Here is a 57671-nt window from a genome sequence, read left to right on the forward strand (position 1 = left end):
CGCAGGCGTTTGCCCAGCCGTTGTGCCGGGATCTCGATCCAGCGGTGGGTCAGGGCGCTGAGCGGGATCAGCGCCAGGAGGAACGACGGCAGGTCCGGCAGCACGTACAGCAGGATCGGGTGCAGCAGGTAGACGGAGAAGCTGATCGTCCCGAGCCACGGCAGCCAGCGCGGGAACGTGCGGCCGCGCAGCGCGTACGCCAGCCCGAACGCGCCGAACGCCAGCACGATCGCCGGCACCCACGCCGGATCGTCCTTGGCCGGGATCCCGCACCCCACCACCAGCGCCACCGCCAGCCCCGCGGCCTGCCACGAGATCGTCCCCCGCTCGGCCCGGTGGATCGCCGTGCCCGCGAACATCGTCGCCAGGATGATCACCCCCTGCCAGGTGCCGCCCCTGCTCCCCAGCACCACCAGCGCCAGCCCCAGCAGCCCGCCCGCGACCGCCGCCACCGTGCGCGCCCTTCCCGCGCCCAGCACGGTCACCGCGATCGCCACCACCACCGCGACCCCGAGCACGGCGGCGACCAGATCGGCCCGCCCCCCGATCGTCGCCCTCGGCAGCAGCAGCCCCAACGGCACCGCCGCCACCGCCAGAGCGGCGGCGATCCCCGCCGACCGGTGCGCCTGCCGCGCCGCGAACAGCGCCACGCTCACCAGATAGAACGCCATCTCGTACGAGAGCGTCCAGGTCACGCTGATCACGGCCGGAAGGTTGAGCAGTTCCTGGAGCATCGTGACATTCCCCAGCACGATCAGGGGCCACGGCCGCTCACCCAGCCCCTTCGGCACCGGCAGCAAGCCGGCGGCGGCGAGCACCAGCGCGAGGCCGCAGGCGACGACCAGCAGCGGCAGCAGCCGAAAGCCCCGCCCCACCCAGAAGGCCCGCAGATCACCCCGCCGCTCCAGCGAGGCAGGAATGATGTACCCGCTGACCAGGAAGAACACCAGCACACCCCAGGACCCGAGGTCGATCCGCCGATCCACCTCCGCCCAGACGCCCGGCAGGAACGTCCAGCCGGCGTGGTGCATGGTGACGGCCAGCGCAGCGGGCCCCCGCAGGGCATCCAACCAGGCCAGCCGGACGGGGGCCGGAAACATCTGCCGCAGTCTAGGCCATATCCGGACATCCCCCACCCCACCCTCCGCACGGGCGCCAATGCGGCGGGGACGCAGGCGACGTGCCCGCGCCGGACCGCCGTGCCCGCGCCGGAGGGCTCGCCCTCGCCTTCTCGGCGCCGCGTCGGCGAGGTGTTGTGCGGGCGTGTCCGGCGCAACGCGGACGGCGACCGGCCACCAAGCCGGGCAAGGGGCGCGAAAGGGCGGGGGTCAGGGGGTGGCGCAGGCGGGGCGGAGGTGGGTGAAGGCGGTGTCGAGGAGGTGGGCGTGGTCGGCGTCCGGGCCGCGGCGGAGCCATTCGCGGGAGGCGCAGTCGACGGCGGCGCCCGCGGCTGACGTCAGGAGGTCGGCGGTGAAGGGGTCCAGGCCGGCGCGGGCGGCCAGGGCGGTGGCGATGCGGGAGCGGGCTTCCTCGCGGCGTTGCTGGAAGCGGGCGCGCAGGGACGGGGTGCGTTCGATCAGGCGGAGGGTGGCGCGGCTTTCCGCGTCGATGCGGGCGACCCAGTCCCGGAGCACGGCGTGCAGTGACTCCCAGGGCGGCTCGCCGGCCGGGCGGGCGGTGAGCTGGTCGGCGATGTCGTCGCTCATGACCTGGACGCCGCCGAACACGGCGTCCTCCTTCGCCGGGAAGTAGCGGAAGAAGCTCCGCTTGGACACTCCGGCGGCGCGGGCGATGTCGTCGACGGTGACCTCGTCGAAGCCCCGCTCGGTGAACAGCTCCAGCGCCACGGCGGCGAGCTCGGCCTGGACGGCTCGCCGCGCGCGTTCTCTCAACCCGGCCATGCGCCGGAGTGTAGTGGAAGGCGTATAGTGCCATGTATGACACCGAATGACAGAAGTGGCAGTGTGGCGCTCGTTACGGGCGGCACCGGCGGCATCGGCAAGGAGACGGCCCGCGCCCTGGCCGAGCGCGGGGCCTCGGTGGTCGTCGTCGGGATCGATCGCGAGCGCGGGCTCCGCGCCGTCCAGGACATCAAGGACAGCGCGGGGCACGACCGGGTGCACGCCGTCTCCGCCGATGTGACCACGCTCGACGGGCTGCGGCGCCTGGCCGGAGCGGTTCGCGAGTGGCACGACCGGCTCGACGTGCTGGTGAACAACGTGGGCGTCAACCCGCCCGCCCGCACGCTGACGGCCGACGGCGTGGAGCGGATGTTCGCGGCGCACGTGCTGGCCCCGTTCACGCTCGCGCACCTCCTGCTGCCGCTGCTCGAACGAGCGCCGGCCGCGCGCGTCGTCAACCTCACCGGCGGCATCCCGGGCGGCCCCATCGACCCCGGGAACCTGCTGGGCGAGCGCCGCTACCTGGGGTGGACGTTCAGCCACTACAACCACACCAAGACGATGACGATGGCGATGACGCACCGCCTGGCCGCCCGGCTGCGCGGCTCTGCCGTGACGGCGAACGTGGTCTACCCCGGCCACGGCCACACCCCGATGAACCGGGCCACCCCGGTCCGCGCGTTCCCGATCGCCTACCGGCCGATCGCGCCGCTGGTCCTGAAGGTGATCGCGCCGCTGTTCCTGTCCGACCTCACCCGGTCCGCCCGGTCCAGCGTGTACGCGGCCACGAGCCCCGACCTGGACGGCGTGAGCGGCGCGTACGTCGACGGCCGCTGCCGCCGCAGGCCGTTGCCCGCCCCGGCGCTCGATCCGGCCGCGCAGGAGGCCGTCTGGGAGCTGTGCGTGAGGCTGAGCGCGCCGGTCCTCGGGGGCGTCTCTCCGGCGTGACGAGCGACCGATGCTCCTGCCACATTCCAGGTATCGGAGCGGACCGGTTCGGCCCTATCTTTGCCGTGACCATGCGTCCCGAAGGAGATGTTCTGTGAAGAGGCTTCTCGAAGGAACGGCCGTGCGCGCCGGGGTTGTGGCGGCGGTGGCGCTGGCGGGCGGGCTGATCGTCGCGTCCCCCGCCGCGGGTGCGGCCACCAGTGGCTCCGTCGTCACGCCGGTGACGGTCACGGCCCAGACGGCGGCTCTGGCCCGCCCGCGCAACGGCACGATCCTCTACGACCGCATCAGCGGCGGCCAGGGCCGGCTGAAGATCAGGAACGGTCTCTCCCAGGACGGCGTCGTCATCCTGGTCAGGGGCAGGACGAAGGCGATCAGCATCTACGTGCGCGCCCGGTCCACGGCCACCATCACCGACGTCAGGGACGGCACGTACCGGATCTACTTCACCACCGGCACGAACTTCAGCAGGTCGAAGGGCAGGTTCACGCGCAACGCGGTCTACCAGCGCTTCAACGACAAGCTGAAGTACCGGACGACCGCCACCAGGATCCCGGGCTGGTCCCTGACGCTCAACCCGGTCAGGGGCGGCAACGCGGGGACGAGCTCGGTCAACCCGAAGGACTTCCCCTCCTGATCGACAAGGGAGGCGGGCCTGCGGACAAAGCGTACGAAATGTGTGCACACTTGGATGTGCCCGATCGCCTTGCAGCAGAGCTCGACACCGTCCCCGACCACAAGACGTTCGCCACGGTGGACGAGGTGCACCAGCGGCTCGCCCGCCTGGCGGACGATCACCCCGGCGTCGCCACGCTGCGCAGGATCGGCACGTCCCGCCTCGGCGACCCGATGCTCTCCTCACCGTCGGCGACGGCCCCCGCCACGCGGTCGTCGCCGCCGGCCCGCACCCGAACGAGCCCATCGGCGGCCTGACCGTCACCCACCTGGCGAGCCGCCTGTGCGCGGACGCGGGGCTGCGCCGCGCCGAGGGCTGCACGTGGCACATCGTCGGCTGCCTCGACCCCGACGGGACCCGGCTCAACGAGGGCTGGTTCGCGGGCCCCTTCACGCGGGCGCACTACGGCAGGCACTTCTACCGCCCGGCCGGTGACGAGCAGGTCGAGTGGACGTTCCCGTTCGCGTACAAGCGGGCCTACTTCGACCGCGTGCTGCCCGAGACGCTGGCCCTGATGCGGCTCATCGACGAGACCAGGCCGGCCTTCCTGACCACCCTGCACAACGGCGAGTCCGGCGGCGTCTTCTCCTACCTCAACCGCCCGGAGCCGGAGCTGCAGGCCGTGCTGCGGGAGCTGCCCGGCCGGTACGGGGTGCCGCTGCACGTCGGCGGAGCCGAGCACCCGTCCGTCAAGCAGCTGGAGCCGGCCTTCTACCTCACCCCGAGCATGGAGGGCGTCTACGACTACGCCGAGGCGCTGGGCCAGGACCCGGTGGAGCACGTCGGCGGCGCCTCCAGCGACTCCTACGTCAGGAAGTACGGCACGCTGGGCCTGACGGCCGAGATCCCGTACTGGACCGACGCCTCGGCGGGCGACACCACGCCGACCGGGCGGACGTACCGTGACGTGCTGACCGAGCTCGCGGCGCGGCTGACGGACACCTCGGAGCTCCTGGACGGCGTGCTCGCGGCGGTCACGCCCGAGCTGTCCACGAGCTCGCCGTTCCTGCGGGCCACCCGCTCGTTCATCCCGATGCTGGCCGGGACGGCCGCCACGCACGCGGTGCGCGCGCCGGCGCCGGAGAACGAGCGGCCGGCCACCGTCGCCGAGGTGGCGTCCTGCCGGGACACCGTGCACAGCGCGCGGCTCAGGTTCGGCGGGATGCTGCTGCGGGCGCTGGAGGGCGAGCTGGCCGTGGGCAACGTCCGCCCGGCCATCCGGGCGCAGGCGCGCGAGCTGGCGCGCACGTACGACCGGTGGTGCGCCGAGGCGGAGGCGGGCGCCTGCGGCCCCACCCGCCCCAGCTTGACGGAAGATCCGGAATGCACCAGATTGATCGCGTCTTTCCGGACCGTTCCCAAGGAAACCAATGAAGCGATCCATCATCGGTGTCGCCGTGGTCGCGGGCATGGTGCAGCTCACCGCCATGCCCGCGCAGGCCGCCGCCTCCGCGTCCGACCCGGTCACGGCCCTGAAGGCCGAGTTAGCGCCGGGCCGCGCCGTCAACCTCCAGGCGACGGCGAAGATCACTTACCCGGGCGACCGGGTCGTCACCTCCGCCGTGGACGGCACGTTCGGGCTCGGCTCGCGCGGCCCCGTGGCGTCCGACCTGGGCCAGACCGTCCAGTACAGCGACAAGCTGCTGCGCGAGATGAAGAAGTCGAGCCCGAAGGAGACCGAGGGCCTTCAGGCCGGCCCCGTGCGGCTGATCTCCTCCGGCAGCGTGAGCTACGTCTCGGGCCCCGTCGTCGAGCAGACGCTGCTCACCCAGAACGCCGCCCACGTCCGCTACACGGGCGTGAAGCAGCCGCCGAGCAACCTCCTCGTCGAGGTCCTCGACCCGGCCACGCTCAAGGCGCTCGTGGCCGCCCGCTCGTCCTGGAAGGACGGCATCCTCAAGGGCACCATCAAGCCCGCCAAGCTGGCCGCAGTCTCCCAGCCGTTCGCCTCCCGTTACGGGACGCGCTTCAAGACCGGCAAGATCTCCTACACGCTGTACTTCGGTGACAAGGGCCTGGTGCGGCGCGTGGCGGTCAAGGCCACCCTGCCCGTGGCCAAGACCACGGTCCAGGTCGAGTCCGACACCCGGTTCAGCGACTGGGGCCGCGAGGTCACGGTGAACCTCCCGCTGCGCGGCGACGTCATCGACCGCGCCGAGGTCAAGGGCGACGTGCCCGCCGGCGTTCCGGGCATCTGGAACTAGCGCAGATCACGGCACCACGCGCCGGCCGCCGGAAAATCCGTGGCCGGCCGGCGCGACGCCCGCCTACACTGGACCGCATGTCGACACCCCGGACTTCTTAGCCAGGACACCCGCCTTCGCGCCACCCGTGTGTCCTTTCTAAGCTCCGGAGTGTATTTCCATGCTCACCTTCCGTGGTGTCGAGCTGCGTGCCGGCGCCCAGCTCCTGCTGTCCGGCGCCGCCGCCCACGTCGGCCCCGGCGACCGCGTCGGCCTGGTCGGCCGCAACGGCGCCGGCAAGACGACGCTCATGAAGACCCTCGCCGGGCGGCTCCAGCCCGCCGCCGGCGACATCGTCCGCACCGGCCCCGTCGGCTACCTGCCGCAGGATCCGGCCGCCGCCGACCCCGCCGTCGCCGTCCTCGACCGCATCCTGTCCGCGCGCGACCTCGACCGGGCGCTGCGCGACCTGCGGGCCGCCGAGAGCGCGCTCGCCGAGACCGGCGACGGGCGCGCCATGAGCCGCTACGCCAGGGCCGAGGCCGAGTTCCAGGCCCGCGGCGGGTACGCGGCCGAGGCGCGGGCCGCCCGCGTCGCCGCCGGGCTCGGCCTGCCCGACCGGGTGCTCGACCGGCCGCTCGGCACCCTGTCCGGCGGGCAGCGGCGGCGCGTCGAGCTGGCCAGGGTGCTGTTCGCCGAGCCGGGCGTGCTGCTGCTGGACGAGCCGACGAACCACCTCGACGGCGACTCCGTCGCCTGGCTGCGCTCGTTCCTGCTCGGTCACTCCGGCGGGCTCGTCCTGATCAGCCACGACACGGAGCTGCTGGCCGACGTGGTCAACCGCGTCTGGCACGTGGAGGACGGCCGGCTGGAGATGCACAACACCGGCTGGCACACCTACCTCGCCGACCGCGCCGCCGACGACCGGCGCAGGGCCCGGCTGCGCGCCGCCGCCGAGCGCAAGGCCGCCGCGCTGCACGCCCAGGCCGACCGCATGCGCTCCAGGTCCAGCACCGCCGTGCGGGCCCGCGACATGGCGCGCCGCGCCGACCGCATGCTCGCCGAGACCCGCCCCGCCCGCCGCACCGACAAGGTGGCGCGCATCCGGCTGCCCGAGCCCGCCCCCAGCGGGCGCATGCCGCTCGGCGCGATCAGCCTGACCAAGTCGTACGGCGGCCTGCCCGTGCTGACCGGCGTGGACCTCGCCATCGACCGGGGCAGCAGGCTCGTCGTCCTCGGCCTCAACGGCGCCGGCAAGACGACCCTGCTGCGCCTGCTGGCCGGGCACGAGCGGCCCGACTCCGGCCGGGTCGTGCACGGGCACGGGCTGCGCCTCGGCTACTTCGCCCAGGAGCACGACACGCTCGACCCGGCCACCACCGTCGGAGGCCACCTGGCCGCCGCCGCGCCGCAGCTCACCGACGGCGAGGCCAGGGCGGTGCTCGGCTCGTTCCTGTTCGGCGGCGACGACGTGGACAAACCGGTCGGGGTGCTGTCGGGCGGGGAGAAGACCCGGCTGGCGCTGGCCGGGCTGGTCAGCTCCCGGGCCAACGTGCTGCTGCTCGACGAGCCGACCAACAACCTCGACCCCGCCTCCAAGGCCGAGGTGCTGGCGGCCGTGGAGGCGTACGAGGGGGCGCTGGTCATGGTCACGCACGACCAGGACGCCGTGCAGGCCCTGCGGCCCGAGCGGGTGCTGCTGCTGCCCGACGGGGTCGAGGACCTGTGGCACGACGGCTACGCCGACCTGGTCACCCTGGCCTAGCCGCACACCTGGCGCCTACTTCACCGCACCGCCGGTGATGCCGGAGATGATCCTGCGCTGCGCGATCGCGAAGACGATCAGCAGCGGCAGGCTCATCAGGATGACGTAGGCGAAGATCAGGTGCCAGTTGTTGAGGTAGAGCCCGGCGTTGGCCACCTGGAACAGGTTCAGCGGCAACGTGTCCAGCCGCCCGCCGACGACGAAGAACGCGTAGAAGACGTCGTTCCACACGTACAGGCAGATGAGGATGGTCGCGGTGGCCAGCACCGGGCGCAGGAGCGGCAGGATCACGGAGAAGAACACCCGCACGGGCCCGGCGCCGTCCATCCGTGCGGCCTCCTCCAGCGACACCGGCACCGTACGCACGAAGCCCGTCACGAAGAAGATCACCGTGGACAGGTAGATGCCGACGTACACCCCGATCATGCCGACCGGGCTGCCCGCCAGGCCGAGCTGGCGCAGCAGGAGCACGATGGTGACCACGGCGGGCGGCAGCACGATGCCGCTGATCGCCAGCGCGTACAGCACCGCGTTGAGGCGGGAGGCGCGGCGGGCCAGGATCCACGACGCCATCGAGCCGAACGTGAGCACCAGCAGCACCGACGGCGCCACCACCAGCAGGCTGCCGAGGAACGCCATCGGCACCTCGCCCTGCTGCCACACCTGCGCCAGGTTCTCCCACAGGTGCCAGCGCGACGGCGGCGACAGGTCCGGCGACAGGGCCTCGCCCTGCGACTTGCCGGCCGTGACGACGACCAGCCACAACGGCACCCCCATGACGGGGACGACGAGCGCCACGACCGCGAACGGCCGCAGCCGGGCCGCCCACCCGCGCGCCACCGGCGACGGGGCCCGGCGGCGGGCTGCGGAGCCGAAGACGGGGACCGTCACAGGATCTCCTCCCTCCTGCGCAGCACGCGGATGACCGGGAGGGCCAGCAGCGCGACCATCAGGAACAACACCAGGCTCATGGCCGTGGCCTGCGCGAACAGGCCCTGGCCGAAGGTGCGGTAGATGAAGATGTTCAGGATCTCGGTGCTGCGGGCCGGGCCGCCGCCGGTGAGCGCCTGCACGATGTCGAACCCGTTCATCGAGCCCAGCAGCGCCGTGGCCACGTTGAACGTGACGGCCGGGGCCAGCAGCGGGAAGCGGACCGACCAGAACGCCTGCCACGGCGTGGCGCCGTCGATGCGGGCCGCCTCCGTCACGTCCTCCGGGATCGTCTTGAGACCCGCCAGGTAGATGAGCATCGACAGGCCCATCCACTTCCAGGCGTGGATCACCGCGGCCAGCACCAGCGTCCACGTCGTGCTGCCCAGCCAGGCGACGTCCACCCGGTGCCCGGTCAGCGCCGAGAGCAGGTCGTTGAGGCTGCCGTCCGGCTTGAGCAGGGCCTGGAAGACGTACCCGACGGCCAGCGCCGACATCAGCACCGGCACCAGGAAGGCCAGGCGGGCGGCCCGGTTCAGCCAGGTGTCCCGCTCCAGCAGCACCGCCAGGCCGAAGCCGAACAGGTTCTGGAACAGCGCCACCAGCGCCGCGTAGATCACCGTGACCCGCAGCGCGCTGAACAGCGTGCCGTCCGACAGCAGGTAGGCGAAGTTGTCGACGCCGGCGAAGCGGATCTCGCTCTTGAAGCTGGACCAGTCGGTGAAGGCGTAGACGAAGTTGAACAGGGTCGGCAGGAAGAAGAAGACGAACAGGATCGCGAACGCCGGCAGGAGGAACCACATCGGGTGCGTCCGGCCGCGCGCGACGTGCGGGGCGGGCGCCCGCCTGACGGCCTTCACCGGGCGGGTCAGCGTCTGCTGCACGGGTGGACTCCCTCAGAAGCCGGTCGCGCCGGCGGCCTTGGCGAGCTGCGCGAACTGCTTCTGCGTTGCCGCCGCCACCTGCTCCGGCGTCAGGCTGCCGGTGATCATGTCGGCCAGGTTCAGGTAGAGGTCCGGGTTGGCCACCGCCAGCGCCTGCATCGACCCGACGGCCTGCCCGAGCGAGGCGTGCACGTCCAGCAGCGCCCGCGGCACGCCGTCCGGGGTCGGCACGTCCGTACGCAGCGACACCGTCTTGCGGTCGGCCACGAACCCGGCGTACCCCGGCCCCATCCAGTACGCCAGGAGCTGCCGCGCCGCCGCCTCCCGCCTGGCGTCACCGGTGCGGAAGGCCACCAGCGCGTTCGACTGGTCGGGGATGAACGTGCCCACGTTGCCCGACGGCGAGATGGGGAAGAAGCCGATCTTCTCGTCCAGCTCCGCCGTGTCCGCCTTGGCCTGGAGCTGGCCGAAGAACGAGTTCACCTGCATCGCCATGGCCGCCTTGCCCGACAGCAGCGCCTCGCCCTGGTCCTCGAACGTCGCGGTCCTGATGTCGGCGTTGAACAGGCCCTCGTCGATCAGCGCCTTGTACTTCTTGATCGCGTCCAGGATCGTCTTGTCCTCGAACGTCTCCTTGCCCGTGTTGACCCGCTCCCACAGGCCGTTCTTGGCGGCGTCGGCGAGCTGCACCTGCACCCACCACTGGGTGGCCCACTTGTCGCCGGCCATCTCGAAGAACGGGGTCACGCCCTTGGCCTTGAGCGAGCGTGCCAGCTCGACCAGCTCGCCGAAGTTCTTCGGCGGCTCCTTGACGTGCTGCTTGTTGTAGTAGACGCCCTCGACGGCCGGGCTCGTGACGAGCGCCGCGTAGCGGGTCTTGTCGAGCAGGCCCGTCATGTCGCGCAGCTCGGGCGAGAGCTGGTCCAGCCACGGCGCGCCGTCCAGCGGCTGCAGGTTCGCGCGGGCGTTGAGCGCGGTCAGCATGGACGCCGTCGGCTGCCAGAAGGCCAGGTCGGGCTTGTCGCCGGTGGCCACCTTCGTCTGCACGCCCTGCTCGTACGGGTCCGGGATGGTGACGATCTCGGCCTTGGCCCCGGTCGCCCGGGTGAAGGCGTCGGTCACGGCCTTCGGCACGGTGTTGCTGTTCTGGGCCGCCCAGATGGTGAGCGTGACCCCGTCCAGGCGGGCGGTCGGGGAGGGCCAGGCGGCGGGGGCGGACCCGGTGGCGGGTGCCGCGGCGGGGCCGGAGGCGGGATCGCTGCAGGCCGCGACGGCCAGGACGAGGGCCGACGCGGCGGCGACACGCTGTGCGAGCTTCACGGTTCGGCTTCTTTCAGCTCAGAGGGGACGGACACGGAGGATGCGGGCGGTGGGTGCGGGAGTGGAGGCGGTGACGGTCAGCTCGGCGGCCCGCGCATCCCACGCCCAGGCCCAGCCGCCCGCCGCGGCGGGGTAGGCGGTCTCCACGATGAGGTCGCGTCCGGCGAGGTGGGGCAGGCGCAGCACGGTGGCCGGCGCGGCTCCCGGCCGGCGCCAGACCGCCAGGTGGGTGGCGTCCCCGGCGCGCAGGCCGAGGGCGAGCCACGGGTCGTCCCAGCCGGGCAGGCCCAGCGGCCAGCACGGGACGCCGCGCAGCAGGTCGGCCCGCAGGCCCTTGTGGACCCGCACGCCCTCCTCCACCAGGGCGAGCTGCTGCGGCGCCATCCGGGGCAGGTCGCCCGACAGGTAGAGCCGGCCCAGGATGCCCGTGCACATCGTGAACGCGATCTCCTCCCCGCTCATCCCCGGCTGCGGGTAGGCCCAGTTCGCGGCCTGCTCGGGCAGCACCGACAGCGGCGCGGCGACCGCGATCGGGGGGTAGCGCAGGAAGTCCTGCTGGTCGCTCGTGGACTGCAACTGCAGGCGCGCCAGCATCGCGTAGTCCATGCGCATCGCGCCCGAGCCGCAGTTCTCCAGCACCAGGTGGGGATGGCGGTCCAGGACGCGCTCCAGCCAGGCGAGATGGGCCCGGTTGTGCGCCAGCAGGCCCGCGCCGGCGCTGGCGGCGGCCACGTCGGTGCCCGCGCCCGGGTTGATGTTGTAGTCGAGCTTGAAGTAGCCGACGCCCAGCTCCTCCACCAGCCGGTCCACCACCTGGTCCAGGTGCGCGACCGCCGTCGGATGGCGCAGGTCCAGGTGGTAGCGGCCGTGCTCGGCCACCCGGACGCCGCCGCGCCGCAGGAACGCCTCCGCCGGCAGCTTGTCCGCCATCGGGCTGCGCACGCCGATCACCTCCGGCTCCAGCCACAGGCCGGGCGTCATGCCGTGGCCCGCGATCCGGGCCAGGACCTCCTCCAGGCCATCCGGGAACCGCGTCTGGGACGGCTGCCACTCGCCGACGCTGTCCCACCAGTCGCCGCCGTCGTCGTACCAGCCGGCGTCCACGCAGAACACCTGCGCGCCCGCCCTGGCGGCGGCGTCGATGAGGGGAAGGAGCTTGTCCGTGGTGGGGTCGCCCATGAGCGTGTTCATGTAGTCGTTGAAGACGACGGGCAGCGTGGCCCGGTCGGGGTGCGGGCGCACCAGCGCCCGCCGGTACGCCGTCAGCGCCGCCACCGCGCCCTCCACCCCGTCCCCGCTGACCGTCACCGCGACCGGGACCGTGGTGAACGACTCGCCGGGGGCGAGCAGCTCGCTCCACTGGTGGTCGAGGTCGGTCGGGCCGGACAGGGCGACGTACGCGCCGTCCAGCCGCTCGCCCGTCTCCCACCGCCACGGGCCGTTGTGCTCGATCTGCCACAGCCACGTGCGGCCGCTCTCCCGGTCGGTCAGGCCGCCCATGGGCACGTGCCGGCCGCTCGACCACGTGCCCTGGCTGGTCAGGGCGAACGTGCCCTTGCCGTGCTGGCCGTGACCGGACAGCCCGAGATCGGGGACGTGCTCCCCGAACGGCCGCCTGGCCCAGCGGCTCTCGCCCAGCCACTCGCTGTCGGCGTACAGCAGGTCGAGGCCGCCGGCCCGGCTCGCGGGGAAGAGCGCGGCGAACGAGGTGACCGCCAGCAGCGGCACCGGGTGCTCGCCGGTGTTCGTCACCCGGACCCGCGTCTGCACGGCGGGCACGCCGTCGGGGGAGCGCATGACCAGCTCGGCGTTGAGGCCGGACGTCTCGTCCCGCATCCGGATCCGCAACTCGTGCCAGCCGTCCACGTTCGACCGCGCGGACCCCGCGTACCGCAACCGGCAGCCCACCGCCGTCTCCGACAGCCGCTGCGAGGCCCTGGCCCGCCCCTCGCCCGGCACCAGCACCTCCACCAGCGGCTGGGCCAAGCGGGCCGCCAGAGCGGCCGACGCTACGGCCGGCACCACGGACGGCCCTGCGGACCGGACTTCGGGCTGGACTTCGGGCTGGACTTCAAGCGGCGCTTCGGACGGCACCTCGGGCAGCGCACCGGCCGACAGCTCGCGCAGCGACACGGGGCCGTCCGGGTGGATCTCCACGACGGCGGTGAGGCCGGTGTGCCCCCAGCGCACGGTCTCGACGACGTCAGCAGGCATCACGATCTCGCTTTCCTCAACAGCCATGTGACCGGTCACATGCATGCGCCTCAGTGTGAGCGGTCACACGTCGACGAGGGAACCCCTCTTTGCGGGATCGTTACACGCCGGTTTCCCACCCCGGCGACACCGGCCCGCGCATGGCGGGCCCGCACGAAGACGACAGGAGCGCGATGGCCGGGATCAGGGGCGGTGACGCGGTGGGGCGGTGGACTCGCGGAGCACCAGGGCCGGCGGGGTGAGGGCGGGCTCGGGCTGGGGGCCGCCGGTCAGCTCGGCCACCGCCGCGTGGAAGCAGGCCCGGCCCAGCCCGGCGAAGTCCATGCGGACGGTGGTCAGCGCGGGCGTCCAGTACGCCGACCCCGGGATGTCGTCGAACCCGACGATGCTGACGTCGCCGGGCACGTCCTTGCCCGCGTCGTACAGCGCCCTGCGCACCCCCTGCGCGATGTCGTCGTTGCCGCACAGGATCGCGGTGACGTCGGGGGAGGAGGCCAGCCGCTGCCCGGCCGCGTAGGCGGAGCCGATGTCCCACCCGCACCCGATCAGCTCGGGGATGGGCGCCCCGGCCGCCCGCAGCGCGTCGCGCCACCCGGCCAGCCGCCCGCCGGGCGCCAGGGCGGGATCGGCGCCCTCGCGCCCGCCCTCGGACGGGATGGCGACGTGGTGGACGGTGCGGTGACCGAGGTCGAGGAGGTGCTGGGTGGCGTCGGCGGCGGCGCGGCGCTCATCGAGCGCGATGGCGACCCGGCCCCGGTCGGGGGCGGCCGGCTCGGCGGCGGCCACGGCCGGCACGTGCTCGGGCAGCGCCTCCAGCACCGCGATGCCGAGCGGGTCGAACGCGATCACCACCACCCCGCCGGCGCTGGCGTCTCCGACGTAGTCGACCGTCTGCTTCACCTCGGCGGGCTCGGCCGACTCGACGACCCTGATGCCCATCGCCATCCCCTCGGCCCTGGCCGCCTCCTCCAGGCCCTGGAGCGTGGCGGCGTAGCCGTACAGGACGGTGTTGGAGGTGACCACGGTGATGCCGCGGGCGCGGCCCAGGCTGAGGGCGCGCGCGGTGCGGCTGGGGCGGAAGCCGAGGCTCTCGATCGCCGCCAGCACCGCCGTGCGGGTCTCGGGGCGCACGCGCGGGGACTCGTTCAGCACGCGCGAGACGGTCTGGTACGAGACTCCGGCGGCGGCGGCGACATCCCGGATGCTGGGCGCGGCGGCGGTACGGGGCGCGCGTCGAGGAGTCGGAGTCACGATCACATCGTAGGGCGGGCGCGCAGGGGAAGCGGAGTCACGATCACGTCGTTGGGCGAGCGCCTCGCAGGTCGGGTTTGCGGACCTTGCCGGAGGCGGTGCGTGGCAGCTCCGCGACGAGGTCGAAGTAGCGGGGGATCTTGTACTTGGCCAGCCGTTCGAGCAGGAAGCCGCGCAGCGACTCGCCGGTCACGTCCGCCCCGTCGCGGGGGATGACGAAGGCGTGCCCGACCTCGCCCCACGTGCTGTCGGGGACGCCGACCACGGCCGCCTCCGCCACGCCCGGGTGCTCGGCCAGCACGCTCTCCACCTCGGCCGGGTAGACGTTCTCGCCGCCGGAGATGAACATGTCCTTGGCGCGGTCCACGATGTAGAGGTGCCCGTCGGCGTCGCGGGTGGCGATGTCGCCGGAGCGGAACCAGCCGCCGCCGGCGAAGGCGCTCCGGGTGGCCGAGGGGTTGTTCCAGTAGCCGGGGGTGACGTTCGGGCCCTTGATGAGCACTTCGCCCGGCTCACCCGGCGCGGTGTCGGTCAGGTCGGGGCGCACCACGCGGACGTCGGCGAAGAAGACGGGCACGCCCGCCGACCCGGCCTTGCGGGCGCTCTGGCTCGGCTCCAGGAACGTGGCGCCGGGGGAGGTCTCGGTGAGGCCGTACCCCTGGCAGAAGACCAGACCGCGCTCCTGGTAGGTGCGGATGAGCGCCGGCGGCACGGGCGCGCCCCCCGCCATCAGGGTGCGCACGGACGACAGGTCGGCCCGCGCCCAGCGGGGCGAGCGGGCCAGCGCGGCGAACATCGTGGTGACGCCGAACATCCAGGTGACGCGGTGCTCGGCGATGAGGTCGTAGCAGCGGTCCACGTCCCAGGAGGGCATGATCACCGAGCGGCCGCCCTTGAGGAACGTCGGCAGCAGCGTCTGGTTCAGCGCGGCCACGTGGAAGAGCGGGGCGCTGACCAGGGTCACCTCGTCGCTGCGCAGGTCCACGCCGACGAGCATGTTGTAGCAGTTCCAGACCAGGTTGCCGTGGGTGAGGACGGCGCCCTTCGGGCGGCCGGTGGTGCCGGAGGTATAGAGGATCAGGGCCGGGTCGTCGAGGGTCACCGGCACGTCGAACGGCTCTCCTGGCTCGTCCGGCGAGAGCCAGTCCTCGTACGCGTGCTCGCCCGGCCCCGGATCGGCCAGTGCCACCACCGTGGCGGGAGCCTCCTGAAGCGCCCGGACGGCGGGGGCGCACTCCGGGGCGTAGACCAGCGTGGTCGCGCCCGAGTCGGCCAGCATGTACGCGATCTCGGGCGCGGCCAGGCGGAAGTTGAGCGGGACGAACACGGCTCCGAGCACGTGCGCGGCGAACAGCGTCTCGGCGAAGGCGACGTGGTTCGGCCCCAGGTAGGCGACCCGGTCCCCGGCCGCCACCCCGGCCCGCCGCAGCCGCGCGGCCAGCCGGGTGACGCGCTCGTGCACGTCGGCGTAGGTGAGGGCGCGCCCGCCGAAGACGAACGCCGTCCGGTCCGGGGTCATGAGGGCACGGCGGGCGGGCCAGCCGCCCAGTCCGGCGTTGCGCATGAAGTGCTCCTAGCGAGAAACGCTCCGGTCAGTTCCGGCTGCGGGTTTCGGCCGCGGCTGTGGCGGCGGAGTCGAGGTCGGTGCGGCTCGTCTCCCGCAGCGCCGCCGTGCACACCACCGTCAGCAGGCAGAACCCGGCGATGACGGCGGAGATCAGCCCCGTGCCGCCGCCCCCGGTCGACGCCTGGATCTGGGCGAACAGCAGCGGCGCCAGCCCGGCCCCGAGCCCGGCGATCTGGTAGCCGAGCGAGGCGCCGGTGTAGCGGCTGCGGGTGGCGAACAGCTCGGCGTACAGGGCGGCGAGCGGCCCGTACGTCATGGGGTGGATGATCGACTGGCCGAGCACCAGCGCGAGCGTGAGCAGCCCGACGCTGCCGGAGCCGGCCAGCGGGAAGATCGCGAACGCGTACGCGGCGGCGGCCACCGCGCCGGCCAGCACGATCGGGCGGCGGCCCACCCGGTCCGACAGCGCCGACCAGCCGACGATGCCGAGGACCGCGAGCCCCGACGACAGCGTGAGCCCGTTGAGCACCTGCTGGCGGGCGAAGCCTGCCTGCACCCCGTACGAGACGAGGAACGTGGTCAGCGTGCCCTGCAGCACGAACGGCGACAGCCCGACCCCGATGCCGAGCAGCAGCGCCTTCGGGTGGTGGCGCAGCACGTCCAGCAGCGGCGCCGAGCGCGGCGCGGGGTCCGACGACGCGGCCGAGGCGAACACCGGCGTCTCCTCGACCCTGGCCCGCACGAACAGGCCGATCGCCAGCAGCACGATGCTCAGCAGGAACGGGATGCGCCACCCCCAGCTCAGGAACGCCTGCTCGTCCATGAGCGCGGCGCTGCCGTTGAGCGCGGCCGTGGACAGCAGCATGCCGAACGGCGCTCCGGCGTTGGTGAAGCTGGCCCACAGGCCGCGGCGCCCGCGGGCGTGCTCGGCGGACATGAGCACCGCGCCGCCCCACTCGCCGCCGACCGCGATGCCCTGCACCACGCGCAGCAGCACCAGCGCGACCGGCGCGAGCGTGCCGAGCTGGTCGTACGTCGGGAGCACGCCGATCAGGGTGCTGGCCACGCCCATGAGCGTCATGGTGAGGACCAGCATCCGCTTGCGGCCGAGCCGGTCGCCGAAGTGGCCGAAGATGACGCCGCCGAGCGGCCTGGCCAGGTAGCCGGTGGCGAACGTGCCGAGGCTGGCGACGGTGGCGGCCAGCGGGTCGAGGTCGGAGAAGAAGACCTTGCCGAAGACGAGGGCGGAGGCGGTGGCGTACAGGAGGAAGTCGTAGTACTCGATGACGCTGCCGAGGAAGCTGGAGGCCACGGCGCGGCGGAGCTGGGTGGGGTTGGACATGCGTGATCCCGTTCGTGGGGGGTGTGGAAGGGAGTCAGGCGCTGCGGGAACCGGACGGTGGGGGGTCGGGCGGTGGGGTCAGGCGTAGTGGCGGTAGATGGCGCGGGCGACGCAGGCCGGCTTGGGCTCGCCGTCGATCTCGATGGTGAAGTCCATGTGCATCTGGACGCCGTCGCCCGGCACGTCCTCGACCTCGGCGACCCGGCCGGCCAGGCGGATCTTGGCGCCGACCTTGACGGGGGCGGGGAAGCGCACCTTGTCCAGGCCGTAGTTGATGCTCATCCGCACGCCCTGGATCTCCAGCAGCTCGTTGAAGAGCGGGATGACCAGGGCGAGCGTGAGGTAGCCGTGCGCGATCGTGCCGCCGAACGGCCCCTGCGCGGCCCTGACGGGGTCGGTGTGGATCCACTGGTGGTCGTTCGTGGCGTCGGCGAAGGTGTCGACCCGGTCCTGGCCGATCTCCAGCCAGCCGGTGTGGCCGAGGTCCTGGCCGGCCAGGGCCTTGATCCCGGCCAGGCCGTTCGCGGTGGTGGTCATGCGGCGCTCTCCTTGAGTCCGAGCAGGCGGGCGGCGTTGTCCTTGAGGATCTTGGGGCGTACCTCGGGCTTGATGTCGAGGGCGGCGAAGTCCTTGAGCCAGCGGTCGGGGGTGATCACGGGGTAGTCGGAGCCGAACAGCACCTTGTCCTTGAGCAGGGTGTTGGCGTAGCGGACGAGCTGGGGCGGGAAGTACTTCGGCGACCAGCCCGACAGGTCGATGTACACGGACGGCTTGTGGGTGGCGACGGCCAGGGCCTCGTCCTGCCAGGGGAACGACGGGTGCGCCAGGATGATCTTCATGTGCGGGAAGTCCACGGCCACGTCGTCCACCAGCATCGGGTTGGAGTGCCGCAGCCGCACCCCGGCCCCGCCGGGCACGCCCGCGCCGATGCCGGTCTGCCCGGTGTGGAACAACGCGATCGCGCCCAGCTCCTCGATCGCCTCGTACAGCGGGTAGGCGAGCCGGTCGTTCGGGTCGAAGCCCTGGATGCTGGGGTGGAACTTGAACCCGCGCACCCCGTACTCCTCGACCAGGCGGCGCGCCTCCCTGACGCCGGCGCGGCCCTTGTGCGGGTCGATGCTGCCGAACGGGATCAGCACGTCGGCGTGCGCGGCGCAGCTCTCGGCGATCTCCTCGTTGGCGATGCGCGGGTGGCCGGTGGCGTGCTCGGCGTCCACGGTGAACACCACCGCCGCGATGCGGCGCTCGCGGTAGTACGCGGCCATCTGGTCGATGGTGGGGCGCTCGTGCGAGCCGAAGTACTCCGCCGACGCGCCGAACAGCTCGGGGCTGAGCGAGGTGTGGCCGTCCTTGGAGATCTCGGCGTGCGTGTGCACGTCGATCGCGACGAGCTCCTCGACGTTCATCGCGGCGTTCATCACGGCGTTCATCACGGGGCCTTCTCGGCGGGGACCTTCGGGGCGGGGATCCCGTACGTCTCCGGCTCGAAGCCCTTGTACGCCTCGGCGATCGCGTCGGCGCTCCAGCCGCCGTCGGCGTAGGTGACGGCCTTCTCCTGCGGGTGCGACCAGAGGGCGAGCCGGTCTCCGCCGATCCCGATGGCCTGGCCGGTCACCTCCGCGGACGCGTCGGAGGCCAGGTAGACGATCAGCCCGGCCACGTCCTCGACCGTGCCCATGCCCTCGTCCCTGCGCAGCCAGGCGGGCAGCGGCGCGCCGGTGCGCTCGGCCTCCTCCAGGTACGGGGCGAAGGCGGGAATGGTCTTGGTCATCTCGGTGGCGGCCACCGGCACCACCGCGTTGACCGTGATGCCGGCCCTGGCCAGCTCCATCGCCCATGTGCGGGCCATCGCGACGATCCCGGCCTTGGCGGCGGCGTAGTTCGTCTGGCCGAAGTTGCCGCGCTGGCCGGCGGGGGAGGAGATGAGGATCAGCCGCCCGCCCTCGCCCTGCTCGCGCATCCGGGTGGCCGCGGCCCTGGCGCAGGTGAACGTGCCGCGCAGGTGGACGTCGATGACCGTGTCGAAGTCGTCGTCGGACATCTTCCACAGCACCCGGTCACGCAGCACGCCCGCGTTGGTGACCAGGACGTCCAGCCGCCCGAACTCCTCGACCGCGGTGGCCACCAGCCGGTCGGCGACCTCCGACCCGCCGACCGCCCCCGGGGCCGCCACCGCCCGGCCGCCCGCCTCACGGATGCCCCCGGCCACGCTCTCGGCGGCCTCGGCGGTCACGTCGTTGACGACGACCGCCGCCCCGGCGGCGGCCAGCGCCTCGGCGTAGGCCCGGCCGAGCCCGCGCCCGGCACCGGTCACCACAGCCACTTTTCCTGACAAATCCATACACGTCACCTCGCGTCGCGAAACGTTGGGCAAACTTGCGACCCGCGTCAAAGTTTTGCCCAATATCTCGAATCCGTCTACCCTCGGCTTGTGACTTTCCGCGACGGGGACGACCCGCCCCACGCTCCGGCCACGCGACCCCAGTCGCTGATGTTCAGCTTCCTCGGCGTCCACGTGCTCGGCCGCGACGTCGCCGTGTACTCCGGCAGCATCATCGACGTGTTCGCCCGCCTCGGCGTGACCGAGGAGGCCGTGCGCTCCACGCTCACCCGCATGGCCAAACGCGGGCTGCTGGCCCGGCACCGCTCCGGGCGCAAGACGTACTTCGCGCTCACCCCGCACGCCACCTCCGTCCTGGAGGACGGGCGGCACCGCATGTGGGAGACCGGCGCCGTCAACCGCGACTGGGACGGCGCCTGGACCATGGTCGGCTTCTCCCTGCCCGACGACCGCCGCGCCACCCGCCACGACCTGCGCTCCCAGCTCGTCTGGGCCGGGTTCGGGCCGCTGCAGAGCGGCATGTGGATCGCGCCCGGCGTCAAGGACGTGCGCGCCATCGTCGCCGGGCTCGGGCTGCGCGACCACGTCACCGTGCTCACCGCCCGCGCCGCCGCGCCCACCGAGACCGCCGACCTCGTCCGCAAGGCGTTCGACACCGAGCAGATCGCCGCCCGCTACCACGCCTTCCTCGACCGCTGGGACACCCCCGACCCGCAGCCCACCCTCCCCGACGACCTGGCCCGCCAGCTCCTCCTGCACACCGACTGGCTGCAACTCGTCCGCCAGGACCCGCACCTGCCCGCCGAGCACCTGCCGCCCGACTGGCCCGCCATCCGCGCCGAACAGGTCACCCGCACCCTCGCCGACGCCTACGACCGCCCCGCCCGCGACCTGGCCGCCAAGCTCCTCGACGAGCTCCCCCTCGGCCCTTGATCGCCTGGAGGGGGCGTGAGCAGCGCGAACGGGGGCAGGAGGCGGTCATGACACCATCTCCGGACCCGCACCAGCCGGACCTGCCGCCGACCCCGCGCCCCACCGTCGGGCCTCGGCCACCTTCGCCCCCGTCCTCTCCGGACGGTGGCGCCAGTGGTGACGGCGGCCCGCCCGCCGAATCGGCCCTCGAAACCGAGATCGGCCGCGTCAAGGAGCCCGCGCGGCTGCTGCGCGTCAGCACCATGGCCCGCTCCCTGCTCGACGAGGCCCGCGGCCTGACCCTGGACGAGCACGCCCGCGACGCGCTGCAGCACATCCACACGCGCGTCGTCGAGGAGATCGGCGACTCGGTCGCCCCCGAGCTCCGCGACGAGCTGCACCGCCTCCTGCCCTCCACCTCGGAAACCCTCACCCAGTCGGAGATCCGGATCGCGCAGAGCCAGCTCGTGGGCTGGCTGGAAGGCGTCTTCCAGGGCATCCGCGTCGGCCTCACGCTCCAGCAGGCCGCCCCGCCGAGCCTGCCCCGCCCGCCCGCTCCGGGCCCGGGTGCCGGCCCCTACCTCTGACGCCGCCTCAGAGGACGCGCCCGCCGAATCAGGTGCAGGCGCAGCGGTGGGTGGCCTCGACGAGCCGCCGGACGCGGTCGTCCCCGCCGGTGATGAGCTCGGTCATCCTGTTGGGCACGTAGGCGAACCCCAGCTCGTGATCCGGGTCGGCGTAGGCGAACACCCCGGTGACCCCCGGATGCCCGAACGCGGTGGGCGAGCATTCCCCCGGCCACATCGGCCCGCCCGGCAGCATGAACCCCCGCCCGTACGACGTGCGGCAGCGCAGCACCAGGTCCATCCCGCTGGCCTCGACGGTGCGGGCGCGGTCGGCGGTCTCCGGGCGCAGGAGGCGGATGCCGTCGACGTCGCCGACGAGCGCGGCGTACATGCGGGCGAGCCCCGCCGCGTTGCCGGCCCCGCCACAGGACGGGATGCCCGCCTGCGGCAGGCTCGCGGCGGCGAGTGGGTTGCCGGCCAGGGCGATGCTGCCGAACGTCGAGCGGTGGAAGAGGGACGCGGGGTCGCAGATGGCCTGGTTGAGGTCGGCCAGCTCGGGGTTGGCGCGCCCCTGGAGGAGCTGCTCCGCGGTGGGCGGTACGAGGTCCGCCAGCCGCCGTTCCCGGGCGTCGGGCAGGCCGATGTGCAGGTCGAGACCCAGCGGGCCGGCGATCTCCTTGGCGAAGAAGCGCTGCACCGACATCCCCGTGACCCGCTGCACGACCTCGCCGACCAGCCACCCCATGGTCAGGCAGTGGTACCCGTGCGCCCGCCCCGGCTGCCACGCCGGCACGGCGGCGGCCAGCGCCTCGCTCACCGCCGTGCCCCCTTCGAGGTCCAGCAGGGTCAGCGGCGGGTCGACGGTGACGACGCCCGACCGGTGGCCGAGCACCCACCGCAGCGGGATGTCCGCCTTGCCGCCCGCCGCGAACTCCGGCCAGTACGCCGCGATCGGCGTGTCCAGGTCGAGCAGCCCGCGGTCGACCAGCAGCATCGCGGCGGCGGCCACCAACCCCTTGGTGGCCGAGGCGAGGAGCGTGATCGTGTCCCGCTCCCAGGCGGTGTCCGCGCCGGCCCGGCCGCCCCACAGGTCGACGACGGCCCGCCCCCGCTGGTAGACGGTCACCGACGCGCCCAGCTCCCGCCCTTCGTCGAAGTTGCGTTGGAACGCCTCCCGCACCGCGTCGAACCTGGGCTCGCACCACCCGTGGATCTCGCTCAACGCCCCCTCCTCCCGGCCCTCAGGGCTGTCCCGAAACGTGGGGGGTCGAGGAGGGGTTGGTGGCTCGGGGCCGCCGATGTGGTGCCTCCCGACTACCCGGCCGGCCCGGCCCGAAACCGCCCGCACGGGGCGCTGATCTGCGCGGACGGCGTGATGGTGGCGGGAGTGAGCGGTGTGGTCACGGCTTCCAGGGCAGGGCCCGGCCGAACCGGACGAGCTGCCCGTAGTGGCCGGGATCGACCGGGCCGAGGGCCAGGTCGAGGAGGGGGACGGCGGCCTCGGCGGGGGAGGCGGCCGTGGAGACGTCCCACCAGAGGGCCGAGGTCGGCGTGTTGATCATGCCGGGGCAGACCGCGGCGAGCAGGATGCCGCGCCGCAGGTCGTCGCGGCGCTGGGCGGCGAGGGCGCGGACGGCGGCCACCTGGGCGATCTTGGACGGGATGTTGATGAAGGCGGGCCAGGCGCTCGCGGCGGCGCTGCCGTCCAGGACGGCGTCGCGCCAGGCGGCCACCTGCTTGTCCACCTCGTCCAGCGAGGAGAGCCCGTCGAAGCGGTCGTGCAGCACGGGCGCCAGGTGGCGGAGTGTGCCGAGCGAGCTGGCCACCACGAGGAAACGCCCGCCGTCGCGCAGCAGCGGCGTGAACGCGCGCATCAACCGGGTCGTGCCGAAGTTGTTGACCTGCGTGTACGCGTCCATCAGGGCACGCGGGTCGTCGTCCGGCCCGATGCGCATCACGGCGTTGCCGAAGACGATGTCCACGCCGCCGTGCCGTTCCTCGACGAGGCGGGCCAAGCGGGTGGCGGCGTCGGGGTCGGCGACGTCGAGAAGCTCGCCGCGGACCTGGGCGCTCGTCGCGGGCAGGCCCGCGACGGCCCGGGCGACGCGGCCGGCGTCGCGGCCGGTCAGGTAAACGGTGTCGGCCGGGCTCAAACGGCTGGCCAGGCCCTCCACCAGGGCGAGGCCCAGCCCTTGGGTGGCGCCGGTCACGAGGGCGATGCGGGGTCGGTTCGTCATGGAAACGACGCTAGGACCGGCCGAGGGCATGCGTCCAACGAGAGATGCTCATCTGTGGTATGCGTAAGTGTCATGGCCTTCTCCGACGCCTCGCTCACCGCGCTCCGGGTCTTCCGCGAGGTCGCGGAGCGCGGCACGCTCACCGCCGCGGCCACCGCGCTCGGCTACACGCAGTCGGCCGTCTCCCGCCAGATCGCCTCACTCGAACGCGCCGCGGGCGCCGCCCTCCTGGAGCGCAGGCACGACGGCGTCCGGCTCACCCCGGCCGGGCGGATCGTGCTGCGCCGCGCCGCCGCCGTCGTGGACCAGGTGGACGCGGGCGCGCGCGAGCTGGCCGGGCTGCCCGGCGAGCCCGGCACGGTGCGGCTCGGCTGGTTCGCCAGCGCGGGCGCCCACGTCGTGCCCCGGGCGCTGGCCGCGCTGCGGGCCGAGCATCCCGCCATCACCGTCAACACCCGCGAAGGGCTCACGCCGGTGCTGGTCCGGGCGCTGCGGGCGGGCACGCTGGATCTCGCGCTGATCAGCTCCGCGCCGCCGTTCCGGCCGCCCGACACCGAGACGCCGGCGCTGGAGGTCGAGACGCTCACCGAGCGGGGCCTGCGCGTGGCCGTGCCGGCCGGCCATCCGCTCGCCCGCGGCGACTACGTCGACGTCGCCGACCTGCACGGGCAGCGCTGGATCGCCGGGCCGGGGCGCTGGGCGGGCGGCGGCGCCGGCGACAGCACGGGGATGGGCGCCTGGCCCGGCCTCGACGAGCGGCCCGAGATCGCGCACTCCGCCCGCGACTGGCTGGCCAAGCTCTGCCTCGTCGCCGCCGGCTGCGGCCTGACGACCGTGCCCGCCATGCTGGAGGCCGCCGTCCCGCCGGGCGTGCGCGTCCTGCCGGTCCGCGGCGGCCCCCAGGAGCAGCGGCGCCTCCTCCTGGCCAGGAGGCCGGGCCCGATGCCCGAGGCGGCCGCCTGCGTGGCACGAGCGCTCCGCCAGGCGGTCCTGGCCACGGGCGCGACTCTCACGTCGCCCTGACCGCGAGGGCGCGGGGTGTCACGCCCCCTGACCGCGCGGGCGCGGGTCTTTACGCCCCCCTTGACCTCGGCCGTGGGTGTCACGCCCCCTTGACCGCGTACGTGACGAGCGTCGTGAGCACGTCCTTGACCGAGGCGCGCCGGCGCACGTCGCACATCACGATCGGGATGTGCTCGGCCAGCCCGAGCGCCCGCCGCACCTTGCCCGGCTCGTACCGGCGGGCCCCGTCGAAGCAGTTCACCCCCACCACGAACGGGATCCCACGCTGCTCGAAGTAGTCCACCGCCGGGAAGCAGTCCTGGAGGCGGCGGGTGTCGGCGAGCACGACGGCGCCGAGCGCGCCCAGCGCCAGCTCGTCCCACATGAACCAGAACCGGTCCTGCCCGGGCGTGCCGAACAGGTACAGCCACAACCCGTCGCGGATGGTGATGCGGCCGAAGTCCAGCGCCACGGTGGTGGTGGTCTTGGACTCCACGCCGGAGGTGTCGTCCACGCCGATGCCGCGGTCGCTCAGCAGCTCCTCGGTGTGCAGGGGACGGATCTCGCTGATCGTGCCGACCATGGTCGTCTTGCCGACCCCGAAACCGCCCGCGATGAGGATCTTGATGGCCAGGGCCGACGGGGCCCGGGTCGTACCCGGCTCAGAGACTGCGTAGCCCATCCAGCACTTCCCTGTAGATGCGTTCGTCGATCGTCTGCGCGACGGGGCGCGGGCGCTCGATGCTGATCAGGCCGTCCCGCCGCAGATCGCCGAGGATCACGCGGGTGATGTTGATCGGCAGCCTGAGGTGTGCCGCGACGTCGGCCACCGGGGTCGGCCTGCGGCACAGCGAGAGCACGGCGCGATGCTCGGGGAGCAGGTCCGCGGGCTGGGGCAGGTCGCCGACCGTGACCACGATGGCCACCAGGTCGAACGACTCGCCCTGCGGACGCGCCCGGCCCCCGGTCAGCCCGTACAGCCGGATCAGGGGCCCGGGATCCTCCCCTGTCACGGTCTCGCGCCGTTCCAGGCGGGTGCCGGTGCCGCTCCCCTCGGATGCGCGGACAGGTGCTCACCGACCCGCTTGACCATCAGCGCCATCTCGTACGTCACCATGCCCAGCTCGGCGTCGGCCGTGGCCAGCACGGCCAGCCGGGCCCCCTGCCCGGCGGCGGTGACGAACAGGAAGCCCTCCTCCATCTCGATGATCGTCTGCCGTACGCCGCCGAGCCCGAAGTGCCGGCCGGCCCCCATGGCGAGGCTGTGGCTGCCGGCGGAGATGGCGGACAGGTGCTCGGCGTCCTCCCGGGTCAGGCCGCGGGAGCTGCCCATCGACAGCCCGTCGGCGGACAGCACGATGGCGTGCCGGATGCCGGGTACGCGCTGGATGAGGTCGTCGAGCAGCCAGCTCAGTTCACTTCTGGGGTCAGGCATCGGGTCGATCGTCCTTTCGATTCCACATGTCGGGCTCCTGCTTCGCCTGCTGGCGCCCTTCCTGCCAGCCGCGTTGCATGGACGACATGAGCTGTGCGAGCTCTTCGGGCGAGCGTCCGGCGGCTCCCCGCCGCTCCGGCCGCGCGTCCACGCGCAGCTGGGGGGCGAGGCTGGCCTGCGGGATCCGCATCGGCAGCCCGTCGAGATCCTCGTCCGCCTCCTGGGGAGGCACGGTGACACTCCAGCCGGCGGGCGGCCCGGAGGTCGTGGCGGGGCGGGGCGGGGCCCCGTTCCCGAAAGCGTTGTGCGCCGGCTCGCCCTCCCGGCGGCTCTCCGCCGCCGGGGCGGGGAAGGCCGAGGAAGTGGGGAAGGATCCGGAAGCCGGCGAGGAGGCCGGGGAAGCGGGGAAGGATCCGGAAGCCGGCGAGGAGGCCGGGGAAGCGGGGAAGGCCCCGGAAGCCGGCGAGGCCGCCGGGCCCGCCTGGTCCGGCGTCGGCTCCCGCCTGGGCTCCGGCGCGGGCTCCGACATGAAGTCCGGGACGAAGTCGGGCATGGACCCCGTCGTGAAGTCCGGCATGAACTCCGGCATCGGCGATGAGTCCGTCCTGTTCTGCGCGGGGTCGGGCTCGAACCAGGTGCCGCGGACGGGCCGGGTCGACCGCCCGTTGACGCCCTCGTGTCCACCCGCGGGCTCGGCCGACGGCCCCGCCGTGAGCGCCAGCGGCTCGGCATCGGCGAGCAGGCTGGCGGGCAGCAGCACGATCGCGGTGGTCCCGTCGTACGGCGACCGCCGCAGCATGATCTTGATCCCGTGCCGGGCGGCGAGCCGCGCCACCACGAACAGCCCGAGCCGGTCACTGTCGGCCAGGTCGAACTCGGGCACGTCGGCCAGCCGGTCGTTCAGCTCGCGCAGGGTGGCGTCGTTGAGGCCGAGCCCGCGGTCCTCGACCTCCAGCGCCATCCCGTTGGCCGCGGTGACGCCGCGCACCTGCACGGTCGTGTTGGGCGGGGAGAACACGGTGGCGTTCTCCACCAGCTCGGCGACCAGGTGGATCACGTCGGTGACGGCGGCGCCGACGAGCAGCGGGGCGTGCGGCATGGGGGCGACCGTCACGCGGGTGTAGTCCTCGACCTCCAGCACCGCCGCCCGTACGACGTCGAACAGCGGCACCGGGTCGCGCCAGCGGCGCGCGGGGGAGGAGCCGGACAGGATGATGAGGTTCTCCGCGTGCCGGCGCATGCGGGTGGTGAGGTGGTCGAGCTTGAACAGGTCCTCCAGGACCTCGGGCTCGTCGGCGCGCCGCTCCATGGTGTCGAGCAGCGCGAGCTGGCGGTGCAGCAGCGCCTGGTTGCGCCGGGCGAGGTTGAGGAAGACCTGGCCGACGCCCTTGCGCAGGGCCGCCTGGCCGACGGCGGCCTCGACGGCGGTGCGGCGTACGGCGGAGAAGGCGTGCACGACGCGGTCCACCTCGGCGGTCTCGGCCCGGTCGAGGCCGGGGGCCTCGGTGGCCGGGTCGACGTCGTCGCCGCGGCGCAGCCGCTCGACGAGGCGGGGCAGCCGCTGCTCGGCCAGCTCGACGGCCGAGCCCTGCAGCCGCCGCAGCTCGGCGATGAGCGACTGGCCGAACCGGTAGGACAGCCACACGGACAGGATCACCAGGGCCAGGCCGAGCAGCAGCACGACCCCGATCCGCCAGTACGCGGCCGTCTTCTGCGCCTCGCCGGAGGCCGCCGCGCGGACCAGCTCGGCCTGGGTGTCGCGGTTGATCTGGGCGAGCACGGTCTCGGCGTCGCCGCGCCAGGCGGAGGCGGACACGGGGGGCGGCCCGCCGGTGTCGTAGGAGAACAGCTCATCCTCGACCGCCACGACCCGCTTGTAGGCGGTGCTCGCCACGAGCCGGTCGTAGGCGGCGCGCAGCTCGGGGCTGGCGTCCCGCTCGGCGTTGGCCAGGACGAGCCGGCGGGCCGTCATGGCGGCGACGAACGCGGCGCGGTCGGTCGGGGTCATGTTGCGGTGCACGAGCGTGGTGGTGAGCACGGCGTGCTCGCGCCACAGGTACTCGGCCGAGGTGCTGTAGGCGGTCATGCCGCGTACCGTCTGGTAGGCGGTGGCGTCGCTCATCGCGTCGCGGTCGATGAACTGCTGGTTGGCCACGGCGATCAGGTTGTTGTACGCCTCGATGATCGTCAGCGCGGGCGCCAGCACGCCGCCGTCGGCGGAGGCGCGCAGCGACTGCAGCCCGTCGAGGGCCTGCACCATCGCCTGCACCTGGGCCGGGGCCTCGTTGACGGCGTCGGCGTCGACGCTCGCGATGATCTCCCGCAGGCGCCTGACCTGGTTGTCGGTGACCCGCCGCTGCTCGATCAGCGGCTTGTACGCGGCGGTGCTGCCCGGCGCCTCCGCCGAGAGCTGCCGCTCCTTCTGCAGCTCGACGATCAGCTGCAGCACGGGTGCGCCGATGGACTCCCACCGGTTCTGGATCTGCGAGACGGTGGCGATCTCATCCACGCTGGAGTACGCGATGAACCCCCAGAGGGCCACCATGGAGACCAGCGGAAGCAGGAGGATCCTGAGCAGCTTGGTGCGAAGAGGCGGGGGGGAACTCATCGGTCAATGTCCAATTCCGCGCGTGGTGTGCGCGCCCGGGCAGTCGTGATCTTGCTACCGCCCCCCGAGGTTGCCCGCCACGACTGGGTGCGCCTGTGGTCCGTCCACTATGCCGATGGGGCAGTTGGACTTCAAGGTACGGATGCGAAGAAACCTCCCGAAAGTAATGTTGACTCTTTGTCAGCACACGGTTCGTGACGGTGATCGTGATGCGTTCACCATATGTAGTCAGACAAAAGCCAATTACTTAGACAAATGCCCCCATTCCGGTCACCGCGCGCCCGACGATCAGCGTGTTGATTTCCCGGGTGCCCTCGTAGGAGTAAATCGCCTCGGCGTCGGCCACGAACCGCGCGATGTCGTACTCCAGGATGATCCCGTTCCCGGCGAGCAACTCGCGCGCCCACCCGACCACCTCCCGCATCCGGCTCGTGCAGTACGCCTTCGCCAGCGCCGAGTGCTCGTCGCGGAAGACGTCGTCGTCCTGGAGCTGCGCCAGGCGCACCACCATGCCGAGGCAGGCCGTCGTGTTCCCCAGCATCCGGACCAGGAGATCCTGGACGAGCTGGAACTTGGCGATGGGCCGCCCGAACTGCTCGCGCTCCTTGGCGTAGCGCAGCGCGATCTCGTACGCGGCGAGCATGATCCCCACCGCCTGCCAGGCCACGCCGCTGCGGGTCCTGCGCAGGATCCGCGCCGTGTCGCGGAACGAGCCCGCCTCCTGCAACCGGTTGCCCTCCGGAACGCGGCAGCCCGACAGCGTGATGTCCGCGTTCTGCACCGTGCGGAGCGCCATCTTGTTCTCGATCTTCGTCGCGGTGAAGCCGGGCGTGCCCTTCTCCACCACGAACCCCTTGACGTGCCCGTCCGCCACGTCCCTCGCCCACACCACGACCAGGTCCGCGAACGTGCCGTTGCCGATCCACCGCTTCGCGCCGTCCAGCACCCACACGTCGCCCTCGCGCCTGGCCGTCGTCCGCATCCCGCCCGACACGTCCGGGCCGCCCGTCGGCTCCGTCAGCGCGAACGCGCCGATCCGCTCCATCCTGCTCATCGCCGGCAGCCAGCGCTCCCGCTGCTCCGCCGACCCGCACGCCGCGATGCTGCCCATGGCCAGGCCGGTGTGCACCCCGAAGAACGTCGCCATCGACGGGTCGGCCCGCGCCATCTCCAGCGCCAGGAACCCGCTGAGCAGGCCACTCGGCTTCGGGCCCGGGCACTCGGGATAGGCCAGCCCGGCGATGCCCAGCTCCGCGTACTCCTTCACCAGATCGACGGGGAACTCCGCGCGCACCCAGCACTCGTTCGCGATGGGCACGACCTTCTCCTTCAGGAACGCGCGCACCCGCAGCAGCGTCCCGCGCTCCTCCTCGGACAGCAGGCTCTCGAACCCGTACAGATCTCCGGTCAGCAGCTCAGACATGGCGGGACAGCTACCCGGGGCGCGCCCCGTGACACGAAGCGTGGTGATCGGCCGCGAGCGCGCCCGCACCGCACCCGCCCGCCCGCGCCCGGCCGCGCGCGGCGGCAGACTGGCGCACAGGGTCAGATCCCCGAGAAGGGCAGTGATGTGCCGATGCTCGACGTGTTCGACAGGTGCCGGCTCCACGACGACGTCCAGCCCGTCACCGAGATGGGCGCCTACCCCTACTACCACCCCGCCGAGGAGCGGCTGGCCGACGGGCGCGTCCGCGTCCACGGGCGCGTGCTCGTCTCCGTCGGCTCCAACGACTACCTCGGCCTGTCCGCCGACCCCCGCCTGAAGGACGCCGCCTGCCGGGCCGTCCGGTCACTGGGCACCGGCACCTCCGGGTCCCGCATGGCCAACGGGTCGCTCACCCTGCACGAGACGCTGGAAGGCCGGCTCGCCACGTTCCTCGGCCAGGAGTCGGCCATGGTCACCCCCACCGGCTTCCTCGCCAACCTCGTGCTCAGCGCCCTGGTGGGGCCACGCGACACCGTACTGGCCGACCAGCTCATCCACGCCTCTCTCATCGACGCCGTCCGGCTCGCCCGCGCCCGCCTGCGCCGCTACCGGCACAACGACCTCGACCGGCTGGAGCACCTGCTGCGGGAGTGCGACCCCGCCGGAGGCGCGCTGATCCTCACCGAAGGCATGTTCTCCACCACCGGAACGCTCTGCGACCTGCCCGGCACCGCCGCCCTCGCCCGCCGCCACGGCGTCCGCCTCATCCTGGACGGCGCCCACGACATCGGCCTCATCGGCCCCGGCGGGCGCGGCGCCGCCGAGCACTACGGGCTCGGCTCGGCGGTGGACCTGCACACGCTCGCCTTCTCCAAATGCTTCGGTACGACCGGCGGCGCCGTCGCGGGCCCCGAACAGATCATCCTCTACCTGCGCCACCAGGCCCGCTCCATGGTGTACTCGGCGGCGCTCTCCCCGGCGAGCACCGCTGCCGCGCTGGCCGCCCTCGACATCATCGAGCACGAGCCGGAACGCCGCCACCGCGCCCTGGCCGCCGCCGCCCGGCTCCGCGCCGACCTCACCGGGCTGGGATACGAGACGGGCGACTCGCCCACCACCATCATCCCCGTCCACGTCGGGGACCTCGTGCTGTGCTGCCGGCTGTGGCGGGAGCTGTTCGACGAAGGCGTCTTCACCACCGCCATGGTGCCGCCCGCCGTCCCCGACGGGCAGGCGCTCATCCGCGTCAGCACCACCGCCCTGCACACCGACCCGCAGCTCGACCAGGTCGCCGCCGCCTTCGCCGCGGCCGGCCGCCGCCTCGGGCTCATCCCCTGACCGCCCCTACACGAGGACGACCAGCGTCACCACCACGAGAACCGTCAGCAGGGCCAGCATCGCCACGATCACCAGCCACCTCGGATCCAGCCAGCCCGACCGCGCAGGCCGCGACGGGGCGTCGGGGTCGAGGAGGGCCCGCAGGAACGGGTTGATCTGGGCCTCCGGCAGCAACGCCTCCAGCACGGGGATCAGGCGCGGCAGCCGCGCACGCACCTCGGCCGGCTGCCGCCTGGCCGCATAGGTGCGCAGCTCGTGCAGGATCGCGGTGACGTCCTTGGCGGAGGTGGCCTGGGTCAGGTCGGTGCAGAGCATCTCGAACACATCCTGCTCCGCATACCGCCGCCCACCCACCCCACCTCCCGCCGCGCTCCCAGGACCGCCGCCCGCCGCACTGCCTGCCCCGCTCGCGGGACCGCCGCCCGCCGAGCTGGCCGCCGCGCCGCCTGCCGCGCTTCCGGGGGCGCCGCCGGGCCCGCTGCGTGTGGCGACGCCCGACGCGCCGCCCGGCAGCCCGCCCGCCGCACCGCCTGGCGCGCTGGCCGCCGCGCTGCCGGAGCGGGCCTCGCGTCCGGAGCGTAGGTCTGCGGTGTGCGCATCCGCGCTGGTGTGCGCGTCCGGGTGAGGGTGCGGGTCCGTGGGGCCGGGCGCGGGCGCCTCGTGCGTGGTTCCGGCGGGCCGCTGCTGGGCGCCCGGCACCTGGCCCGCCGCTCGTGGCCGTTGCAGCTTCGCCGTCTGCCCAGCGACGTGCGTGCCCGGCGCCTGCGCGGAGGCGGCCGGCGAAGGGGGCGGGCCGGGGGCGGTCCCGTACGGTGGGGGAGGTTCGACCTGGACGGCCACCACCGCGGTCGAGTCGTTCGTGACGGAGGCGAGCCGCCGCAGCCGCTCCTCCAGCGGCGTCCGGTCGGTGATCCCCAGCTGCTTGACCAGCCCCACGAGCCGATCCTGCGCGTACGCGTCCACGAGCACGGCCGCGATCGAGGCGTACGTGTCGTCCTGGTCGGGCAGCCGGGAGTCGACCCTGGTGCGGTGGGAGCTCTGGGAGGACGGCCCCGGCCACTGCCGCAGGAAGATGATCTCGGCGCCTGGCTTGAGGTCGTCGCTCTCGTACGTCGAGAACGTCTCGGGGTAGTGCCCGAGCGCGTAGTCGAGGATGTCGACCAGCCCCCAGAGCTGCACGATCGGGTTCCCGCCGGAGGCGACGGACAGGGGCGTGCCGGGGCGGCGCAGGCATTCGGCGACGATGGGGGCGAGGGCCGGCGCGGCGGCCCTGGACTCCCGGTCGAGCGCGGCGCGCGCGCTGTCGTACGAGCTGATCAGCTTGCCGAGGTCGAGCGGTTCGTCGCCGTCGGGCAGCCGGGCGGCCCAGCCGGAGGCGAGGGCGAGGGTCTGGCGCACGTTCGGCATGGCCATGGGATGGGTGGCGGCGCCGCCGAGGTAGGCATGGACGCGGATGGTGCGCCGGCTGTCGGCGCCGCCGGTGCGGGTGCGGGCGAGCACGACGACGCGGCCGTCCACGAGGAGCCGGCAGAGGCTGACGCCCGGCTCGGGCCCGGGGTCGAGCCAGGGTCCGAGCTGGTGGTACCAGCCTGCGGTCCGTTCCAGGGAGGTGCGTCCCGGCCCGAGCCCGCCGTGCTGCTCGTCCCATGCGAACTGGATCCAGTCGACGCTGGCGTAACGTCCCATCAGAGGCCCACCTCCGGGTAGCCGCGCAGGACGCCGGTCATGGCGAACAGCGAGATGAGGGGTTCGAGGACGCGGCGGGGCCGCACGCCGCGCCGGTAGCGGCCCTCGGTGGCGGCGGCTCCGGTCGCGGAGACGAAGTGCAGGGTGCACTTGCGGCATTTGTCGTAGGGGCTGAGCCACGCCTGCGCGCCGCGCCGGTGCAGGTAGGCGTAGACGTCGCGGCTCTCGCGCAGGACGGCCGCCGGGTCGAGCCGGTCGGGTTCGGCGTACAGCCACGTGTCGACGGGGGCCTGGAAGCGTACCGCGTCGCTCTTGGTGACGGCGATGGCGGCGGGGATGTCGAGCCGCCCGCCGGTCTTGGGCAGCCGGTCGAGGACGGCGCGGAACGACTCGTCGCCCATCCGGGCGGATTTGGTGGCGGCGTCGATGACGAACAGCAGCCCGCCGATGGCGGGCACGAACCTGGTGGCCTCGTGGGTGGCGCTGCGCAGCAGCTCGCCGGCGATGTCGAAGAAGGCGACAGCGGTGGTGTGCTGCCCGTCGTTGACGAGCAGCGCGTCGACGGGCTCGGCGGTGGCCCGATGGGTGGTGCGGTTGAGCGCGACCCGCTCGACGAGGAGGGGCCGCACGTACGAGTTGACGTACTCGGCGTGCCGCTCGATGTCCACGGCGTCGGTGGTCAGCCCGTAGGGCCGCAGCCCGCCCTGCTCGATGGCGCCGATCATGGAGGCCAGCAGGTGGGTCTTGCCCGTCTCGGGCCCGCCGACCAGGCCGATCACGAGGGGGCGGCCGTGCCGGACGTAGGTGTAGGGCAGGTGGTGTTCGAGCCCGGGGTCCGGCAAGGGGGCGGGGCAGCGGACGTGGGCGGCCCGCAGCAGGTCCTCCCGGCGCGGCCCGCTCACGCTGTCGAGGCGGAGCGGCTGGTACTGCCCGGCGGGGGTGCGCTCGTAGAGCTCGTCCTCGCTCCAGGCGAACTCGTGCAGGCAGATGGGGCAGAGGATCACCGGGTCACCACCCAGAGGACGACGAGCAGGGCGAGCAGGACGGCCAGCGGCAGCCAGCGGGCCCACCACGGCAGCGACCTGTCCGGCTCCTCATCGACGGGCACGGGCTGGGTCCGGGTGACCTGCTCGATGACGGGTTCGCGGCGGGCCTCGCGGGCGCGGTCGAAGGCGGCGCGGCCCTCCTCCAGCCCGAGGTCCCGCTCGACGGGCAGCGACTGCATGGGGTCGGGCATCCGCAGCCGCGCCAGCACCTCCTGGGCCGTCGGGGGCGAGCCGGAGAAGACGTCCGCGAGCGGCTGGAGCGCGGGGGTGGCCGACAGGTCGGGCACGCCGGCGATCTCGCGGCCGGTGACCGTACGGTAGATCACCATGCCGGCGCTCCACAGGTCGTCGGCGGTGGAGGCGACGCCCTCGCCGGAGCGTTGCGCGGGGGAGGCGTAGGGCGCCTCGCCCATGCGCAGCCGGCGGGTGCCGGCCAGGGTGGCGTGGCTGAGGTCGGTGAGCTGCACGGTGGTGCCGTCCCAGCGCACGGTGGCCGGCTCGATGCGCCGGTGCACGATGTCGCAGGCCGACAGGATGCGCACGGCGCGGAACAGGCTCGCCTGCAGCGTGCGCTGCTCGCTGATCAGCAGCGCGCCGAACCAGCGGCTGACCGGCTCGCCCCGGTAGTCGTACAGCAGCACGAACGGCTCCTCCTCGTCCAGGCTGAAACCGATGAGGCGGGGCAGCTCGGGCGGGTAGGAGCGGCGCAGCCGGGTCAGCAGCCGGGCGCCCATGCGGGCCTCGTTCTCCAGCAGGTCGTAGAGGTACTCGCGGTCGCGGCCCTCCGCGCGCGGCACCCGCCGCTGCACGAGCCTGGTGCCGGAGGCGAGGTGGGTGATCCGCCGCTCGAACGGGTCCTGCCACGGCTCCGCCTCCACCTCCCAGCGCACCGGGTCGCCTTCGGGGGAGTCGAAGTCCAGAGGCTCAGGCTCCATCACCACTCCAGTTCTCCTCCACCGTCCCGGGACGCAGCGGCACCAGGCGAAGGGTGCCGGCGTACTGGCCCGACCGGGTCCACACCACTCCGGACGGGTTCCCCTGGCCGCGTACGGCCCTGGGCGCGAACCGCACCGCGTACGCCTGCCGCAGCAGCAGCGACAGGTCCCGGTCGCCGCACAGCTGCAGCATCTGCCCGCCGGGCGGGGCCTGCAAGGCGCGCACGACCTGCTGCGACTGCCGCCACACGGCGTCCACCAGCTCCTGGCGGCCGGCGTCGGCGGTGCCGAACTCGGGCTTCTCCTGCACGCCCCGGTGCGCCAGGTGGTAGCGGTACTGGCGCAGCGTCTCGTCGACCCGCCGCTCCAGCCCCGTCTGCACGTCGCGGTAGTCGCCGTGCTCCAGCGCCGGCCAGCCGGGGTCGAGCCAGCCGGTCACCGCGTCGAGCAGGTCGCCGGTGATGACCTCGCGCAGCTGGCCGCCGCGGTCGCGCAGCCGCACGGTGACCTCCTCGTCCAGGGCCGGGCTGGCGGCGGCCTGCCCGGCCTCGGTCCGGCTCCATTCGGTGAGCGTCGCCGACACCTGCGCGCAGATCTCGGCCAGCGCCGCCGCGACCGTGCGGGCCGCGTCGGAGGTGTGCACGCGGGCCTGGCCCAGCGCCCACTCGCTGGCGGCGACCCGTTCAAGCAGGGAGCGCAGCTCGTCGAGCGCGGTCCTGGCCGGGCCGAGCGCCAGCTGCTCGCGCCACGACGCCCGCGAGCGCCGCCAGAACACGAAGCGGTTGAGCAGCCCCGGGGGGAACTCGGCGGGCGCGTGCAGCTCGTTGAGCAGCTCGTCGGGGCACCTGCGGGCGCAGCCGGGGACGAACGCGGCGCTGCCGATCGGCGCGCTCTGGTCGGCCAGCAGGCGCAGCCGCGCGACCAGCCGCGCCAGGCTCTTGCGCTCGGCCAGCGCCGACTCGACGTCGGCGCGCAGCTCGGCGACGATCTCGGCGTGCCCCATGCCGGCCGGGGCGGCGAACTTGACGCCGTTGGCGGCCAGCACGTCGGCGGCGTCCTCGTCGCTGTGGTCGACGTCGGCGAACAGCCGCGCGACGGCGTCGCGGAACTCGGCCAGCGCCCGGCCCGCGGCGATCACGTCGTCCACGACGGCCGCCCGGGCCGGGGCGGTGCTGAAGTAGCCGAGGTCGTCGAGCGACCGGCCGGCGCGGTCGAGCCGGTCGCGGGCCTGCCGGTAGAGCCGGTCCATCCGGCCGCCGGGGACGAGCGCGTCGAGCAGGTCGGCGGGCAGGTCCGCGCTGCCGCTGAGCACCGGCAGCGCGGTGGCCAGCGGCGAGCCGAAGACCGCGGTGTCCTGCTGGACCGGCCCGGCGAAGCGGTCGGCCACGTCGGTGAACGCCTGCGCGAGCACCTCGGGGTCGATCCGGCCCGCCACGATCCGCCAGCCGGGCGAGGCGGTGCCGTACGGGACCTCGCCCAGCTCGTTGACCACCTGGTCGAACACCTCGGGCTGGCAGAGCAGGTCGATGAGGATGGCCTCGGAGCTGACCCCGGGCCCGTGCGCGGCCTCGCCGGTGTCGGCGTTCCACAGGATGCCGCACGGGTCGCCCACCCACAGCACCCGGCGGCTCTCGCCGCTCAGCGCCGGCGGCAGGCGCGGCTCGGGGCCGAGCGCCACCACGAGCACCGACCTGACCAGGCGCGAGCTGAGGATGGCCTGGAGCGCCTGCTGCCCGCCGGCCAGCCGGTCGGTGTCGGTCACCACCAGGACCCGGGGCCCGAGCCTGGACACCTCCTCCTTGCGGAGGTCGATCACCACGACCATGCTCACTCCCCGGTGAGCGCGTCCAGGTCGCGCAGGTTGTAGGCGACGGCCTCGGCGACCCGTTCGAACGGCAGGTCGAGCGCGGCGGGCAGGGTGCCGGCCCAGAACGAGACGAGCTGGTCGGCCCGGTTGCGCGCCCCCGACGGCAGCTTCGGCATCATGATCTCCAGCAGGCCGAGCTGGTCGGCGGCCATGCCGGTCACCTGGTGGAAGAGCGGGTGGGGGGTGCTGAGCGTGCCCGCCAGGCCCTGCGGCAGGGCGTTCATCAGCTGCTCGCTCACCAGGCCGCGGAACTCCTCGTCGCCGCCGATCACCCACTGCTCGTAGGCCCGCAGGATGCTCGGCCACGAGGACGCCTTGCCGTAGCCGGTCAGCGGCAGCGTCATCGAGCCGCCCGCGACGTCGATGCGGATCCGCTGCGGCGAGCTCGGCTCGCCCTCGACCACGCTGACCTGCCCGTTCCACAGCAGGCAGAGCAGCCGGTGCAGGATGCGGACCCGGTGCTCCTCGGTGGTGGCGAGGTAGCCGAAGTCGTAGCCGAGCCGCTGCCGCCATTTCAGATGGTCTTGCGGCCGCTCGTGCTGCAGGGCGTCGGACCAGCTGTGCAGCACCTCGCGCAGCTCCCGGACCTGGGTGACGCTCATCGAGGTGCGGATCTGCACGACCGTCACCGAGTCGGCGTCGATGTTGCGGAAGTCGGGCGTGCCCGGCAGGTCGATCCGGTCCTTCAGGAACCGCTCCAGCTCGACGTCCTTGGCCGGCGCAGGGTAGGAGACGAGCACCTTCAGATCGCCCGTGCCGTCGGGGGTGAACCCGCCCGGCACCAGGTCGGCCAGCTTGAGCTGGAACTGCCGCACGTGCGGGTCGTCGCCGCCGCCCGTCGCCGCCTGCGCGAGGATGTCGGCCAGCGACGGCAGCAGCGGCTGCTCGCCCAGCAGGGCGGCCTCGTCGCGGTCCCTGAAGAGCTTCTTCACCTCCAGCTTCAGCCGCTCCCGCACCCAGGCCAGCGCGTCGACCGGCTTGCCGGTGCGCCAGGCCACGTCGTACGCGTGCCGCCAGCCCTCCGGCCCGATCAGCGCGTTCACCACGCCCGCCTCGCCGTCGGTCGGCCGCAGGAGCTGCCGGGCGACGAAGACGTCCACGAAGCGGCGCACGACCGCGTCGTAGAACGACTCGGCGCCCGCCGGCGGCAGCAGGTGGTAGACGCCGACGCGGGTCTCGTACAGCTCGCCCGCGCGCCGGGCGAACCGCTCGGGGTCGGCGTCGGCGTGCTCGGCGAACACCTCGGTGAAGTCGCGCACCTCGCGCATGAGCTGCTTGCGCAGCGGCTCCCAGCGCGGCATCTGGTCGGCCCACGCCCGGTGCCAGAGCGCCTGGCTGCGCCACAGGTACCAGGTGTCCTGGTCGTGCAGCGACGCCTGCACCTCCGGGTCGCTCCACTGCACCTTGCGGAGCAGCCGGTCGCGCATCGGCCGCGGCTGCGGCGGCGCCTCCGTCATGTTCTCGTACGGCTTGCGCGGCTGCGCCCTGCGCTGGTCGAGCAGCCCGGCGAAGCCCAGCTTGTCGGCCTCGTGCACGTCGCCGGGCAGCCCCATCACCACCCGGCGCAGCCGGAACGGATCGACGTGGCCGAGCCCCTCCATGGCGCCGCGCCGCACGTCCATGTCCTTGGCCATGGCCGGCACGACCCGGCTGAGCCGGCGTTCCAGGGAGGCCAGGTTGTCCTCCATCGCGCGCAGCCGGTTGGCCAGCGACTTCTGGATCTCCGCCGCGCCGGTCGCGGCGCGGGCCTCGGGCAGCGGCAGCGGCTCGCGCGTGTTGAGCGGCTCGAGGTTGGTGGTGGTGAACATGCGCCGGATCTCCTCCACGTTGCTCTCGGCCGCGCCCGGCGGCACGGCGCCGAGCTGCGTCACCGCGCGGGCCAGCAGCCGCGAGCTGACCAGGTCGGCCAGCTCCTCCACCGGCACGGTCATCGAGGAGACGAACGCCGTGGACACGCCCCGGTTGCCGATGCCGGAGGCGGCCGGCACCTCGCGCTCCACGGCCCGGTTGATGAAGTCGTCGGCGAAGGACGACTCGCCGCGGTCCTCCATGCCGCCGACGGCCTCGCCCGCCGTGCTCGGCCGGGTGCCGGCGAGGGAGACGATCAGCGAGGCGATCGAGCGGTGCAGGTCGTCGCGCTCGACGCCGGGCGGCATCGTGAACAGGAACGCCGTCTGCACCGTGCCGGTCGCCAGGCGCACCTCGCCCTTGCCCGGGTAGCGCACGCCCAGCTCGCCGACGATGCCCTGCTCGTCCACCTGCGTGCCCGCGTGCGGCGCGTTCTGGTCGTCGACCAGCCGGAACAGGTCGAGCAGGCTCGCCCCGGCGTTCAGCCTGGCGCGCCGCCCGCCGCCCTTGCCCTCCACGAACGCCGACGGCATCACGACCAGCGGGTGGATGCGCGCCCTGATGTGGTTGCGGGCGAAGGCGTCGCCGATGAGGTGCAGGTAGTCGTAGAAGATGCCGCTGCCGGTGCCGCCCGCCACGGAGAAGGCCACGAACACGTCGCAGGTGCGCCGCAGCCGGCCGCCCAGCGCGGCCAGCTCGCTGCCGGAGTTGCTGATCGCGCCGATCGCCGTCTCGATGCCGTGCACGACCGGCTCGACGCCCTGGCGCATGCGCTCGAACAGGGCCGCCCTGGCCACCGTCGGGAGCTGCCCGGCGCCCCGCATCAGCGGCGCGACCAGCGGCTCCTGCTCGCGCGGCGGCAGCCAGTCCTTCACGTGGTCGCCCAGCGTGGCCCGCAGGCTGCGCGCCACCTCCGGGTAGGAGTCGAACCGGGGCACCACGTCGTGGATGAGATGCGCCGTGCGGCTCGCCGCCGGCAGCTCCCGCTCGGTCGGCACGACGCGGCGCCGGGTGCGGTTCAGCTCGTCCTCGTTGAGATCGACGTAGACGAACTGCAGGCAGGAGGGCAGCTCGTAGGGCTGGTAGTTCTGCCAGCTGAAGTTCCTGATCAGGTCCATGCCGTCGGGACCGCACAGCTCGTCACGCAGCCAGCGCTCCAGCTCCACCCCGACCCGGCAGCCGGTGCCGCCGAGCCCCACGAACATCATCGGATCGAAGATCCTCATGCATCCCTCACAACAGGTCGTCGCCTGGCATCGGTCGGTGGGTCGTCCTGCTCTGGTACGGCTCCGCGGCTCCGTACGCGGGCTGCTCGGCGCCGCCGCCCCTGGCCCGGCCGTCGTCCACGCCGAGGTACATGCCGTTCGGCAGGGCGATCGGCCGGCCGGGCACGAGCGGGTCGAGCTCCTGGCCCGACGGGTCGCGCACCAGCACCGTGCGGCCCTGGCCGCGCCGCACGGCGTAGCCGCTCCCGTACGTGCGGACCAGCCGGCCGTCGCTGACCTCGAACGTGAACTCGGGCCCCTCGCCCAGCGGCGCCTGCAGCCGGCTGATGTACGGCTCGCCCGGCCGGTCGAACAGGTGCAGCGTCAGCTCGCTCGGATCGGCTGCCCGCCGCCGCGCCCGCCGCCTGGCCAGCAGGAACGGCAGCGCCAGCGCCAGCACCACGAGGATGATCAGCAGGGCCTGGAGGGCCCGCTGCCACAGCGGCGTCGGTGGCTGCACGTCGACGTCCACGAACTCCTCGGCCACGACCTGCCCGGCCGGGTCGAGCACCTGGATCGAGCCGCCCACCGGGCCCCGCCCGGCGTCGGCGGCGACGCGCAGCTCGAAGCCCTGCTCGGAGCTGCCGGTAGCGGCCTGGAGCCGCGGCGCGGAGAGGCTGACGGTGCCGGGCACGTCCACGAGCCGCAGGCCGAGCTGGACGGGCGCGGCGTCGTTGGTGACCCGGACGGTGCCGGCCACCGTGCCGCCCGGCTCGACGGTGACCGCCGGGAGCTCCACCTGGGCCCGCAGGTGGTCGGCCGGCCCGGCGATCCGGGTCGCGTACGGCCGCTCGTCGCCCGCCACGCCGGGCCCGGTCACCTTGCCGACGAAGGCCAGCGCGCCGATGGCGGTGGCCGGGATGACGACCTGGCCGGAGTACTCGCCGTCGCCCTGGGCCCGGTCGGCCCCCTCGCCGGTGTCGCCCAGCTCGACCGGCGCCTCCTGGAAGCCGTCGCCGGACATCCGCGCGCTGAAGCGCAGGCCCGCCAGCGCCTCGGGGTCGGTGATCGTGCCCGTCCTGGTCTGCAGGCGCAGCCGCACGTTCACCTGCTCGCCGGGGCGCGGGCGGGGGTTGCTCAGCGAGATGGACGCCCGCAGCGCGCCCTGCCAGACGACGGTGGCGCTGACCTCCTGCCGGCTGACGCCTGGCGGCGACTTGAGCTGGATGCGCCACTGGCCGGGCAGCGGGTTGCGGATGCGCAGCGACTCGACCGGGCCCGCCTCGCCGGCGGCCTGGAACGTGGACTCCTTCATCTCGCCCTGCTTGGGCACCTGGGCGCCGTCGGGGTCGAAGTAGGTGACCTGGATGCGCTTGTCGCGCTTGACCACCACGATCGAGCCGTCGGTGGCGATGATCGGGATGTTGACGTGCAGGTCGACGGTGGCGCCCGCGTCGAGCGAGTCGCTCACGGACTTCTCGATGCCGGCGCACCTGGCGTAGGCGAACGCCTCCAGCAGCGAGCGCTCCACGTCGGCCGACGTGGCGACGACGCGGGCGGTCGGCGTGGTCGTCTTCTGGTCGCCGCAGGGCTGGGTCCAGCCGCCCGCCGCGAACGCGTCGAGCGCCGACTTGTCGGCGGAGCCGAAGCCGAGCGGCCAGATCTGCACCTGGCTCTGCTTGGCGTCGCCGAGGCTGCGGGTGATCTGCGCCTGGGCGTTGGCGTTGCGGGCCTGCTCGTCGGCGCCGTACTGGGGGCTGCGGCGCACGTCGAGGACGCCGTCGGTCAGCAGGAACACGATCTTGGCGCGCTGCTGGTCGTCGGGCTTGCCCATGATGTCGAGCGCCTGCTCCAGGGCGGCGGCGTGGTCGGTGTCGTTGCCCTCGTCGGTGCCGCGCAGGCGCAGCCGCTCCACGCACCGGCCCAGGGACTCGCGGTCTTGCGCGGTCTCCACCCCGGTCAGCGGGCACACGATGTCGACCGCGGACTGGCCGGGGCCGTTGGAGCTGCCGAAGCCCACCACCGCCACCTGCGACTTCGGTGAGAGCTCGCTGAGCGCGATGAGCTGGGCGGCGGCCCGCTCCCGCTTGACGTCCTGGTCCTTCAGGCTGCCCGACTCGTCGACGAGGATGACGACGCGGACGGGCTTGACGTCGGACGGGGGAGCGGCCTGCGCGGCCGTGGGGAAAAGGGCCGCGGCGGTGGTCACGGTGAGCGCGAAAAGAAACCTGAGGGATGAAGTGACGCGCACAATGCCTCACAGTTGGCGATTTTCTTAACCGCAGAACGGAGAGAAGCCCCGAGAAGTTTCAGCCCTGCTTTGGGTCGCGACGTCTGTCAGATTGTGCGTGTCCGTAATTTCCTGTGTCTGCCCCGCATACAGGGATCCTAAAGGGCGGGTCACGAGCTGAGACGCCCCCGGATGATTCCGGTTGGGCACGCGGTGGTGAGATTCGTGAGGCCGCTGTGTCAGTCCAGCCTGTAAATACCGTTATATGCGCATTTATCGGTAGAAAGGGTCTTGCTCAGCCGCGCGTCCGCTTGGTCAGGACGCGCTTCATGCGGCGGGCCAGCACCGCGCGCACCCCGTCCTGGCCGCGCCGCGCCACATGGAGCTGGCGGCGCAGCGTGCCGACCTCGCGCCGCAGCTCCACGGTGCTCCTGCGCCAGCGGGCCGCCTCCTCCCGCCACTTGGCGACCTGGGCGCGCAGCCGCTCGGCCTCCTTCGCCAGCCGGGCCGCCTCCGCCTCGGCCCGCACCCTCGCCCGGTACGCGGCCCGCCGCCCCACGATCTCGACCGGCTCGTCCCCGAAGCCGTACTCCTCCCCGACGACCCACCGCACCCCGGACACGTCGTCCACGGCGTCGTCGAGCGGCTCGCCGGGGCGGGCGACGAGCCGGGCGCGGGCCAGGGCGGAGACGCGTTCGAGCCGGGCCGCGACGACCCCGCCGGGCGTCTCCGCCAGCAGCACCTGGACCAGGCCGAGCCCTTCGGCGCGGGCCAGATTCAGCAGCCTGGCCACGCTGTCCTCGCCCGGCACCCAGCCCGGCGGCAGGCGCAGCACGAACGGGACGGACGGGTGCACCTCCTCCCGGGTCGCCAGCAGCACCCGGCTCTCGTGCTCGTAGTGCCCGTGCACCAGCACCAGGTCCAGGTTCGGGTCCTGGAGCGGGGCGCGGCGGTCGCGGTCGAGGGTGTCCCACGGGCCGACCAGCACCACGGACAGGTCCGCCACGGTCGAGGCGAGCAGCGCGTCCACGGCCGCGCGCACGGCCTCGTAGCCGGCGGTGCCGTCGAGGACGGCGGTCACGTTCGGCACCTTCCAGCGCCGCGCCGGATGCGTGCGCAGCCACTGGTAGGCCGGGATGCGGTCGGCCACGAACGCGTGGCTGACCCGGTCGATGCGCTGCTGGTCGCGCATGCGCATGGTCGGGCCGAGGTGGTAGGCGCGGGCCCGCGGCTCGGGCACGAACACCGCGCCCGCCTGGTAGAGCCGGAACCCCATCTCGGTGTCCTGGCCGAGGATCAGGTCCTCGTCCATGGGCCCGGCCGCCTCGACGAGGCGGGCGCTGACGGACGTGGCGCCGCCGACGTGCAGGCTGAACGGCCGCACCGGGTTGTTCGTCAGCCCCTCCGTCCGCTCCACCAAGCCGACCAGCCACGCGTGCGGCTCGGCCGGCTCGAACGCCGCCTCCAGGTCGTCCGGCAGGACGGCGGGCAGCGGCGCGGCGGTGAAGCGGATGTACCCGGTGACGGACAGGTACGGCGCGGCGTGGTGCCAGCGCATGTGCGCCTCGACCGCGCCGGGCGTGAGCACGACGTCGGAGTCCAGCCAGTGGATCACGTCGCCGCTGGCCTCGGCCAGCCCGGCGTTGCGGGCCGCCGCCCGGCCCGGCCGCTCGCAGCGCACCAGCCGCGCGGAGGTGCCCGCCGGGAGCCGCAGCGGGGGCGTGCTGCCGTTGTCCACGACGATGATCTCGGTCAGCTCCGCGGGATACGTCTGCCGCGCCAGCCCCTGCAGCACGAGATCCAGCTTGTCCTGCGCGCCGTAGGCCGGGATGATCACGCTGACCCGCAGCTCGGGCGTGAAGTGCTCCGGCGGTCGCAGCACGCGGTAGTCGTTGCCGCGCACGCGCCTCGCGGCACCTTCGACGGACATGCCGGCGCCCCCCGTGAAGATCGGCCCTGATCGGTGAGGGGGCTCACCTTAAGCTCTCTACCTGGGAGAAAGCTGGGTCTCAACGGGGAAATCGACATTTCCGCAGCTCAGACTTGACAGCTTTCACCCAGGAACGCTCCTCGCCGTCACGGGGGCCAGCCAGAGGCCCGCCAGCGCGTCGATGAGGCCGGCGGCCGTGGCGTCCCAGCTCGCGTGCTCGTCGTCCGGCCGCTCGTGCAGGGCCCCCTCGTGCAGGGCCCGCTCGCGCTCGGCCAGGGTGTGCACCACCAGCAGGCGGCTCATGTCGCCGCGCTCCCTGTGCACCTCCTCCGGCAGGTCGGGCAGCAGCCGGAACATGCCCTCCAGCGTGCGCGCCATCGACGGCGTCGCCACCGACTCCTCGACGACGATCTGCCGCAGGGACGGCACCGTGTCGAACTGCGCCAGGCAGCGGGCCCGCCAGCTCGGCACGCCCAGCGCGCCGAGCTGGCCGGTGGCGGGCCGTACCAGGCAGGCGATCCACGCGCGCGGGTCGTCCGGGTCCTTGATCCGCGCCAGCATGCGCGTGCGGCGCTCCTCCGTCACGGCGGTGTGGCGGCGCACGATCGCCCGCACCAGGTCGGCCTTGGTGCCGAAGTGGTAGCCGACGGCGAAGTTGTTCGCCTGGCCCGCCGCCTGGCCGATCTGCCGGTTGGACACCTCGCCCACGCCGTGCTCGGCGAAGAGCCGCTCGGCGGCGTCGAGGATCGCCTCGCGGGTGTCGCGGGAGCGCCCCGCCCTGCCGGGACCGCTGCCGGGAGCGCTGCCGGAACCACTGTCGGAGCCGCTGTCGGGGCCGCGCCGCGGGCCCCGGCCGGGCCGCGTGCGCGCGGTTTCGGTGGAGGACATGCTCACCACCGTACGGGGACCCGCTCCAGTCCGCCCACGATCAGGCCCTCACGGCGCGGCAGCTCGGCGGCCGGGATCGCCAGCTCCAGCGTGGGCAGCCGCTCCAGCAGCACCTTCAGCACGGTCTGCAGCTCGGTGCGGGCCAGCGACTGGCCGATGCAGGAGTGCGGGCCGACGCCGAAGGCCAGGTGCGGGTTCGGCGAGCGGTCCAGCCGCATCTCGCCGGCCGCCTCGAACTGCCGCTCGTCGCGGTTGGCCGAGGCCATGCTGCAGATCACGGTCGTGCCCCGCGGCAGTCTCTCGCCGGCCACCTCGACCTCCTCGGTGAGGTAGCGCGGCATGCCGAAGCCGGGGTTCGCGTCGAAGCGCAGCGCCTCCTCCGCCGCCGTGCGGATCAGCGCGCGGTCGGCCAGCAGCGCCTCCCACCTGCCCCGGTCGGCCAGCAGCAGCGCCATCATCTTGCCGATCATGTTCGCGGTGGTCTCGTGCCCGGCCACCAGCAGGCCCTTGGCCGTGGCCAGCATGAGCTGCTCGGTCAGCCGCCCGTCCAGGCCCTCCACGTACGACAGCAGCTCGCTGACCAGGTCGTCGCCCGGCTCGGCCCGCTTGCCCTCGACCAGCGCCACGAGATAGCCGTCGAACTCGGCCTGCGCCGTGTCGATCTCCTCCTGCGTGAACCTGGTCATGCTCAGCATCGTGTCCGACCAGTACGCGAACTTCTCGCGGTCGGAGTCGGGCACCCCCAGCAGGTCGCAGATCGCCCACACCGGCAGCGGGAACCCGACCGCCGACACCAGGTCGCCCGGCGCCCCCTCGGCCACCATCCGCTCGACGAGCAGCTCGGCCATCTCCTGGATCCTGGGCTGCATCGCGGTGACCCGCTTGGCGGTGAACGCCTTGCCCACGAGCTGCCGCCACGCCCGGTGGTTCTCCCCGGTCATGCCGCCGGCGGTGGTGGCGCCGAACACGCCGCCCGACTCGTTGGCGGTGACCCTGGCGGCGTCCTCGGCGTCGAGCTGCCGGGTGAAGCGGGGGTCCGACAGGACCTGCTTGACGTCGTCGTACCTCGTGAGCAGCAGCGCGGTGTCGCCGCTGGCCAGCCGGACCGGCGCCACGGGGCAGCCCTGCCGCAGCTCGGCCCACTCCTGCGGCGGCTCCAGCGCGGTGGGGTTGCGGAAGGGGTATTCGGGCGCTTCGGTCACGGTCACACTCCCTTGACACGACGGTGGTCCTGAGTCATCCAAGTCACCGCGCTGAGTTAAGTCAAGCGACTCAACCTCCTCGCACCGAAGGATCAAGCATGATTTGCTGCTTTCATGCCGAATCCTTGGAGGCCCCTCCTCGCGGCGGGCGTGACGCTCGTCGTGGCGCCGGGGCTGGCGGCGCTCCTCTACCTCGCCGGCCGCCCCGAGCCCGCCGGGCTGCTGACCGGCCTGGCCGCCGGGCTCCTGCTGCGCGACCGGCCCGCCAGGGCGGCCGTCGCCACCCTGTGCGGCAGCGCGACGGCGGTCGTGCTCGGCCTGCTGTTCGTGCAGGGCCACAACCCGGACGGCGCCGACTTCGCCGACGCCATGGCCGGCTGGCCCGGCTGGCCGGCCGGCGCCGTGCTCGCCTACGTGCTCGCCGCCCGCCGGCTGCCCCGCTGGGGCCGGCCCGCCACCCGCACCCTGGTCACGGCCGGCGTGCTCGGGGCCGTGCTGTGCTGCGCGCAGCTCGTCATCGCCAAGACGGCGGGGATGACGCTGTGGGAGGACTACCACGAGTGGGACGGCCCCGGCCTCTACCGCGACCTGACCAGGGCCGCCTGGTACCCCGCCGCCGCGGTCGTCGTGGCCACGCTGACGGCGACCAGAGTGCTCAGGGAGCGTGACGGGCGGGTCGCGGCCGGGGATCTCGGGAGGTCGGTCGCGACTGGGGAGCGCGGCGGGTTCGTCGCCGTGCCGCTGGCCGCCTGGCTCGGGTGCGTCGTGGCCGGCGGGCCCGTCCAGTACGCGCAGGCGCTCGGGGCGGGGCCGCGGGAGGCGTTGCTCGCCCTGCTCGCCGCCCTCGCCGGCGGCGCGATCGGCGCCGCCGGCGCCACGGCGGCCCTCGGGCGCCCCGGCATCTGGTTGGGATTGTCCGCCTTCGTCCTGCTGTTCACGGCGGAGGAGGCGACGGGCGGCTGGATGATGGACCTCCCGGAATTCGAGATGGGCCTGTACGGTCCGGCCGCGCTGGTCGCCGCCATCGCGGCCTGGACGGCGTGGCGGGAGCGGAGCACCGGGGCGGGCGTCGTCGCCGGGCTCGCCGGGCCGCTGCTGATCTGGTCCGTCTACCTGCTGGTCGGCCTGCGCCACTACGACCACGCCTCGCAGAGCGGCCCGTACGGCTACGCCCTGCTGACCGCGCTCGCCGCGATGGCGGTCGCCCCGGTGGCGGCCGGCCTGGCCCGCGCCCTGCGCCCCGCCCCGCTGCCGGGCCCCCGCGGCCCCCTCGGGGTCACGTCGCGGTGAGGCCGTGAGCGCGGGCGGCCGGCCGCGCTCACGACCCGGGGCAGGCGGTCAGGGGATGGTGATGCGGCCCGCGCCGGCGCCCGCCGTCACGATGGACTTGACGCTGGAGGCGCTGTCGAGCGAGTACGAGTACGGGATCGACTTGACGCTGCCACCGGCCTGCCCGCTGCCGGAGTTGACGAAGTGGTTGTTCCGGGCCACCAGGCTGCCGGCGGGGGAGCTGCCCTCGCCGAGGTGGTAGGGGTCGTCGGTGTTCTCGAAGTAGTTGCCCTCGACGAGCACGCCGGCCTCCTGGGTGGAGGCGACGCCGTAGCTGCCGACGTTGCCGTAGTAGTTGTTGAAGACGTGCACCGGGTTGCCGAAGCGCACGCGCGGGTGGCGCTGGTTGGTGCCGTCGAACCAGTTGTGGTGGTACGTCACCCGCAGGTGCCCCCGGTCCTCGGAGCCGTTGCTGTCGCTGTGGCCGAGGAGCATGGTCTTGTCGTGGTCGAAGAACCTGTTCCAGGAGACGGTGACGTAGTCGCTGGACCGCTTGATGTCCACGGCGCCGTCGTAGCCGTTGCTGAAGGAGTTGTGGTCGATGTAGACCCGGGTCGAGTACTGGACGTTGATGCCGTCGTCGTTCCAGTTCTTGAAGGTGAGGTTGCGGATGATGACGTTCGACGCCTGCGACACGTTGAAGCCGCACCCGGAGATGGTCGCGCCCGCGTTGCCGATGACGGTCTTGTTCGAGGTGACGCGGAGCATGCCGGAGCAGGAGATCGTCCCGGAGACCCTGATCACGGCGGCGGAGCCGGACGACAGGGCGCTCGTCAGCGCGGAGGCGGAGGAGACGGTCGTGGGGGGCGTGCTGCCGCCGCCGGTGGTCCCGCCGCCCTGCGTGGCCCAGCCGACCAGCGGGGTGTCGGCCGCGGCGGGGACCGCGGTCGCCGCGGTCAGTCCTGCGGCCGCGGCCGCCAGGCCGGTGACGACTGCCAGGACACGTCGTGATGTACGCATGAGTGTGCTCCTACCTACTGCGGGTTGTCTGTAGGTGCTGTGCGTGCCAGTCGTTCACGTATGTGAACGGCTTGCATGGGAGTGAACGACAGCGACGCTAGGAAAGCGCTTTCCCCTCGTCAATGAGCTCCGGGGGCCCAATTTTCCGGGGCCGGCGTCGTGGCCGGTCAGGGCATAACAGCCGGGATTGACCGTGGTGAAACTTTCAGGTCGAGCCGGCTCCCGTGAAAGCGATCGTGCCGATCGGTGGAGAGACAGTGATCCGCTTTCCACGATCGGGAGCACGTACATGCGAATGAGGACGAAGCGCGGGACCGCGGGGGCGTTAGCGCTCGCCGCCGCCCTGGTCGCCGCGCCACCCGCCCCCGCCGGTGCGGCGGGCCCCGCCGCCACCAAGGAGGAGGTCTCCGCCGGGCGGACCGTCACCCTCATCACCGGCGACCGGGTCACCGTCATGGACGGGGGCGGCGCGGTGATCAAGGCCGGTGCCGGGCGGGACGACATCACGTTCACCACCGGTGAGAGCGGCGGCAGGCTGCGGGTCGTCCCCAGCGACGCCCGGCCGCTGCTACGGGCGGGCCGGCTCGACCCGAGGCTGTTCGACGTCACGGGGCTGCTCGAATCCGGCTACGACGACCGGCGCGGCAGCGTGCCGCTCATCGTCACCGGCGCCGGGCAGCCCAGGACGATGGCCGCGGCCGGAGCGGTCACGCCGCTCACCGCAGTCGGCGGGTACGCGGTCGAGGCCCGTCCCGACGCGTTCTGGCAGGACCTCACACGCCGCCGGTCCTTGGCGTCCGGCGCGAAGATCTGGCTCGACGGGCGCAGGAAGGTGTCGCTGGACGTCAGCGTCCCGCAGATCGGCGCGCCCGCCGCCTGGGCGAAGGGGCACACCGGCGCGGGCGTCAAGGTCGCGGTGCTCGACACGGGGATCGACGCCACCCACCCCGACCTGGCGGGCAAGGTCGTCGCCAGGAAGGACTTCACGGAGACGCCCGACGAGCGGGACCTCGTCGGGCACGGCACGCACGTCGCCTCCACGATCGCCGGGAGCGGCGCCGCGTCCGGCGGGCGCTACCGCGGCGTCGCGCCGGACGCCGAACTGCTCGACGGGCGGGTGTGCGAGGAGATCTACTGCACCGACTCCGCGATCCTGGCCGGCATGCAGTGGGCCGCCGAGCAGGGCGCGAAGGTGGTCAACATGAGTCTCGGCACCGCCGACACGCCAGAGGAGGACCCGCTGGAGCAGGCGGTGCGCACGCTCAGCGAGCAGTACGGCACGCTCTTCGTCGCCGCGGCCGGCAACGCGGGCCAGGACCGCGCGGTCAGCAGCCCCGCCTCGGCCGGCGCGGCCCTCGCCGTGGGCGCGGTGAACGCCTCCGACGAGCCCGCGCCGTTCTCCAACCGCGGGCCGGGCCCGGCCGGCGAGGTCAAGCCGGACATCACCGCCCCCGGCGTCGAGATCACGGCCGCGCGGGGCAAGGACAGCCCCGGCTCCGGCCCGTACGTCACGATGTCCGGCACCTCGATGGCCACCCCGCACGTGGCGGGCGCCGCGGCCATCCTCGCGGGACAACACCCGGACTGGACGGGCGGCCTGCTGAAGGCCGCGCTGATGGCCTCCGCCGAGCCGGCCGCCGGGACCGGCGTCTTCACGCAGGGCGCCGGCCGCGTGAACGTGGACCGCGCGACCGCCCAGTCCGTGACCGCCGAGCCGGCCACGCTCGGCTTCGGCCGGCAGGCGTGGCCCCACGACGACGACCGGCCGGTGGCACGCAAGCTCGTCTACCGCAACCCGTCCGCCGCCCCCGTCACGCTCACCCTGGAGTCCCAGGCCGGCGCGGCGTTCTCCGTCAGCCCGGCCACGCTGACCGTGCCCGCGGGCGGGCAGGCCGAGGCGACGGTCACCGCCGACACGCGGGCCGACGTCCCCGACGGCCTGCTCGGCGGGTACGTCGTCGCCACCGCCCCCGGCGGCGTGCACGTCAGCACCCCCGTCGGCGTGGAGAAGGAGGTCGAGAGCTACGAGCTGACCGTCCGCCAGACCGACAGGAGCGGCGCCGCCACCGGCGACTTTGAGATGTCGATCGCCCGGCTGGACGCGGAGACACAGCCGATCGTCGTGTTCGGCGGCGAGAGCACCTACCGCGCCCGGCTGCCCAAGGGCAGATGGTCCGTGGACACCGTGGTCCTGGACGAGGCCGGCCTCACCCTGCTCGTCCAGCCCGAGGTGATCCTCGACCGCGACCGCACGATCGAGGCCGACGCTCGGCTCGGCCGCCCGCTGCTGGTGCGGCCCCCGGCGGACGGCGCCACGCCGAGCCTCGCCCAGGTCGTCTACCAGTGGCAGGAGCCCGGCGGCGGGTTCGCGCGCGGCTGGCTCGGCCGCTCCTTCGACCGGCACTTCACCGCCCAGCTCGGCCCCGACCGCGCCGACGACCGGCTGCTCAGCATGGTGACGGGCCAGTGGACGGCCGGCACCTCCGACTACCGGCTCGCCTGGTTCGAGCCAGGACGGCTGCCCACCGGCTTCGAACGCTCCGTCACCCCCGAGGACCTGGCCGTCGTCCGCCGCGACTACGCCGCCCACCTGCCGGACGCCACCGCCGAGACCACCAGCCAGGCCTGGCCGCGCCGCGGCAGCATCCCCTCCAACCTGGCCACCGTCCCGACCGCGCTCCCGTCCACCCGCACCGAGTATGTCAACACCGACGACGGCGTCCGCTGGCAGCACCACCTGTTCGAGTACGGCTCCGACGGCCGGCTCAACCGCTTCGAGTCCGGCTTCACGCACTACCCGGCCGGCCGCACCACGACCGAGCTGTGGAACCGCGGCGTCTTCGGCCCCTCGCTCCCGACCGGCGACCAGCCCGGCGACAGCCTCAGCCGGACCGGCGACGTCATCTCGGCCGACCTCCACCTGTTCGGCGACGGCCGCGGCGCCCTCGGCCTCTCCACCCGCGCCACCGAACACCTCACCCTCCACCGCGACGGCAAGCCGGTGGCCGAGTCGCCCTCCTTGACCGCCGACCTCCCCGTACCGGCGGGCCGGGCCACGTACCGGCTGGCCGCCGAGGCCGGACGCGGCGCCCCCGCCACCCTGTCCACCCGCGTGTCGGCGACCTGGACGTTCCACTCCGACACCACACCCGCCCTCACCCGCCTCCCGGTGTCCGTGGTCCGCTTCACCCCCGCCCTGGACGCCCGCAACACGGCCCCGGCCGGCCGCCGCTTCACCGTCCCGGTGACGGTGCACCGGCTGCCGGGCAGCACGGCGACCCGCCCGCGCACGCTGTCGGTCGAGGTCTCCTATGACGACGGCGCCACGTGGCAGAAGGCGCAGGTACGCGGCCCCGCCGTCGTGCTCCTGCATCCGGACACGCCGGGGTTCGTGTCGCTACGGGCGACGTCGACGGACATGACGGGCAACACGGTCGAGCAGACCGTCATCCGGGCGTACCGGATCGCCTGAACCCGGACGGCAGCAGCCGCCGGTTGCGGACCAGCCAGATGGCTCGCTCCAGGTCCGGGGTCTGGTAGCGGTCGTCGGCGAGCGGTGCCACGTAGCGTCTGAGTTCCGTCAGCAACGCGCTCGTGGTGGTGGCCAGGGGGAGGCCCGTCATCCGGTCGGCGATGAGGTCGATGCCCTGGGCGGCCATCAGGTACTGGACGGCCAGGACGATCTCCAGCCGGTCCAGGTTCTCGTGCAGGTGGCGGGCCGAGGCGATGGCCATCGGGTTGTGGTCCTCCTGGCCGTCCTTGACCGGGCGGGACAGGGTGCCGGCCGGGGTGGCCCTGGCCTGCATCTCGGGGATCAGGGCGGCGGCCACCGTCTGCACCTGCACCAGGCCGGAGTTCAGGCCGACGGGCGGGCCGGCCAGGTTCGCCGGGAGGCCGTAGCTCCACCTGGGGGACAGCAGGCGGGCGGACAGTTCCTGGGACAGGACGGCGACGTCGGTGATCTCCGCGTTCAGGGTGTCGGCCAGGTGGCCCATGACGGAGCCGTCCCAGTTGCCGCCCATCACGAACTCGTACCCCGGCCCCCGCTCGCGCCGGAACACCAGCGGGTTGAAGGTGGAGGAGTTGGCCTCGCGGGTCAGGGTGCGGCGGGCGTCCGCGAGCGTGTGCCGGAGGCCGGCGAGGACGTGCGGCGCCGCCCGTACCGACACCGCGTCCTGGACGCGGGGCTCGGGGCTGAGCCGGCGGCGGCCCTCCGCCGTCATCCAGCGCGAGCCCGCCACCATCGCGCGCAGCCGGGCGGCGACCGCGCTCTCCTCGGGGATGTGGCGTTCGGCGTGGGTACGGGCGTCCAGTGCGCCGCGCTCGGCCCTGGTCGCCTCCATGAACAGGGCGAACGCCCCCTCCGCCTGGTCGGCGAGCGCGGTGGCGCGGTGCACGGCGTGCGCCAGCGTGGCGGCCAGCACGGTGCTGCCGCTGACGATCGGCAGCGCCTCCCCGGCCTGGAGGGTGAAGTCCCTGGGCAGGCCGGCCCGCGGCAGCAGCTCGGAGGCGGGCCCCTCCTGGCCGCGGTAACGCACGGGGGCGTCCTCGCCGATGGCCGCCAGGCCCGCTGCGGCCTGCGGCTGCAGGTCGCCGGTGCCGAGCGAGCCGATCTGCGGCATCCGGGGCACGACTCCGGCGTTGACCAGGTCCAGCAGCCGCTGCGGCACCTCGGGGCGGACGCCGGCGTGGCCCCTGGCGAGCTGGTTCGCCTTGAGGACGAGGGCCAGCCTGACCACGTCGTCCGGCAGCGGCTCGCCGACGCCGGCGGCGTGGGAGCGCAGGATGTTGCGCTGGAACCGCTCCTGCTGCTCCGTCGTGAGCGGCCGATCCTTGAGCGGCCCCAGCGCCTGGTTCCAGCCGTAGACGCGCTGGTCGTCCAGCGCGGCCAGCGCGCCCGCCCGGGTCCTGGCCATCGCGGTACGGGCGGAGGGCGCGAGCCGCGCCGACACGGGACGCCCGTCGAGGATCGCGAAGGCGTCCTGGAGCGTGAACGAGCCGCCGTCCAGCACGAGATCGAGCGGGCGAGGCGCCGGCTGCGGTGCCCGGTGCAGTGCTGGGTGCGGTGCCGGCCGCAGTGCCGGGGGAGGCGGGGGCTCGGCGACCGCCTGTCCCGGTACGCACAGGACGGCGACCAGGCCGAGGGCGGTGGCGATGCGTCGGGTCACGGGGGCCTCCCTCGGCTCGGCGGAGATCGGTGCGCCTCTCGTCATGGCGATCGGTGCGCCTCTCGTCATGAAGGATCGGTGCGGCTCTCGTTATAGCGAGAGCGCCACGCGCGCGGACGGTGGCCGGGGCGGGGCGGGAAGAGTGCTGACCCGATGTCGACTGTTTCCATGACGAGCGTCCGGCAGGCGCCTTCCACGCGAAGAGCCCGATACCGTCTACTGGCATGGAGATCTGGATCAACCCCGCGTGCTCGAAGTGCCGCTCCGCGCTGTCCGTCCTGGACGCCGAGTCCGCCCAGTACACCGTGCGCCACTACCTGGAGGACCCGCCGAGCGAGCCGGAGCTGCGCGAGGTGCTGTCCAGGCTCGGCCTGGAGCCGTGGGACATCACGCGGACGGGTGAGGCGCGGGCGGCGGAGCTGGGGCTGGACGGGTGGCCGCGGGACGCGATGGCGCGGGACCGGTGGATCAGGGCCTTGGCGCAGAACCCGATCCTGATCCAGCGGCCGATCATCACGGCCGATGACGGGTCCGCGGTGATCGGCCGGTCCGAGGACGCGGTCCGTTCGGTGCTGTAGGGGCCGAAGGCGGAAGGCCGCGTCCCCGAGGGCGATTTCGGGGAACGCGGCCTTCCTGGTCCGAGAAGGATGGGCGTCTAAGGCCCGTGGGGGCGGGCGTCAGGCGCCCGTGACGGCCTCCTCCTTGGGCGCGGGCGCCGGCAGGTCGAGGCTGTCGCGGAGCTTGGCCGGCTTGAGGAAGGCGGCGGCGATGAGGCCGACGACGGCGATGGCCGCCGAGATGAGGAAGATGTGGCCGGTGGCGTCGCCGTACGCGGCCCTGACGATCTCCTTGATCGGCTCGGGCAGCGCGGCGATGTTGAGGCTGCCGCCGGCCGCGGCGGCGTCGCCGCCGACCGGGATCCCGGCCTTGGCCAGCCCTTCGACGATGCTGGTGGCGACCTGGTCGGCGAGCACCGCGCCGAGCACCGACACGCCGACGGTGCCGCCGAGCGAGCGGAAGAACGTGACCGCGCCGCTGGCGGCGCCGATCTCGCTGAGGGGAACGGTGTTCTGGATGACGAGGACGAGGTTCTGCATGGACATGCCGACGCCGATGCCGACGGCGAGCATGTAGAGGGAGATCAGCACCAGTGAGGTCTGGTGGTCGATGGTGGCCAGGCCCCCGAAGCCGGCCAGCAGGACGACCAGGCCGACGAGGATGTACGGCTTGGTCTTGCCGGTGTTGGACACCATCCGGCCGCTGATCGTGGACGACAGCAGCACGCCGGCCATCATGGGGATGGTCAGCAGGCCCGCCTCGGTGGGGCTGAAGCCGCGGCCGATCTGGAAGTACTGGCCGAGGAAGACCGACCCGCCGAACATGGCCATGCCGACCGCGAGGCTGGCCAGGATGGCCAGGGCGGGGGTGCGGCGCCGGATCACGTGCAGCGGCACGACCGGCTCCTTGACGACCGACTCGACCCAGGTGGCCAGGGCGAGCAGCACCACGCCGCCGCCGGCGAGCGCGGCGGTCTGCCAGGACAGCCAGTCGAAGTCGTTGCCGACGAAGGTGACCCAGATGAGCAGGATGCTGACGCCGGCGGCGATGAGGGTAGCGCCCCAGTAGTCGATGCTGACGTCGGCGCGCCGCACGGTGGGGATGTGCAGGGTCTTGGCCAGCAGCGCGAACGCGGCGATGGTGAACGGCACGGCGATGAAGAAGCACCAGCGCCAGCCGAGCCAGGAGGTGTCGGCGATGAGGCCGCCGAGCAGCGGGCCGCCGACGGTGGCGACGGCCATGACGGCGCCCAGGTAGCCGTTGTAGCGGCCGCGTTCCTTGGGGGAGATCATGGCGGCGATGACGACCTGGGCGAGGATCTGCAGCGCGCCCATGCCGAGGCCCTGCAGCGCGCGGAACGCGATGAGCTGGCCGGTGTTCTGGGCGAAGCCGCAGGCCAGCGAGCTGAGCATGAAGATCACGATGGCGATCTGGAGCAGCAGCTTCTTGTTGAACAGGTCGGCGAGCTTGCCCCAGATGGGGGTCGAGGCGGTCGAGGCCAGCAGCGACGCCGTGACGACCCAGGTGTACTGCGACTGCGTGCCGTCCAGCGCGCCGATGATCTGGGGCAGCGCCACCGAGACGATGGTGCCGCTGAGCATGGCGACGAACAGGACCAGCAGCAGGCCGCTGAGAGCTTCGAGGATTTGGCGGTGGGTCATCGGCTCCGCCGCTGCGGGCGGCGCTGCCGGCTGTGCACTCACGCGCGACCTCCGTTTCACGTTCTAGAGGGAAGAGATCAACCCGGACACCTTACATGCACATGGGGCAACTTTGCGCATTGAGCATTTATTCCCGTTGGGTAAGCTGTGCTCATCATGGGCAACACCACAGGTCTCCGGGAACGCAAGAAGGCCCTGACCCGGCAGGCCGTGCACGAGGCCGCGCTGCGGCTCACCGTCGAGCACGGCCTCGACAACGTCACCGTCGAAGCCATCGCCGACGCCGCCAACATCTCGCGCCGCACGTTCTCCAACTACTTCGACGGCAAGGAGGACGCGCTGCTGTACGGCGACGAGCAGCGCCTCGACACCCTCGTGACCCGGGTGCGCGAGCAGCCGGCCGGCCGGACCGCCTGGCAGGCGCTGCGCGGCGCGTTGCAGATCCTCTACTCCGAGACCGGCGGGCCCGACCGGGAATGGCACCAGCGGGCCCGCCTGGCCATGAACCACCCCTCGCTGCTGGCCAGGCAGCTCGCCGGGCGGGTACGGCTGGAGCGCGAGCTGAGCCAGGCGGTGGCCGGGCGGGAGCAGCCGGGGGACGTGCGGCCCGAGGTGATCACCGCCGCGTTCCTGGCGGCGATGCGCGTGGCCACGCAGTGGTGGTGCGCCGATCGGGAGACCCGATCGTTGTACGAGCTCACGGTGCTGGCACTGGACGAGGTCGCCCGCCCGTTCGACTGAGCGCTGGACGGGGTCGCCCGCCCGTTCGTCTGGGCGCGCGCCAGATCGGGGTCAGGCGCGCCCGCCGCAGCAGGCGCCGCCTCAGGTCAGGCGCGCGCCCGCCACAACAGGTACACGAAGTACGGCGTGCCGATCAGCGCCGTCACCAGCCCCGCCGGCACCTGCGCCGGCGCGATCACGGTACGCCCGAGCGTGTCGGCCAGGCTGACCAGCAGCGCCCCGATCAGCGCCGCGACCGGCAGCACGCGGGCGTGGTGGGCGCCGACCAGGGCGCGGGCGGCGTGCGGGGCCACCAGGCCGACGAACGCGACGACGCCGACCGCCGAGACCGCCGTGGAGGTGAGCAGCACCGCGCCGGCGAGGGCACCCAGCCGGACGGGCTCCAGGGGGACGCCAAGAACGCGCGGCGTGTCCTCGTCCAGGGCGAGCAGGTCGAGGTCGCGGCGCAGCCACACCAGCAGCGGGACGACGAGGGCCAGCGCGAGCAGGACGGGGACGAGCTGCACGGGCACCCGCCCGTAGGTGGAGCCGGACAGCCAGGTCAGGGCCTTGGCCGTGTTCCACGGGTCGGACAGGACGATGATCAGCACGGTGATGGCGGTGCAGGCGGCCTGCATGGCGACGCCGATGAGGACGAGCCGGTCGGAGCTGAGCCCGCCGCGCCAGGCCAGCCCGTACACCAGGCCGAACGCGACGAGCGCGCCGGTGCCGGCCGCGGCGGACATCGCCCAGATGCCGGCCGTCGGCGCGAGCGTGATCAGCCCGACCGCGCCGACGCCGGCGCCGGTGGTGACGCCGAGCACGCCGGGCTCGGCGAGCGGGTTGCGGCACACGGCCTGCACGGCCGCGCCCGCCACGGCGAGGGCGGCGCCGGCGAGGACGGCGGCGCCGACCCGGGGCCAGCGCTGGTCCAGCACGTACGTGAGGGCGCGCCCGCTGCGTCCCTGGAGCCAGTTGAGCACGTCGCCGGTGAGCAGCCACCGGTCGCCGCCGAGCAGCCCCAGCACGATCGCGCCCGCGAGCAGGGCGGCGCAGAGGCCGGTCACGGCGAGGAAGGCCGCACGCGAGCGGGCCCCGCCGGTGCGCACGGCGGGCGGCTTGCGGGTGGGCCCCGCGTCGCGGTAGCGGCGGGCCAGCCAGATCATCACCGCCGCGCCGATCACGGTGGTCACGACGCCGGGCGGCACCTCCACGCCGGCCTGCGCGCCGAGCGCGGCTCGCAGCAGGATGTCGGAGCCCAGCATGATGAGCACGCCCGCGATGCCGGACAGGGGCAGCAGCATGCGGTGCCGGTGCAGCCCGGGGACGGACTTCGGCAGCAGCCGCACGACGACGGGCGCGCACAGGCCGACGAAGCCGATCGGGCCGGCGATCGTGACGGCCGCCGCGGCGAGCAGCACGGCCAGCAGGGTGAGCCACAGGCGCAGCCGCCGCACGTTCACGCCGAGGACGGTGGCGGTGTCGTCGCCCAGGCCGAGGATGTCCAGGCGAGGGCCGGCCAGCACCGCCGCGGCGAGCGCGAGCGCGATGAGCGGGCCGACCTGGGTGACGGCGTCGAGGTCGCTCTGCAC

Annotated in this window: 46 protein-coding genes (1 of these 46 running past the window's edge); 13 read left to right on the top strand and 33 right to left on the bottom strand. The window is 73.4% G+C overall.

Annotated elements, in window-relative coordinates; all coding sequences use genetic code 11:
* On the bottom strand, positions 1–1100 hold a 1100-nt coding region (locus tag HCN51_RS46130), incomplete at its 3' end, for an acyltransferase family protein (RefSeq protein WP_168018265.1).
* 228 nt (positions 1101–1328) lie between these two features.
* Complete coding sequence (locus HCN51_RS46135) at positions 1329–1901, bottom strand: TetR family transcriptional regulator (protein ID WP_168018266.1); 573 nt, start codon at positions 1899–1901, stop codon at positions 1329–1331.
* Between the two features lie 63 nt (positions 1902–1964).
* Here HCN51_RS46135 and HCN51_RS46140 point away from each other — a divergent pair, with 63 nt between their 5' ends.
* The 3 genes from HCN51_RS46140 to HCN51_RS46150 all read left to right on the top strand — a co-directional run bounded on the left by HCN51_RS46140 (position 1965) and on the right by HCN51_RS46150 (position 3782).
* A complete protein-coding gene (locus HCN51_RS46140; RefSeq protein WP_346434030.1) occupies positions 1965–2849 on the top strand; it encodes an SDR family NAD(P)-dependent oxidoreductase in 885 nt (294 codons plus the stop codon).
* 94 nt (positions 2850–2943) lie between these two features.
* Positions 2944–3486 (top strand): hypothetical protein, encoded by a 543-nt coding sequence (locus tag HCN51_RS46145; protein ID WP_168018268.1) that lies wholly within the window; start codon positions 2944–2946, stop codon positions 3484–3486.
* Between the two features lie 50 nt (positions 3487–3536).
* Entirely contained in the window at positions 3537–3782 is a 246-nt protein-coding gene (locus tag HCN51_RS46150; RefSeq protein WP_168018269.1) for a hypothetical protein, read from the top strand.
* 547 nt (positions 3783–4329) lie between these two features.
* Here the strand turns inward: HCN51_RS46150 and HCN51_RS46155 are convergent.
* Positions 4330–4854, bottom strand: coding sequence for a hypothetical protein (locus HCN51_RS46155; protein ID WP_168018270.1), 525 nt, complete (start codon positions 4852–4854; stop codon positions 4330–4332).
* Between the two features lie 41 nt (positions 4855–4895).
* Here HCN51_RS46155 and HCN51_RS46160 point away from each other — a divergent pair, with 41 nt between their 5' ends.
* Both HCN51_RS46160 and HCN51_RS46165 read left to right on the top strand, forming a co-directional pair.
* The gene (locus HCN51_RS46160) at positions 4896–5729 is read left to right on the top strand and encodes a hypothetical protein (RefSeq protein WP_168018271.1); all 834 of its coding nucleotides are present in this window, start codon (positions 4896–4898) and stop codon (positions 5727–5729) included.
* Positions 5730–5889: 160 nt separating this feature from the next.
* A complete protein-coding gene (locus HCN51_RS46165) occupies positions 5890–7473 on the top strand; it encodes an ABC-F family ATP-binding cassette domain-containing protein (protein WP_168018272.1) in 1584 nt (527 codons plus the stop codon).
* 15 nt (positions 7474–7488) lie between these two features.
* Here HCN51_RS46165 and HCN51_RS62705 read toward each other — a convergent pair whose 3' ends face one another.
* From HCN51_RS62705 to HCN51_RS46215, 10 genes are all read right to left on the bottom strand, one after another.
* Positions 7489–8364, bottom strand: coding sequence for an ABC transporter permease subunit (locus tag HCN51_RS62705; protein ID WP_206068672.1), 876 nt, complete (start codon positions 8362–8364; stop codon positions 7489–7491).
* Positions 8361–9287 (bottom strand): ABC transporter permease subunit, encoded by a 927-nt coding sequence (locus HCN51_RS46175; protein WP_206068673.1) that lies wholly within the window; start codon positions 9285–9287, stop codon positions 8361–8363. Before HCN51_RS46175 ends, HCN51_RS62705 begins: the two co-directional genes overlap by 4 nt.
* Before the next feature lie 12 nt (positions 9288–9299).
* A complete protein-coding gene (locus HCN51_RS46180) occupies positions 9300–10607 on the bottom strand; it encodes an extracellular solute-binding protein (protein WP_168018273.1) in 1308 nt (435 codons plus the stop codon).
* Positions 10608–10625: 18 nt separating this feature from the next.
* A complete protein-coding gene (locus HCN51_RS46185) occupies positions 10626–12848 on the bottom strand; it encodes a glycoside hydrolase family 36 protein (RefSeq protein WP_206068674.1) in 2223 nt (740 codons plus the stop codon).
* A gap of 156 nt (positions 12849–13004) precedes the next feature.
* A complete protein-coding gene (locus HCN51_RS46190; RefSeq protein ID WP_168018274.1) occupies positions 13005–14072 on the bottom strand; it encodes a substrate-binding domain-containing protein in 1068 nt (355 codons plus the stop codon).
* Between the two features lie 43 nt (positions 14073–14115).
* Positions 14116–15636 (bottom strand): acyl-CoA synthetase, encoded by a 1521-nt coding sequence (locus tag HCN51_RS46195; protein ID WP_168018275.1) that lies wholly within the window; start codon positions 15634–15636, stop codon positions 14116–14118.
* A 28-nt stretch (positions 15637–15664) separates the two neighbouring features.
* On the bottom strand, positions 15665–16981 hold the full coding sequence (locus HCN51_RS46200) for an MFS transporter (protein ID WP_168018276.1): 1317 nt from the start codon (positions 16979–16981) through the stop codon (positions 15665–15667).
* A 78-nt stretch (positions 16982–17059) separates the two neighbouring features.
* Positions 17060–17518: a MaoC family dehydratase gene (locus HCN51_RS46205; protein ID WP_168018277.1), complete on the bottom strand. Its 459-nt coding sequence runs from the start codon at positions 17516–17518 to the stop codon at positions 17060–17062.
* Positions 17515–18411, bottom strand: a complete 897-nt coding sequence (locus HCN51_RS46210; RefSeq protein ID WP_277350259.1) for an amidohydrolase family protein — start codon at positions 18409–18411, stop codon at positions 17515–17517. Before HCN51_RS46210 ends, HCN51_RS46205 begins: the two co-directional genes overlap by 4 nt.
* Positions 18411–19304 (bottom strand): SDR family NAD(P)-dependent oxidoreductase, encoded by an 894-nt coding sequence (locus tag HCN51_RS46215; protein ID WP_346434031.1) that lies wholly within the window; start codon positions 19302–19304, stop codon positions 18411–18413. The genes HCN51_RS46210 and HCN51_RS46215 overlap by 1 nt, the downstream gene beginning before the upstream one ends.
* A 108-nt stretch (positions 19305–19412) precedes the next feature.
* On the opposite strand from HCN51_RS46215, the gene HCN51_RS46220 reads away from it, so the two are divergent.
* Together HCN51_RS46220 and HCN51_RS46225 are read left to right on the top strand one after the other, a co-directional pair.
* A complete protein-coding gene (locus HCN51_RS46220) occupies positions 19413–20255 on the top strand; it encodes a PaaX family transcriptional regulator (RefSeq protein WP_230465447.1) in 843 nt (280 codons plus the stop codon).
* A gap of 47 nt (positions 20256–20302) precedes the next feature.
* Complete coding sequence (locus HCN51_RS46225; protein ID WP_168018279.1) at positions 20303–20821, top strand: proteasome activator; 519 nt, start codon at positions 20303–20305, stop codon at positions 20819–20821.
* A gap of 28 nt (positions 20822–20849) precedes the next feature.
* On the opposite strand, the gene HCN51_RS46230 is transcribed toward HCN51_RS46225, so the two are convergent.
* Both HCN51_RS46230 and HCN51_RS46235 read right to left on the bottom strand, forming a co-directional pair.
* The gene (locus tag HCN51_RS46230; protein WP_168018280.1) at positions 20850–22022 is read right to left on the bottom strand and encodes a serine hydrolase domain-containing protein; all 1173 of its coding nucleotides are present in this window, start codon (positions 22020–22022) and stop codon (positions 20850–20852) included.
* 178 nt (positions 22023–22200) lie between these two features.
* Positions 22201–23037 (bottom strand): SDR family NAD(P)-dependent oxidoreductase, encoded by an 837-nt coding sequence (locus HCN51_RS46235; protein WP_168018281.1) that lies wholly within the window; start codon positions 23035–23037, stop codon positions 22201–22203.
* Positions 23038–23109: 72 nt separating this feature from the next.
* On the opposite strand from HCN51_RS46235, the gene HCN51_RS46240 reads away from it, so the two are divergent.
* Entirely contained in the window at positions 23110–24060 is a 951-nt protein-coding gene (locus HCN51_RS46240; protein ID WP_168018282.1) for a LysR family transcriptional regulator, read from the top strand.
* A gap of 79 nt (positions 24061–24139) precedes the next feature.
* On the opposite strand, the gene HCN51_RS46245 is transcribed toward HCN51_RS46240, so the two are convergent.
* The 5 genes from HCN51_RS46245 to HCN51_RS46265 form a co-directional block, all read right to left on the bottom strand.
* On the bottom strand, positions 24140–24721 hold the full coding sequence (locus tag HCN51_RS46245; RefSeq protein WP_168018283.1) for a GTP-binding protein: 582 nt from the start codon (positions 24719–24721) through the stop codon (positions 24140–24142).
* Complete coding sequence (locus HCN51_RS46250) at positions 24702–25052, bottom strand: DUF742 domain-containing protein (protein ID WP_346434032.1); 351 nt, start codon at positions 25050–25052, stop codon at positions 24702–24704. The genes HCN51_RS46245 and HCN51_RS46250 overlap by 20 nt, the downstream gene beginning before the upstream one ends.
* Positions 25049–25474: a roadblock/LC7 domain-containing protein gene (locus tag HCN51_RS46255; RefSeq protein ID WP_080041457.1), complete on the bottom strand. Its 426-nt coding sequence runs from the start codon at positions 25472–25474 to the stop codon at positions 25049–25051. Before HCN51_RS46255 ends, HCN51_RS46250 begins: the two co-directional genes overlap by 4 nt.
* On the bottom strand, positions 25467–28082 hold the full coding sequence (locus HCN51_RS46260; RefSeq protein WP_168018284.1) for a sensor histidine kinase: 2616 nt from the start codon (positions 28080–28082) through the stop codon (positions 25467–25469). The genes HCN51_RS46255 and HCN51_RS46260 overlap by 8 nt, the downstream gene beginning before the upstream one ends.
* Before the next feature lie 247 nt (positions 28083–28329).
* A complete protein-coding gene (locus HCN51_RS46265) occupies positions 28330–29505 on the bottom strand; it encodes an acyl-CoA dehydrogenase family protein (RefSeq protein WP_168018285.1) in 1176 nt (391 codons plus the stop codon).
* Positions 29506–29658: 153 nt separating this feature from the next.
* Between HCN51_RS46265 and HCN51_RS46270 the strand changes: the two genes are divergently transcribed.
* Positions 29659–30846, top strand: a complete 1188-nt coding sequence (locus HCN51_RS46270; protein ID WP_168018286.1) for an aminotransferase class I/II-fold pyridoxal phosphate-dependent enzyme — start codon at positions 29659–29661, stop codon at positions 30844–30846.
* Between the two features lie 6 nt (positions 30847–30852).
* Here HCN51_RS46270 and HCN51_RS46275 read toward each other — a convergent pair whose 3' ends face one another.
* The 9 genes from HCN51_RS46275 to HCN51_RS46315 all read right to left on the bottom strand — a co-directional run bounded on the left by HCN51_RS46275 (position 30853) and on the right by HCN51_RS46315 (position 45683).
* Positions 30853–32532, bottom strand: coding sequence for a hypothetical protein (locus tag HCN51_RS46275; RefSeq protein ID WP_168018287.1), 1680 nt, complete (start codon positions 32530–32532; stop codon positions 30853–30855).
* Positions 32532–33536 carry a hypothetical protein gene (locus tag HCN51_RS46280; protein WP_168018288.1) on the bottom strand — a complete coding sequence of 335 codons (1005 nt, stop codon included), beginning with the start codon at positions 33534–33536 and terminating at the stop codon, positions 32532–32534. Before HCN51_RS46280 ends, HCN51_RS46275 begins: the two co-directional genes overlap by 1 nt.
* On the bottom strand, positions 33533–34513 hold the full coding sequence (locus HCN51_RS46285; RefSeq protein ID WP_168018289.1) for a protein kinase family protein: 981 nt from the start codon (positions 34511–34513) through the stop codon (positions 33533–33535). Before HCN51_RS46285 ends, HCN51_RS46280 begins: the two co-directional genes overlap by 4 nt.
* A complete protein-coding gene (locus tag HCN51_RS46290) occupies positions 34503–36338 on the bottom strand; it encodes a hypothetical protein (RefSeq protein WP_168018290.1) in 1836 nt (611 codons plus the stop codon). Before HCN51_RS46290 ends, HCN51_RS46285 begins: the two co-directional genes overlap by 11 nt.
* A 2-nt stretch (positions 36339–36340) precedes the next feature.
* Positions 36341–39454 (bottom strand): tubulin-like doman-containing protein, encoded by a 3114-nt coding sequence (locus tag HCN51_RS46295; protein ID WP_168018291.1) that lies wholly within the window; start codon positions 39452–39454, stop codon positions 36341–36343.
* Between the two features lie 7 nt (positions 39455–39461).
* The gene (locus HCN51_RS46300) at positions 39462–41642 is read right to left on the bottom strand and encodes a VWA domain-containing protein (RefSeq protein WP_168018292.1); all 2181 of its coding nucleotides are present in this window, start codon (positions 41640–41642) and stop codon (positions 39462–39464) included.
* Positions 41643–41958: 316 nt separating this feature from the next.
* Positions 41959–43593 (bottom strand): glycosyltransferase family 2 protein, encoded by a 1635-nt coding sequence (locus HCN51_RS46305; RefSeq protein ID WP_168018293.1) that lies wholly within the window; start codon positions 43591–43593, stop codon positions 41959–41961.
* Positions 43594–43716: 123 nt separating this feature from the next.
* Entirely contained in the window at positions 43717–44481 is a 765-nt protein-coding gene (locus HCN51_RS46310) for a TetR/AcrR family transcriptional regulator (RefSeq protein ID WP_168018294.1), read from the bottom strand.
* A 2-nt stretch (positions 44482–44483) separates the two neighbouring features.
* The gene (locus HCN51_RS46315; RefSeq protein WP_346434033.1) at positions 44484–45683 is read right to left on the bottom strand and encodes a cytochrome P450; all 1200 of its coding nucleotides are present in this window, start codon (positions 45681–45683) and stop codon (positions 44484–44486) included.
* Positions 45684–45797: 114 nt separating this feature from the next.
* Between HCN51_RS46315 and HCN51_RS46320 the strand changes: the two genes are divergently transcribed.
* The gene (locus HCN51_RS46320; protein ID WP_168018296.1) at positions 45798–46973 is read left to right on the top strand and encodes a hypothetical protein; all 1176 of its coding nucleotides are present in this window, start codon (positions 45798–45800) and stop codon (positions 46971–46973) included.
* A 48-nt stretch (positions 46974–47021) separates the two neighbouring features.
* Here HCN51_RS46320 and HCN51_RS46325 read toward each other — a convergent pair whose 3' ends face one another.
* Positions 47022–47972, bottom strand: coding sequence for a pectate lyase family protein (locus HCN51_RS46325; RefSeq protein WP_168018297.1), 951 nt, complete (start codon positions 47970–47972; stop codon positions 47022–47024).
* 289 nt (positions 47973–48261) lie between these two features.
* Here HCN51_RS46325 and HCN51_RS46330 point away from each other — a divergent pair, with 289 nt between their 5' ends.
* Entirely contained in the window at positions 48262–51444 is a 3183-nt protein-coding gene (locus tag HCN51_RS46330) for a S8 family peptidase (protein ID WP_168018298.1), read from the top strand.
* On the opposite strand, the gene HCN51_RS46335 is transcribed toward HCN51_RS46330, so the two are convergent.
* Complete coding sequence (locus HCN51_RS46335) at positions 51419–53140, bottom strand: HAL/PAL/TAL family ammonia-lyase (protein ID WP_346434034.1); 1722 nt, start codon at positions 53138–53140, stop codon at positions 51419–51421. The genes HCN51_RS46330 and HCN51_RS46335 overlap by 26 nt on opposite strands.
* Positions 53141–53364: 224 nt before the next feature.
* On the opposite strand from HCN51_RS46335, the gene HCN51_RS46340 reads away from it, so the two are divergent.
* On the top strand, positions 53365–53718 hold the full coding sequence (locus HCN51_RS46340; protein WP_080041443.1) for an arsenate reductase family protein: 354 nt from the start codon (positions 53365–53367) through the stop codon (positions 53716–53718).
* 99 nt (positions 53719–53817) lie between these two features.
* Here HCN51_RS46340 and HCN51_RS46345 read toward each other — a convergent pair whose 3' ends face one another.
* A complete protein-coding gene (locus HCN51_RS46345; protein ID WP_168018300.1) occupies positions 53818–55359 on the bottom strand; it encodes an MDR family MFS transporter in 1542 nt (513 codons plus the stop codon).
* Positions 55360–55515: 156 nt separating this feature from the next.
* Between HCN51_RS46345 and HCN51_RS46350 the strand changes: the two genes are divergently transcribed.
* Entirely contained in the window at positions 55516–56100 is a 585-nt protein-coding gene (locus HCN51_RS46350) for a TetR/AcrR family transcriptional regulator (protein WP_168018301.1), read from the top strand.
* An 86-nt stretch (positions 56101–56186) separates the two neighbouring features.
* Here the strand turns inward: HCN51_RS46350 and HCN51_RS46355 are convergent, their stop codons facing one another.
* A protein-coding gene (locus HCN51_RS46355; protein ID WP_168018302.1) for an iron ABC transporter permease crosses the window boundary here: on the bottom strand, positions 56187–57671 show its 3' portion. The gene runs 597 nt beyond the window's last position; only the last 1485 of its 2082 coding nucleotides appear in the window; its start codon lies beyond the right edge, outside the window; it ends in the stop codon at positions 56187–56189.

The sequence above is a fragment of the Nonomuraea composti genome (genome assembly GCF_012034275.1).
GTDB lineage: Bacteria > Actinomycetota > Actinomycetes > Streptosporangiales > Streptosporangiaceae > Nonomuraea > Nonomuraea composti.

Excerpts from the sequence above, each read along its gene's own strand:
- HCN51_RS46225 (WP_168018279.1), top strand. The coding sequence starts at position 20,303 with ATGACACCATCTCCGGACCCGCACCAGCCGGACCTGCCGCCGACCCCG.
- HCN51_RS46305 (WP_168018293.1), bottom strand. The coding sequence starts at position 43,593 with ATGTCCGTCGAAGGTGCCGCGAGGCGCGTGCGCGGCAACGACTACCGC.
- HCN51_RS46345 (WP_168018300.1), bottom strand. The coding sequence starts at position 55,359 with ATGACCCACCGCCAAATCCTCGAAGCTCTCAGCGGCCTGCTGCTGGTC.
- HCN51_RS46290 (WP_168018290.1), bottom strand. The coding sequence starts at position 36,338 with ATGGTCGTGGTGATCGACCTCCGCAAGGAGGAGGTGTCCAGGCTCGGG.
- HCN51_RS46245 (WP_168018283.1), bottom strand. The coding sequence starts at position 24,721 with ATGGGCTACGCAGTCTCTGAGCCGGGTACGACCCGGGCCCCGTCGGCC.
- HCN51_RS46160 (WP_168018271.1), top strand. The coding sequence starts at position 4,896 with ATGAAGCGATCCATCATCGGTGTCGCCGTGGTCGCGGGCATGGTGCAG.
- HCN51_RS46310 (WP_168018294.1), bottom strand. The coding sequence starts at position 44,481 with ATGTCCTCCACCGAAACCGCGCGCACGCGGCCCGGCCGGGGCCCGCGG.
- HCN51_RS46210 (WP_277350259.1), bottom strand. The coding sequence starts at position 18,411 with ATGAACGCCGTGATGAACGCCGCGATGAACGTCGAGGAGCTCGTCGCG.
- HCN51_RS46235 (WP_168018281.1), bottom strand. The coding sequence starts at position 23,037 with ATGACGAACCGACCCCGCATCGCCCTCGTGACCGGCGCCACCCAAGGG.
- HCN51_RS46205 (WP_168018277.1), bottom strand. The coding sequence starts at position 17,518 with ATGACCACCACCGCGAACGGCCTGGCCGGGATCAAGGCCCTGGCCGGC.
- HCN51_RS46350 (WP_168018301.1), top strand. The coding sequence starts at position 55,516 with ATGGGCAACACCACAGGTCTCCGGGAACGCAAGAAGGCCCTGACCCGG.
- HCN51_RS46270 (WP_168018286.1), top strand. The coding sequence starts at position 29,659 with ATGCTCGACGTGTTCGACAGGTGCCGGCTCCACGACGACGTCCAGCCC.
- HCN51_RS46340 (WP_080041443.1), top strand. The coding sequence starts at position 53,365 with ATGGAGATCTGGATCAACCCCGCGTGCTCGAAGTGCCGCTCCGCGCTG.
- HCN51_RS46260 (WP_168018284.1), bottom strand. The coding sequence starts at position 28,082 with ATGAGTTCCCCCCCGCCTCTTCGCACCAAGCTGCTCAGGATCCTCCTG.
- HCN51_RS46330 (WP_168018298.1), top strand. The coding sequence starts at position 48,262 with ATGCGAATGAGGACGAAGCGCGGGACCGCGGGGGCGTTAGCGCTCGCC.
- HCN51_RS46265 (WP_168018285.1), bottom strand. The coding sequence starts at position 29,505 with ATGTCTGAGCTGCTGACCGGAGATCTGTACGGGTTCGAGAGCCTGCTG.
- HCN51_RS46285 (WP_168018289.1), bottom strand. The coding sequence starts at position 34,513 with ATGGAGCCTGAGCCTCTGGACTTCGACTCCCCCGAAGGCGACCCGGTG.
- HCN51_RS46185 (WP_206068674.1), bottom strand. The coding sequence starts at position 12,848 with ATGGCTGTTGAGGAAAGCGAGATCGTGATGCCTGCTGACGTCGTCGAG.
- HCN51_RS46325 (WP_168018297.1), bottom strand. The coding sequence starts at position 47,972 with ATGCGTACATCACGACGTGTCCTGGCAGTCGTCACCGGCCTGGCGGCC.
- HCN51_RS46295 (WP_168018291.1), bottom strand. The coding sequence starts at position 39,454 with ATGAGGATCTTCGATCCGATGATGTTCGTGGGGCTCGGCGGCACCGGC.
- HCN51_RS46195 (WP_168018275.1), bottom strand. The coding sequence starts at position 15,636 with ATGCGCAACGCCGGACTGGGCGGCTGGCCCGCCCGCCGTGCCCTCATG.
- HCN51_RS46255 (WP_080041457.1), bottom strand. The coding sequence starts at position 25,474 with ATGCCTGACCCCAGAAGTGAACTGAGCTGGCTGCTCGACGACCTCATC.
- HCN51_RS46320 (WP_168018296.1), top strand. The coding sequence starts at position 45,798 with ATGCCGAATCCTTGGAGGCCCCTCCTCGCGGCGGGCGTGACGCTCGTC.
- HCN51_RS46200 (WP_168018276.1), bottom strand. The coding sequence starts at position 16,981 with ATGTCCAACCCCACCCAGCTCCGCCGCGCCGTGGCCTCCAGCTTCCTC.
- HCN51_RS46275 (WP_168018287.1), bottom strand. The coding sequence starts at position 32,532 with ATGGGACGTTACGCCAGCGTCGACTGGATCCAGTTCGCATGGGACGAG.
- HCN51_RS46135 (WP_168018266.1), bottom strand. The coding sequence starts at position 1,901 with ATGGCCGGGTTGAGAGAACGCGCGCGGCGAGCCGTCCAGGCCGAGCTC.
- HCN51_RS46165 (WP_168018272.1), top strand. The coding sequence starts at position 5,890 with ATGCTCACCTTCCGTGGTGTCGAGCTGCGTGCCGGCGCCCAGCTCCTG.
- HCN51_RS46240 (WP_168018282.1), top strand. The coding sequence starts at position 23,110 with ATGGCCTTCTCCGACGCCTCGCTCACCGCGCTCCGGGTCTTCCGCGAG.